We start from the raw sequence: 57671 nt of genomic DNA on the forward strand, positions 1-57671 counted from the left end.
GCAGTGACGTGCTCGGAGCCAATCGCATGGCGATCCTACTGTTTGCCGACTTCCCGGCCATGCCTTCCGCTGAGCGGAACCTCACGCGTTGGCTGATCCTGGATCCAAAGGCACGCGAACTGTTCCGGGACTGGAAGACGGTTGCGGCGGAAGCCGCCGGTTCCCTGCGTGCGGATACCGGGCGGCACCCCGACGACCCCCAAGCCAACCAACTCGTGGGCGAACTCGCTGTAAACAGCGAACACTTCCGCCAATGGTGGGCCGGTCATCGCGTGGCGGCGCGTTCCGCCGGGACTGTCCGCCTGCATCACCCCACTGTGGGGGACGTGGAGCTGAACTTCGAGAATCTGGCCCTGCCACAGGACCCGGACCAGGTTTTGAGGGTCTACTCCGCGAAGGCGGGTTCGCCGTCGGACGATGCGCTGAAGTTGCTGGGCAGCTTTGGCGCGGGAACGGCGTTTGGCGCGGGAACGGCATTTGGTGCGGGAACGGCGGCGGCGAGCCCGGAGTTGTCCGAGCGTCATGCAATGGACGAGAGCTGAGGGAGGTTCACCCAAAAGTGGTCCAATTCACTGTGCTGTTGCATAGTGAATTGGCATGATTCTGTTTAGGTGCCCATTGGGCGGCTTTTGAATCGCGTTTACGCTGAATCCAGACCTTTTCGCATATCAAGGATGGAATTCAACGATGAAACGCATCGCGCTGCTGAGGGAACGGGCAATCACCGCCGGGTCCGCGGGATCCACGGGCTCGCATTGCCCGGCTTCCGGTCAGTGGAGCCCTGAAGGCGAACCCCACGTGGTCCACACGTTCTTTGAGGGTCACGTCTTCCCTGCCCACAACGGTGCGGCGACGGTCTGGCACCGCCAGTACCTGGTCTCCGAGTCCCGATGAGTCCAGAAACATTGGGCGCGTGGGGCCCAAGCCACTTCACGACGTCGGCCCAACGGCCCGCTGGGGCGGCACTTCGCCTGCCGCCGTCGAAATGGTCCGAACTCAGCCGCGGCGAAACCGTCTGGATCCACGAGGACAAATGGGGCTTCGACGCCGGCCTAGTGGATGAAGTTTCCTCCGATCACGAACTCCTGTGGATCGAATTTGCCGGCCGTGGCAGGCGACTCCTCTGTGGCGGTGACCCCGTCCAAGTCTGGACCCGCGGGTGAGTCCAGCCTCGCAACTGATGGCCGTCAGCCTTTCCACAGAAAGGCTGACGGCCATCGTCGTTTTGGGGTTTAGAGGGCTTCTTATCGCTCCAGGCGGAATCCGAGCTTGATGGTTACCTGCCAGTCGGCAACGGCGCCCTCGCTGAGGTGGCCACGGATTTCCTTGACCTCGAACCAATCGAGGTTCCGAAGGGTCTGGCTAGCAGCCGCAATCCCGTTCTTGATGGCGGCGTCGACGCCCTCGGACGAGGTTCCAACAATTTCGGAAACGCTATATGTGTGGTCAGCCATTCTTGCTCCTCATGATCGTCCTTGATGCCTGAACTGCGGGCCTGGCAGGCCGTGAAAGCAGACTAGCCGACGGAGGGCCGGCGGACTAGGGGTCTGGCCCTCCTGACGCTCGCTCACATATGGCCGGTCTGGAACCGACGCTCGCTCACATATGGTGCCTTTCGGCGGAACGCTCGCTCACACATGACCGGTCCTGGACCGACGCGCGCACCTATCGCCGGTCCTAGACCGACGCTCGCTCAGATATGACCCCAAACGGCGGGACGCTCGCTCAGATGATGTGAGCGAGGGGCCGCCCACAACCGGTGATATGTGAGCGAGCGTTTGGGGATTGGCCGGTATATCTGATCGAGCGTTTGGGGATTGGCCCGTATATGTGAGCGAGCGTCGGAGTAAGCCGGGCCTGCCTAGGCCTCCAGGACGTATGTCCTGAGATCGTCGAGGGTCTGCTGCATGTGCGCGTCCATGGCCTCGCGGGCACGGGGGGCGTCGCCGGCTTCGAGGGCTTTGAGGATGGCCCGGTGATGTCCGATCGCGTGCCGCTGGATATCGGGGATTTGCGAGGTCTGGGTGCGCCGGGTTTCCAAGACGCGGTGCAGGGGTTCGAAGAGCACAGCGACGAAGACGTTGCCGGAGGCGTGGAGGATGACATCGTGGAAGCCTAAGTCCGCCTCGACGAACGCGCTCACATCGTTGGAATCGTGGGCCTTCTGCATGGCGGACACGTGAACCTGCAGCTGGTCGATTTCTTCGGGGGAGACCCGTGAGGCGGCGAGTTCGCAGGCACCGGTCTCGAGCATGCGGCGCAGCTCGATGAGCTGGACGGCCGCTGCGGCGTCGTTCTTTCCTTCCGAAGCCGCACGCAGCACAGCTTCGAGGGAAGCCCAGCGGTTCAGTGGGTTGACGAACGTCCCCCGGCCGCGCTCCACGCTCAGGATTCGCTGGGCCTCGAGGGTCTTCATGGCCTCGCGGACCGTCATGCGGCTGACTTCATGCTTGGCGCTCAGCTCGAGTTCGCCGGGAACCACTGTGCCCGGCGGAAATTCGCCCGCGACGATGCGGTCCAGCAGCTCGTCAGCGACGACGCCGACCAGCGACTTGCGTGCCATGGTGCTCCGTTCCTAGATGTCTGACATCTTACGCTGGCGGTTGCGGGCTTTCGTTCCAAAACGCGCCGAGCGCCCGGGCGCAATCCTGCGGCTGCTCCCAATGGACACTGTGCCCGGCGTCGGGGATCGCCACGAGCCTGCGCAGCGGGCTGGCTGCCACGAAGGCTTCCGCCTGGTCCAGCGAACGTAATCGGTCCCCGACGCCGGCAATCACCAGCGTTGGAACCGTCACCTTTTCGGGGACATCCGCCGTTACCCCCGCCATGGCTGCGAGGCCGCTGGGGCCAAGGACCTCGAAAGGCAGCTCAAATCCTCGGCTCAGCAAGCGATTGTCCTCCGGCGACAACGCCCCGAACCAGGCCTTCATGCACTTGGCGCGCGTCGCGTCGTCAACGAAGCCTTGCCGTAGCTGGGATTCGAGCATCGATTTGAAGCCTTCGTTCGGCGGAGCCGGAACCATGCCGATCAAGGCCACGCTGGCCACGAGCCCCGGATGCCGCGCAGCCAGTGTCAGCGCGACGCTGCCGCCCATCGAGTGGCCCGCAATGTGGACCGGTGCTGCGTTCCGGGCAGCAACAGCAGCGACGGAATCGGCCGCTGATTCCAGGGTCCATTGGAAGTCCCGAGGCAACACGTCCCCGCGGTGATACCCGGGCAAATCGACGATCCAGACGGTCCACCCGGCGTCGAGCAATTCGGCGGCGAGCGGCTCCCAATAGGCGGATGTCGAGGCCCAGCCGTGCAGCAACAGGACGGGAGGCTGAGGCGGAAAGTCCGCCTTAACGGCAGCCGCTGGGAAGCGCATGTCCACGTGTAATGCCGCGGCGGCGGGAGGCTCTTGAAGCATGCGCCAAGCATAGTGACGACTGACACTTGCACAGCCGAAAGCAGGTGTGTCACACTAGCACTCAAATATTAGATGTCTGACATCTTACATTTACCTCAAACCACGATGGAGTGCACAGTGACCCTTGAAGCCGATGTTCTGGCCGCCTTCCCGGCTGAAGTCCAGATCCCCGCTCAGCTGGTTGCCGACGCTGTAGCGGCGTCTTCCGCAGCCTCGCCCCGAGTCCTGGTAGTCCTCGACGACGACCCCACGGGCACCCAATCAGTCGCCAACCTGCCGGTCCTCACCCACTGGGAGGTCGCCGATTTCACGTGGGCGTTCGCCCACATCGCGGAAAGCCAGTCCCAGCCTGCGGTCTACGTCCTGACCAACACGCGCAGCCTCGACCCGGTTGAGGCCGCTGCCCGCAACGAGGAAATCGTGCGGAACGCGCTCGCCGCCGCGGGCGACGATGCTGCCGGCTCCAAGCTACGCCTGGGATTCGTCAGCCGCTCCGACTCCACCCTCCGCGGCCACTACCCGCTGGAACCGGACGTCATTGCCGCCACTGTCGCTGACGTGACCGGCGAAGCGACCGACGGCGTCGTGATGGTTCCCGCCTTCCCCGACGCCGGGCGGGTCACCATTGGCGGCGTGCACTACATGCGCGGCACCGGGAACGACGCCGGCAAGCTCACCCCGGTTGCCGAGACCGAGTTCGCCAAGGATGCGAGCTTCGGCTTCGCCAATTCCGAGATGGCCAAATATGTGGAGGAGAAGTCGCAGGGCCGCTTCCCGGCCAGCGATGTGATAGTCCTCGACCTGAACATCATCCGCGCCGGTGCGGCCGCTGCGAACGGATCCGCCGGAGATCCCGAGCTTTCCGCCAAGGCCATCGCAGACGCGATCGAACCCGCCACGGACTCCACGCCGATCGTTGCGGACATCGTCACCGAGAACGACTTCCGGGCACTCGCCCTCGGACTGGAAGAGGCCGAACGCCGCGGCAAGAAGCTCCTCTACCGGGTGGGCCCGCCCTTCGTCCGCGGCCGCATCGGCCAGGAAATCCGTGAGGCGCTCAGCGGTGAGGAGGCCTACGAAGGCAACACTCCCTCCACAGCCGGTGGCCTCATCGTTGTTGGTTCGCACGTTGGCGTCACCACGCGCCAGCTCAATGCCCTGACGGCCCAGCATGGCGCCGCCCGGATCATCGAGATCGACGTCGAGAAACTGCTCGCTAGCGGCGCGGAGGCCTACTTGGACGAGACGGTCGCTGCCGTCGTCATTGCCCTCCGCAATGGAGACGTCATCGTCCACACGAGCCGCCTGCTCATCAAGACGGACGACGCCGCGGCGAGCCTGAAGATTGCCCGCACCGTCTCTGCCGCCGTCGTCGCGATCGTGAACCGGACGCTCAAGACCTTCCCGCCGCGCTTCGTCATCGCCAAGGGCGGCATCACGTCCTCGGACGTGGCAGCGCACGGCCTGGAAATCCGCCACGCGATAGTCCGCGGCCCCATGTTGCCCGGCATCGTCTCGCTGTGGGAGCCGGTGGACGGGCCCGCGAAGGGCATCCCGTACATCGTTTTCGCCGGCAACGTGGGCGACGACGAATCCCTGACTCAAGTCACGCGCAAGCTCAGCAACACCTTCCCCACTTGCTCCCTGACCTCGCAAGCTCGGCCAGGGAACCCGGCAAGTGTGGGCCCGAACTAATTCAATGGAGAACACCATGACCAGCAACTACACCGTCGCCGTCCTCGGCCTGGGCGCCATGGGCCTGCCGATGGCCACCCGCCTGGCAACCCAGCTCACCGTCCACGGCTTCGACATCGCCGAACCGCGCCTGCAGCTCGCCGCCGACGCCGGAATCCGCACCTTCGCTTCAGCCCGTGAAGCCTCGGAAGGCGCCGACGCCCTGCTCCTTGCCGTGCGCAACGGAGAACAGCTCGATGATGTCCTCTTCGGCGAGAACGGCGTCGCCCCCGTGCTCAAGCCGGGCGCCGTCGTGATCCTCGGCAGCACAGTCGGTATCGAAGCCATCCCGGCCACGGTTGCCCGCCTGGCCGAATACGGCGTCGAACTCGTTGACGCGCCGCTCTCCGGTGGCCCGAAGCGTGCCGGCGAAGGCGACCTCCTGATCGTGGTTGGCGCAACGCCGGCCGCCCAGGAAAAGGCCCGCCCCGCCCTGGAACTGTTGGCCTCCACGCTGAGCATCGTGGGCGACAAGCCCGGCGACGGCCAGGCCCTCAAGACTGTCAACCAGCTGTTGTGCGGCGTGCACATCGCCGCTGCCGCCGAGGCCATGGCGCTCGCCGACGCCCTCGGACTGGACCAGGCGAAGACCCTCGCGGCCCTGGAAGCAGGTGCCGCTGGCTCGTTCATGCTGTCCAACCGCGGCCCACGCATCCTCGAGGCTTACACCGAGGATGGCGCCGAGGTCCTCAGCCGCCTGGACATTTTCGTGAAGGACATGGGCATAGTCGGCAAGGCGACCCGCGCCGCCGGCCTGGCAGCACCTGTTGCCGCCGCTGCCGAACAGCTCTACCTTCTCGGCCAGGCCCAAGGCCTCGCCGCCGCCGACGACTCCGCCGTCATCAAGGTTGTCGCGCCCGTCAGGCGTACAAACTAACCCCAAAGAAACGTGCGACGACGGCGGTCCCCCCTCCGCCGTCGTCGCCCCTCTCGCTGGCCTCGAGTCCAGGCCGGCTCTGTCAAAGGAGACAACCCCCGATGAATCCCCTCATCAATTCCTTGGCGGTCCGGGCAGCTGATGCCCCTGCCATCAAGCCGGCCGTGGAGCTTGGGACTCCGCTGCTGTTGACCATCGCAGCCGCGGGCGTCGCATTGCTGCTTGTGATGATCATCCGCTTCAAGATCCAGGCCTTCGTGGCATTGCTGGCCGTGAGCATCCTTGTGGCCGTTGCCGCGCAGATCCCCTTGGCGGACGTATTCACCGTCGTGGCCAACGGCGTGGGCGGAACCATGGGCAAGGTGGCATTGCTGATTGCCCTCGGCGCCGTGTTGGGCCGCATGATCGAGGTGTCCGGCGGCGTGCAATCGCTGGCCAACCACTTCACCGAGAAGCTCGGTGCCAAGCGGGTTGCCGTGGCACTGACCGCCGTCGGCTTCCTCGTTGCCATTCCAGTGTTCTTCGAAGTGGGCATCATCGTGCTGGTGCCGATTGTCTACGCCTTCGCGAAGATCGCCAAGCTGCACCCCATCAAGTTCGGCCTTCCCATGGCCGGCATCATGCTCTCGATCCACGTCGCCGTTCCTCCCCACCCGGGGATCGTTGCCGGGGCAGGCGTCATGGGTGCCGACATCGGTCTCATCGCGATGATTTCGCTGATCATCTGCGTGCCGCTGGGTTTCCTGTCCTACTGGGTTGCCAGCATCATGAACCGCAAGGACTACGAGCTGCTGCCCGGCGTCCGCGACCAGATCGAAGAATTCGGCTCCGATTCCTTGGTGCGCGTCGGCCACGACGGTCCCGGTGCCAGCGCGGTCGCTCCGCCGCGTCCGGGCTTGATCATGTTCCTCATCGCCGCTCCGATCGTCCAGATCCTGCTCGGCACGGCAGGTACCCTCCTGATCAACAAGAAGGACTACTGGTACGGCGTCGCGTCTTTCGTGGGCAACCCGTTCTTCGCCCTGCTGGTGGCCGTTGCGCTCGCCTTCTTCCTGCTGGCGGTCCGCCGCCAGTGGTCACTCAAGGAAACCGGCGAAATCTTCGAAGGCGCGCCGCCTCCCATCGCCTCGATCCTCATGGTGGTTGCTGCCGGCGGCGTGTTCGGCGGCGTCCTGCAGGTCTCCGGCATCGGCGCGGCCTTGTCCCAGACGCTGGACTCCCTGGGCGTGCCGATCATCCTCCTCGGCTTCATCATTTCCCTGGCACTGCGTGCCGCACAGGGGTCGGCCACGGTCGCCATCGTCACCACCACCGGCCTCCTCTCGGCTGCCGTCGCCCAAGGCGGCTACACCCCCGCGCAGATCGCCGTCATCGTGATCGCGATCGGCTTCGGCGGACTGGGCCTGTCCCACGTGACCGACGCAGGTTTCTGGGTGGTGGTGCGCTACTACGGCCTCACGGTGTCCGACGGCCTCAAGACCTGGACCGTGCTCACCACCATCCTGGGCGTCGCGGGCTTCCTGCTCAGCTATGTCGCCTGGATCCTGGTGGGAGGCCTGGCCCACTGATGCGTGTACGCCTTGACGATCTTGTAGGCTCCGCGCTGGAGCGGGGGGCAGCTGTCCCGGCCTTCACATGCTACGACTTCACCACCGCCCTCGCCGTGGTGGCTGCATCCGAGGAATCCGGCCGAGGCGTCATCCTGCTGGTCGCACCCAAGACAGCCGGCACTCCTAGCGGCTTGCGACTGATCACGGCGCTGCGCGCCCTGGCCGACGACGCCAGCGTTCCGGTCTCGGTCCAGCTGGACCACGCCTCGGACCTGGAGGTCATCCGTGACTCCGTGGCTGCTGGTGCCGACGCCGTCCTGGCCGATGGTTCTTCCCTCCCGTTCGAGGAGAACATCGCCCTGGTCCGCTCCGTACATGAGGTTTTGGTCGGCGCCGGTGCTTCCCACATCGTGATTGAAGCGGAACTCGGTGGGCTGGCGGGCGATGAAGACAAGGCTTTCGGCGTTGACACCAGCCCCCATCCCGCGGGCCTGACCGATCCCGAACAGGTGTTGGAATTCGTTTATCGCACTGGTGCCCAGCTCCTGGCCGTGGCCGTGGGGAATGCCCATGGCCGTTACACCGGAGAGCCCAGGCTGCACTGGGACGTGCTGGAGGACATCGCATCGCGAACTGAGCTTCCGCTCGTACTCCACGGCGCGTCGGGCATCCCTGCTGCGCACCTGGTCAAAGCCACATCCATGCGCGTGGGCAAGGTGAACTTCAACACCGAGCTGCGCACTGGCATCCTCGCCACGCTCGAGGCCGAGACCACCGCGCACCGGGCCGACGGCGAGAACCTCCAGGGCCTGCTGGGGCACTGGAGTTCCTCCGCCTCGACGTTCGCGGGAGCAACACTGGACATGCTCAGCCGCTAGGCAGGGCTCGCGGGGCGACCGCGCGGGAAGCGAACCCAAGCAACACAGGGAGGCTAGGATCAGCACATGATCCTGGCCTCCCTGCTTTTTGCCCTCATTGCCGGCTTGTTGCACGTCTACATCTTCAGCATGGAGTCCATCACCTGGACCCATCCGGCCACGTGGAAGCGCTTCAGTGTCGCTTCCCAGTCCGACGCCGAAACCACCAAACCCCTCGCCTACAACCAGGGTTTCTACAACCTCTTCCTCGCCATCGGCGCGCTCGCCGGGATGGTCTTTGTCATGATCGGTCACCCGCAGGTGGGCTGGACCCTCGTCTTCAGTTCGTGCGGCTCGATGCTGCTGGCGGCAATCGTGCTTGCCTTGAGCGGCAAGAAGTACCTCCGCCCCGCCGTTCTTCAGGGCACGACGCCGCTACTCGCCGTCGTGCTCGGCATCCTTGCCGTCGCGCTCGGCTAGAGATATGAGCGAGCGTTGGCGAAAAAGGCGTCAGATGTGAGCGAGCGTTGGCGAAAATGGCGTCAGATGTGAGCGAGCGTCCTACGAGGCAAACCCTCTCTCACGTATATGCCCTCCAATCCCGTCGCTCGCTCACTTATGCGGGCGTTTGGCGTGACGCTAGCTCACCCGTCAAAACCCTGAACCCCAGTTCCGGATTGAATCCATGGATCTCCCGCGTGTCCAATGCCGACATGAAGGCCAGGATTTCCTCCGTGATCACCTGCCCGGGAACCAAGACAGGGAATCCCGGCGGGTAGGGGGTGACGAAGGACGCCGAGACCATCTCCTCTCCTGCCCCGACCCTTCGCGCAAGTTCGGCAGCAGTGAAGTATTCGCAGGATCCGGCCTTGTAGCTCTCAAAATAGGCGTCCCGCATGTTGCCGTCCGGCGTGTCCGCGTCCCTGCGGAACCGTTCGGCGAAGCGGCTGAAGTCCGGCAAGGGCGGCGGCGTGCTGGTCAGTGCCGCGACACGGGCACGGCGGGCCCGCTGGCCCAAGCCGCTCAGGCCGGATTGCTCGTCTTCGAAGGTCTCGGCCAGCTTGACCAGGACCTCGACGAGGTAGGCGACGGCACTTCGCGAGGTACCAATGTTGGTCATGAAGAGAACGCTGTTCCTTGACGTCTTGTTGACCTGGATCCCGTACTTGTCCATCAGATAGTCGTGCTTGAAGGTATCGCCGTCCACGCCGGTGAGGCCGATATGCAGGGTCAAACGGCTCGGATCAACAACGAATTCGTCACGCTCCCAAGCTTCCGACATCGCTGCCAGCCCGTCGCGGAGCGGCATTTGCCGGCTCGTCTCGCGGTACTGCTCAGGTATGAGGTCCTTGGTTCCGAGGACGCGGAAGTACTTCCTCAGCAAGGGATGCCTCGCCACGGCGTGGGCGATGCTGACAGCGAGATCTGCCTGCCGTTGCACGAGCTCGTAGCCTTCGAACTCGACCTGCCGCCGTCCCATGTCCAAGGAAGCCAGGATCTGGTAGTTGGGCGAGGTGGAGGTGTGCGTCATGTACGCCTCCCGGAAGCTCTCCTCGTTCAACTGACCGAAGTCCTGGTCATGGATGTGGATCATGGACCCCTGCCGGAGCGACGTCAGGGTCTTGTGGGTCGACTGCGTGGAGTAGACCCGCACGCGAGCTTTCGCCGGATCGGGAAGCAGGCGCGTCTTCAGGAGCAGCTCATCGCTGACGTGCCCGACGCCGGAACCCGGGCCGCCGTCGTCGGGCTCGCTGCCGCCCGCCGCGCCGTCGGCCGCCCCGCCCGCCGCCGCAAGCTCGCGCAATTGCAGGGCGTAGCGGGCCGCATAAGCCGGATCCGCGAACTTTGCCTCGAGTGATCGGGCCGAAGCCATCGCAGTGCGGCGGCGGTAGATGTGGTGGAAGCCCGCGAATGCGAACCAGGCCTCGTCCCATAGGAATACCAGGTCCGGTTTGATGGCGAGGCACTCCTCCATCACTCGTTCGACGTCGTACACAATGCCGTCGAACGTGCAGTTGGTGAGGGCAAGCATCTTGACCTCGTGGAGCCTGCCTGCCCGGCGGTAATCCAGGAGCATCCGCTTGATGCTTTCCAAGGGAACCGCGCCATAGAAGGAGAAATCGTTCAAGGGGTACGCGTCCAAATATGAGACCTGCGCGCCGGCCAGCATAAGGGCGTAGTGGTGCGATTTGTGGCAGTTCCGGTCCACCAGGACCACATCACCGGGAGCCAGGATCGATTGGTGCACGATCTTGTTGGCTGTTGACGTTCCGTTGGTGACGAAAAGCGATTTTTGGGCGCCAAATGCCCGGGCCGCCAGCTTCTGGGCTTGTTTGAGGGAGCCGTGCGGATCCAACAACGAATCGAGCCCGCCTGACGTGGCAGAGGTTTCAGCAAGGAGCAGGTTGAGGCCGTAGAAATCGCCCAGATCGTTGATCCACTTGGAATGGATGACCGATCCGCCCCGGGATACCGGCAGGGCATGGAAAACACCGGCGGGTTTGCGGCTGTATTGCTGGACCGCGTGGAAGAACGGCGCTTCATACCGTTCCGCGATGCCGGCCAGCAAGGACAAATGGAGCTCTAGCCCGTCCTGGCGGCGGAATATCCGGCGGAATTGGCGGGTCAAGGAACCGGCGAGTTCTTCGATCCCCACGCCCGCCACGAGGTAGAGATCAAGCTCGGGGCGGAGTTGGCCCAGCTTCTCCGCCAAGCTCAGGATCCGGTCCAACGGTCGCTGGGGGAGTGACTTCCCCAAGAACCTGCCCAGGAAGCTGCGCACGTCCCGGCTCAGGCGCTGCCTGCTGTCGGGAACGAACCCCGGCCGCAGCACACACGCCTGGATGTCGGGGTTGAGCAGGACAGCCACGATGGCGTCCTCGAAGCTCGGCACGAACACGAGCTCGTAGTTGAAGGCGTCGGCGGGGCGGCGCTGGCTGAGCAGTTCGGTCTGAAGTGCTTCACGGTCGGCGCTGGAGACATCATCGATCACGAGGACCTCGAACCGCTTGCGCGATTCGGCGGGTTCTTCAACCCATTCCGCTTCGCGTTCGGGGTCCGGCGATGGTTCCTGGGCATGTTGGTTGTGGCCGGCAACGCGTCGCGCGACTGGCTCTATGAGACTTAGCGCCTCGGGGTATTCTCCAGCCTCCAGGATTCGCCGCAATTCCATGACATATTGCTGCCCCGGAGACGCCCAATACATTTCGAGGGATTCCAGCAGCGGCAACAGCCTTCGAACCTCCTGCGGCAGTTCGCGCGGCTGCCGGCCGGCGGAGGTCCGGGCGCCGGCGGCCAGCTGTTTGACGGCGTAGCCAAGGAACTCCCACGCGTCCGCGCGCACCCGCCACGCGCTGCTGGGGACCTCGCCGCCGGCCTCTGAGTCGTCGTCGGCGTTTGGTCTTGCCGCCAAACCGGGGCCAAGCGCATTGCCGCTGGCAAGTGGAGTTGGAGGGAGAGGAAATGGGGCTGACTGCACTGTCGCGAAATCGGCGCGTGCCACGATGACTCCTTTGTCATGGATTGATAGCACTCTCTACTAAACGCCGCGGCTCGTCGCGGTGTACGGCAAATGTCGGGGTTGCCGTCTGGGTGTCCAGATGGGAGCGGATCTTCCGGTCATACGTGAGCGAGCGGTGGGGGATTTGGTGTCATAGGTGAGCGAGCGTTGGGGGATTTGGTGTCATAGGTGAGCGAGCGTTGGGGGACGAGTGGGCGGCTACCCTTCACGCCATAGAGGCAACGGGACGACGCTCCGGCTGCGCCCGGACTCGTCCAACACGTGCCCGAGGCGTTTGTAGTTGCGGACCACGGCTTGCCGGGAGATCACGGCGCTTCCTGGAGCGCGCTCCGCCAGTTCGCGCTCGTGGCCCTGGACCTCCAGGTAGTCGCGGACCCACAGTGTCACGAGCAGGTTCTGGGCGCCCAGAACCTGGGCGCTGAGCCTGCAATTCGGCAGGGCCGCGAAATAGCGCCCGACGGCGTCAACATGGTGGGCGGGCACGTTGAGGATCAGGCTCACTTCCCTTAGTCCTTGTTGGGCTGAAGCGGACGTATCGCACCTCAGCGTCATGTAGCCGGACGCGAGGAACCGCTCCACCCGCCGTCGTGCCGTTTGAGGAGAGACGCCGCAGGCGGCTCCTAGTTCCGCCCAACTGGCGCGCCCGTCCTTTGCCAGTTCCTCCAAGAGGGATGCGTCGAGCCTGTCCGGCGCATAGGCCGCCGGGGCGGGCACGGGTTCTGCCGACATGAGCCGTGCCCGCGCCGGTTCCAGGGTGCCGCTGCGCCAGTCGGAAGCCTGCCGGTAAAGCTTCGTGACGAAAACGACCTCCCGGTGGGTCACGCCTGGCAGGCCTGCGAAGGATCCGGTGACGATTTCCATGAGCTCTTCATGGCTTGAGGCGAAGCAGTCCACGAAGAGATCGTGCGAGCCGGACACAAGCGAAACGGTGCCGAATGCGGGCTCTTCGCACAGCTTCCGGACGAGGGCTTCGTTCTCGCTTGGAAGAGAGGAAAGACTGATGAACGCCGACCAGCCAGCACTCAGATAGCGCGGACCTGGGGCCGGGGTGATCCACGCCAGTCCCTGCTCAGCTAGGGAGTTCCAGCGGCGCGCGACGGTGGGTCCGGACAAGCCCAGGACATCCCCAACGCGGCTCCAGTCGGCACGGGGATTGATCTGAAGGGCATTGACGATTTCAAGATCAGTTTCGGAGATCATGGCCGATTCCTTCAAAATTCACGATTCTCAGAGGATTTCAAACAAATTCCTAGCCAGTGTAGACGGCGGACCTAACGTTGTGACTCGCATCACCCCCACTCGCATCCGAAGACCCAGGCAAAGAAGCCCCCAACACTCAAGGAAGCACATGGCAAGCAAGACAGCACCTCCGGCGACGGCGGCCATCGCCCGCCGGACCATCACAGGAATGATCGTGGCGATGGCCCTGATCGAATCGCTCAGTGGAGTCACCCAGGGTTACCTGAACCCGATCCTCCCCGCCTTGGGGCCCGCCTTTTCGATCGACGACCCCACCATCAACGGCATCTTCCTCATCTCCAACGTGAGCTTTGCCGTGCTCACGCCGATCATCTCGCGGCTCGGCGACAGCTACGGTTACAGGCTCGTACTCCGCTGGTCGACGGCGGTAGTCGCGGCCGGCGTCGTCATGATGGCGTTGTGGCCGTCGCTGTGGACGGTGACGATCGGCGTCGTCATGCTCACGTGCGTGGTTGGCTTCATTCCGCTCATGATGGGCATCCTGCGCGTCAGCAGCCCGGCGCGGACCCGCACCGGGGTCAGCGTGATGATCGGCATGCTCATGATCATGGTCGGTGCCGGCGGCCTCCTCGCCGGGATAATCGGCGTCGACGATCCCACCCTCGGTTTCTGGGTGGCGGTGCCGTTCGCCGTTGTGGGGCTGCTTTGCTCCTTCGTCCTGCCCGACGCCGGAACCCCCACCCGCGAGGGACTCGCCCTGGTGCCACTCACGGCATGTTCCCTCGGACTGATCGGCTTCGTCGTGGCTCTTTCGATGGGACCGGACTGGGGTTGGTTGGATGCCAAGACGCTCGGCTCCGGAATCATCGGACTCGCGCTCTTGGCTTATTGGGTGGTCCTGGACTCTCGCGACGTGAACGGGAAGCGCTTCATGGACCTGCGGATGCTTGCCATCCCGCGGATCCGGACGGTCTCGCTGGCCACTTTCTTCTTCGGTTTTGCTTCCATCAGCTACTTCGGCACCAACGGCATCTTCCTGTATTCAAACCCGGACAAGACCGGATACGGCTTCGCGCTGAGCCCGCTCATGATCGCCATCGTCCTCGCGGTGGCATCCGTGCTCTCGCTGCTCTCCTCGCTTCTTACCTCAAAGGCGCTCAGCCTGTTCGGCGAACGGGCCACCTTGGTGTTCGCCGGTCTCCTGCTGGCGGGCGGCTTCCTGGTCATGGCGGCTGCGCACGGTTCCCTGGCCGGCTACTGCGCCGGATTCGCCATGTTCAACTTGAGCCTTGGCATGTACCAGGCGGGAACCCGGGCGCTGTCGGTGGAGGGGGTTCCCCTGGAGGAAACCTCGACCGCGGCCGGCCTCAACGAACTGGCACTGTCCGTTGGCATCGCGGTGGGCGCCGCCGTCGTGAAGCTCATCTCCTCGTCTTCAGTCCAGTCCGGACACATCAGCGAGGGAGGGCTCCTGTCGATCTGGATTGCCCTGGCGATCGCTGCCCTGATTGCCGCGGCAGCAGCCGCCCGTTACCCGAAACGGCCAGCCGCGGCGACAACCGCAGGGGTCGCCGTATGAAAGCCGCGGCCGTGAAAGCGGCCTCCCTGGAAACCGCAACGCCCGTCACAACCTCTTCGGCCGCCGTCGAGCGCTCCGTCTCCGCTGCGCTGGAGGGCTGGAAGCCGGAAATCCTTGGCCTGAGCCACGCCATCCACGCCGATCCCGAGCTCAGCGGGCAGGAGTTCCGGGCCGCCAAGCGGGTTAGCCGGCTGCTCCGGAGTGCGGGCTTCAGCTTTGACGCTCCGCAGCCGCTGCTCCCGGCCTCCTTCAGCGCGAGGTTCGGGACCGGTGAGCTGGTGGTCGCGTTGTGCGTCGAATATGACGCCTTGCCGACCATCGGGCATGCCTGCGGACACAATGTGAACGCGGCCTGTGCTGTAGGCGGGGCACTCGCGCTCGCTTCCGTCGCCGACGAGCTCGGGATCACCGTCAAGGTCCTCAGCACTCCTGCGGAAGAGACAAGTGGCGGCAAGGTCGATCTCATTGGTGAGGGCTTCTTCGAGGACGTGTCCCTGGCGATGATGGCCCATGCCGGTGCCGAGGACGTCATCGGCGGCTCATCCTTGGCCATGGGTATGTGGGACGTGCTTTATGAAGGGCGGCCTGCGCATGCCGCGGCCGCTCCGTTCGAGGGGGTCAATGCCCTCGACGCGCTCGTGATTGCCCAGACGGCCATTGCCTTGGCGCGGCAGCAGCTTCCGCCCGGTTCGGTTGTTTCGTTGATCGTGACGGAAGGCGGGAGCGCCGTCAACGTCATACCGGAGCGGGCGCGGGCAAACGTCGAAATGCGTTCACCCAGCATCAAGAATCTTCGCGTCATCGAGGAACGCGTGCGGCGCTGCCTGGAAGCGGGAGCGCTGGCCAGCGGGAGCACGCTCAAGGTATCCCCCACAGGCAACGCCTACGCTGAACTCAGGCAGGACCGGTACCTTTCCGAGGCATACCGGGAAGCAATGTCCGCCCGGGGGAGGGCTGTTGCGTTCAACGAAGATCCAGTAGCTTCCACAGACATGGGCAACGTCTCGCAACTGGTACCAAGCATCCATCCGCTGCTCGGGTACGACGTACACGGAGCCGCCCACCACACCGCGGAGTTTGCTGCCCACGGCTCATCCGCCTCCGCGGACCGGGCGGTCTTGGACGGCGCCTTCGGTCTGGCCCTGGCGGCCTGCGCGGCGGCCAGCGATCCCCGGCAACGGGAACGGCTACTTCGCTAGACGAGGTGACCGTGGGTGCGGCTCCACAGCTTCGTTCCGGCACGCAGGCCCCGGGCCGCACCCACGAATTCACGCAGTCCGCCCGCTCTGGTTCCCGCCGTCGAGCGGGCGGACAATGGTCTCAGCAGTTCGCGAGGGAGCGCAATGGGATTCTCGAGGCAACAGAAGACGTCGGCGGGCATGGCCGCATTTGGCCGCTCGCGTGATCCCGTGATCGATCTCGCCCGGTTCTTCTGCCTCATTCTGGTGGTGCTCTCGCACTGCATGATGGTCAGCCCGGTCCTGCACCCCGACGGGACCGTCACCACCGAAAACACGCTGATGGAACAGCACTGGTTCGAACCCGTCCTGTGGGTGTTCCAAGTGATGCCGCTGTTCTTCGTCCTTGGCGGCATCACGGGACTGGAATCGTGGCGTCGCTTGCGTGCGCGGGGCGGCTCCGGCGTCGACTACGCTCAACTGCGTCTCTTGCGCCTCATCCGTCCGGCAACCGCGCTGCTGGCCTCGATGTTCGTGGGGTTGTGGGCCGCAAGCCTACTCGGCGTCGACCCGGAAGTGGTCCAGCTCATCGCGACCGGGGCGGGAATGCCCTTGTGGTTCCTGGCCGCGTACCTCGCTACCCAACTGAGTGTTCCTCTGCTGGCCCGCCTGCACGGACATTCCCCGTGGTTGACCCTCAGCGGGCTCGTCGCCGCAGTGATCACCCTGGACTCCCTGCGCGGAGCGTTTCCGATGCTCGCCTTCGTCAATATGCTCTTCGTGTGGTGCGCGGTCCAGCAATTCGGCTTCTTCATTGCCGACGGCATCTTCGCCGGACGCAGCCGGGGCTGGTTCGCGGGGTTGATCGTGGGCAGCAACCTGCTGCTGGGGTTCGTGACCGGGATCGGGGTCTACTCCGGAAACATGATCGTGGACCTGAATCCGCCCAACTTCTGCATGCTGCTGCTGGGCCTGTCCCAGGCGGCGACCCTCCAATTGCTGCGCCCTGCTCTTGCCTGGGCGGCCGGCGTGCGCTGGATCCGTTGGATGGTGACCGTGGCGGGCCGACGGTCCATGACGGTCTATCTGTGGCATTTGCCGCTGCTCGCAGCCATGTCGGGGCTGCTTCTGCTCACCGACTTCCCCAAGCCGGCGGCCGGTACAGCCGAATGGTGGTGGGCCCGCCCGCTTGTGCTGCTCGGCGTCCTCTTGCTCTTGCTCCCGGTCCTGCTGCTGTGCGGCAGACTTGAAGAGCGCCCGACGGCGGCCAGCCACGCGCGCGGCAGGACGCACGTCGCGGTGGTGACTGCCGGCGTCATGGTCTTCATTCCGGTAGTGGACGCCGCCTTCAACGGACTCACGCTGACACTCCTCGCTGGGGGAGCGGCGTGCTTCGCGCTGGGAGTGTTACTGCTGGGACGGGTGCCTGCCGGAGTCCTGTCCCCGGCGGTTCCCGGTGCCCCTGCGGTGCCATTGCCAGAGCCCGGTTTACGTGCGAATCTCGACTCATGACTGAGTTCACGGATTCAACCGCAGAGTCGTTCAGCCCGGACGTGACAACGGTCAGGAACGACAAATTCCACCGCTACGAGCTTCTGGTTGACGGTGAAGTAGCCGTGATCTCGCAGTTCATGGACAAACCCGGCCACATCGACTTCCTCCACACCGAGACGCGCCCCAAGTTCAAAGGCCGCGGGCTGGCCAAGGTCCTGGCGCACTTTGCCTTGGATGACGTCGTCGCCTCCGGCAAGCGGATCATCCCGCATTGCCCGTTCATCGCCGCCTATCTGGGCAAGCATGAGGGCTACGAGCTCGACGTCGACTGGCCGCCGGAACCGCCGGTGGGGGAACCGGGGAACGATTAGTCAGTCCGCCGTGCCCGGCCCGTGCCTGGCGGCGTGGCAAAGTTTTGTGATACCCGTGGCGTAAACAAGCTCGGTGCCGTTGACTAACCGGGTTCGAAGTAAAATTCAAGTCACAAACTCTGTTGCTGTCACACTGGGTTGCTATGGGGCAGGTTTCAAAGGACGGTTCGGAGGGTGGGGACGCGTCGTTGACCGTCGGGCACAGCGACCCTCAAATCATGGCGATGGTGCGTGACGGCGATTTTTCCGCCTTCGATGTGCTGTTCCAGCGACATGTGGCAGCGGCCCAGTTTGTTGCCCGCGCGCAGACAGACAATGCCAGTGACGCCGACGACGTTGTGTCCGAGGCTTTTGCTTCGATTTTCCAAGCCCTCACTGAGGGCAAGGGACCGGACCAGTTCTTCCGCTCCTATCTTCTGACCGCCGTGCGGCGAATTGCCTACGACCGGAACCGGAAGGCAAGGCGTACTCAGGTCGTAGGCGACGTCGACGTCTTGGATACCGTTGCCGTCGACGCGGACAGCGTTCTGGACGCCTTTGAGTCCAGCACCATGGCGAAGGCGTTCAAGTCGCTTCCGGAACGCTGGCAGGCGGCCCTCTGGCACGTGGACATCGAAGGCCTGAAACCTGCCGCAGCCGCACCCTTTATCGGATTGAGCCCCAACGGCGTTTCGTCACTCGTGATCCGGGCGCGTGAGGGGCTCCGGCAGGCCTACCTGCAAAACCACATCAGCTTGGACAGCGACGACCCATGCGCCGAATTTTCGAGCCAGCTGGGAAAGTACGCCCGCGGCGGCCTGAAACGCGCGTCCTACGAGAAGGTCACGGCCCACTTGGAGGAGTGTCCGAAGTGCACGGCCGTGCTGATGGAACTCAACGATGTCCAGGCGGGCATGAGGGCGCTTGTCTTCCCCTTGGTGGTCGGGGTGGTCTTCACACCGGAAGTGACCGCCGGATTCCTCCCCGGAACAGCACTGCTGGAGACGCTTCTCCCCGGCGGGGTTCTCCCGGAGCCATTCCTTCCCAAGCCGTTCCTTCCCAAGACGCTCCTTCCGGGAGGGGCCGAACCGGCCGCCGCCGGACTGCGCTCAGTGGGTGGAGTTTGGACGATGGCAGTCGCCGCGTTGGTCGTGGGCGGCCTGGTGATCGGGGGCATCCTCGCGTGGCTGGGACAGGCCGGCCCGGCGCCACTCGCTGAAGCCGATGTTCCGAGCAGCGCGCCGTCGGCCCCACAGTCCGTGCCGGAACGGCCCCCGACGGCACCAACGGCACCCGCACCGAGCTCGGCGCCGACGGCGGACGCGTCCGCCATCGCGGTGCCGGAACCCCCGGCGCCCGCGCCAATCGCGCCGGAAGCGGTTCCTGTGCCGCAGCAGACGGTCAGGGTGGTTGATTCCGAACCCGTCATCACAACCCCCATTCGGCTGACGGGTTCGTTGACTATCCATAAGTATGAGAAGCCGGCCACGGCGACCAGTCTGCCCAACGATGGAACGGCTTTGACCGCCGCGCAGTTGCAGGGGCTGACGCCGATGGCGGGGGTGACGTTCACGGTGCAGAAGGTGAACAACATTGACCTGACGACCAACGCGGGCTGGGCTGCGGCGGCGGCCCTGACCCCCGCCCAGGCCGCGGCGCAGGCAGCGAGCCCCGGCTCTATCACGACGACGGACGGGACCGGAACGGCGACCCTGAGAAACCTTCCCCTGGGCCTGTACCTCGTGACGGAGACCGGCTATCCGGCCGGTGTGACTCCCACGGCCCCGTTCCTAGTGACACTGCCGATGAAGGATCCTACCGGCGGGAACGGCTGGTTGTATGACGTGAACGTCTACCCCAAGAACGCGGTGACCGGGGCGACGAAGACCGTCAACGATGCGTCCGTCGCCAAACTCGGGGACAACGTGCAGTGGACCATTACCTCCGACATCCCCAATGTCAGCCCGATCGATGGGTACAGGATCGTCGACAAGCTGGATTCGAAGCTGAGCTACACCAACTCGACCGTCGCGCTGTCCAACAACGCGGCGTTGGCGCTGAATACGGATTACACGATCGTGTTCGATGCGGCCACGAATACCCTCACGGTCGACTTCACCGCCAGCGGGCGCGCCATTCTGGCTGCGAACCCCACGGCAAAGGTCCTGGCGACGGTGAATTCCACGGTGAATACCGTTGGTGAGATCACGAACACGGCTCTCTTCTACCCGAGCGCGGCCAGTTTCAACATCGCCCCTGGCCAGCCCGGCGGTCCGGTGGTCATGCCTCCCGTAAGCACCACCAAGTGGGGCAACATCGTTTTGCACAAGAAGGATTCCCAGAGCTCTGCAGCGCTGGCCGGCGCTGTGTTCTCGGTGTACCCGAGCCAAGCCGATGCCTTGGCCGGCACCAACGCGATCAGCGTCGCCGGCGTCAACTCCTGGACCACCGACGACAGCGGCAACTTGGTGATCTCCGGCCTTCGGTATTCCAACCGGGCCAATGGAACTGACGTCAGCCCGGGCCAGCCCGGTTACCAGTCGTACTGGCTGGTGGAGACCAAGGCTCCGGGCGGCTACGCGCTGCTTGCCCAGCCGGTTGAAACCACGGTTACCAGTTCCGACCCGTCCGCCGTCTCGGTGACGATCGGCAACGTCAAGCAGAACTCCGGATTCCAGTTGCCGTTCACCGGCGTGGGAACCTGGGCCCTGCCCGCAGGCGGGATCCTCGTGCTCGCAGGCGCAGGCCTGTTCACGGTCACCGGCCGCCGGAAGCGCAACGAAGCAAAATAAGCGCCCCGCGCTGCTGGCTGCCCGGAGCATGACCCAGCCTCTTGCTCCGAAAATACTTTCCGATTTTCGCGTCACGATCCGCGAATAGCTCCCACTGTTTCAGTGGGTGGCAGTTTCTCCCCAGTTATTTCAAAAAATTGAATCTGTTTTCTGCGACACGAATCGCGGGAAGCGCGCACTTGATGGCTAGAGACCACCTGCGTGCCCGCTCCCGAAAGTGATGCAAGAAAAGCCCATGAAGCAGTCCCTTCCAGCCAAGCTGCTGGCAATTCTCCTCGCCGTCACGATTGTCTGCCTTGGCCTGGGCGGCGCCCTGCCTTCACCCGCGTATGCGACGACGCCAGGAACCCCGGGAGTGCCTCAGGCGGGTACGCCGGTTTACACCGAAGACTTCAGCAGTCAGGATGCTTCGGCGGCTGCCATCAACATCCTGAACTACACCGGCGGTGCGGCAGCCGCGTTCTCGACGTACACGGCGGACCCGCAATGGACGCCGGCTGGAAACCAGTGCAACGGCTGGATCATGAGTTGGACCACGCCCAATCCTCCGGCCTCAGACGCTGGTTGCCAGCGCAACCTCGGCACCACGTGGCCCTCGCTACGGAGCATGGCCCAAGCACTCGGCATAGCGCAGGGGCAGAGCCCGGCGCAAGCACAAACGAATCAGGCACTGACGGAGTACACGAATGCCTTGAGCGGTTCCATCACAGCCGGCACGGAATTCCGCACAGTGAAGACCATTCCCGCGATCGCCGGGCACTACTACGCCGTGTCGGCCTATTTCGCGGCTGTGAACTGTCCTGCCCAGGGCGGCGCCAGTCAACCGCAGGAGACATTCAGTCTTCTCGTGAACGGCACTCCGATCGTGCTGAGCTCCGGGCTGAACCCATGCACCAGTTCCACTGACTGGTCGACTCAGGTGACCAAATTGCAGTCAGCGGCGTACATGATTCCGACCGGAACGACCGCGAACCTCGGGCTGTCTCTGTACAACGCCCAGACCAGTGGCTCGGGTAACGACGTGGCGTTCGACCTGCCCCAGATCGTCGACGTGACCCCGCAGTTGGACAAGTCGTTCAGTCCTGCGCTCATTGCCCCCGGCCAGGCCTCCACCGTGACGCTCACCGTGACCAATACCAGCGACCTGAAGGCGAAGAACGACTGGAGCATCACCGATACGCTGCCCGCCGGCGTCGTGATCGCCCCTAACCCCGCGATCGGCGGAACGTGTGCCCAGGTGACCGGTGCCGCATTCGTCAAAACGGGAGCCGCCGGATCGAACACCTTCACGGCCACGGGCGGTGATCTTGCCGTAGGGCAGGCATCCTGCACCATCACGTTCAATGTGACGGCAGCTGGAGAGGGGACGTATGTCAACGGTCCCGCGAACATCGTGACCAACCTCAACCCGCCCGCGAACGCCACCCTGACCGTCCGGGCGCCGCGGATCACCCTGACCAAGGCGCTCGGAGCGCCGCGTCAGGCGGCAACGGACCAGTTCGCCGTGCAGATCCGCACCGGCGGGGCGACAGGCGCGGTGGTTAACAACACGACTAACTCGACCACGACAGGTACGGGATCGTCAGTAACTGCGGGAACCGGCACCACCGGCGCCTACGTGGCCACGGCTGGAACCGCGTATACCCTGACCGAAGCGGCCGCCGGTACGGCCAACCTTGCGAACTATGCCGGCACCATTACCTGTACGGACTCGTTCGGCCTGCAGACCGGTTTGCCCGTCGGTGCCGCGTTCAGCGGTTCGCTGGCCATCACCCCGGTGGCCGGGGCGAACATTACCTGCACCCTGTCAAACACCGCCCAGCCGATCATCAACGTAGCCAAGCAGCCCGGCACGGTCACCGGTCCGGATGCGAACGGCAACTTTGTCGCCAACTACACCGTCACCGTGGCCAACACCGGCTCGGTGGCCGGGACCTACGGCACCCTGGCCGACACTCCGGCGTTCGCCCCGAACCTGGCTGCAACGAGTGCTGCTTGGACGACTACCGGGAGCGGTGCTCCTGCTGGTGGGTCGTCGTCGACCGCCGGTCCTTACACCCTGGCTCCGGCGGGTTCTGCCATCGGTCCAGGGGTCACGCAGACCTTCAACCTCGCGGTGACGTTCCACTACACCAACACCACTCCAGTGCCGGCGTGCGCCGGCCCGGGGACAGGTCTGTTCAACTCGGTTGCGTTGCCGGCTGGCCAGGAGCAGGGCCCGACGACGGACAACTCCGCCTGTGACTCCCTGACGCCCAATCTGGTGGCCTCCAAAAACGTGGATCCGGTGGCCGGGACCATGGTCCAGCCCGGGCAGGTTCTGAGCTACTCGCTGTCCTTTGACAACACCACCGGCACCGCCCCGGCTGCAGTCAGTTACACCGACTGGCTCGCGGACGTTCTGGATGCCTCGACTCTCGTAGCCAACTCCATCACCACGACGGCCACGAGCGGGACTCCCTTGGTTGTCACGAACAACTCGGGGGCAGCGCCGAGAACCCTGGCCGTCACGGGCACCGTCGCTGCCGGCGCGAAGAGCGTCGTCACGTATCAAGTGAAGGTCAATAGCGCCGGCAATTTGGGTGATGCTTCGCTCGAGAACTACCTGACACCATCAACCACCATCACTCCGCCAACGAGCTGCCCGGCCGGAAGTGCCACCTGCACGGTCAATCCCGTGGGCGTGTGGACCCTGGGCAAGACAGCATCCCCTGCTTCCGGAACCTCCATCAACCCGGGCGATCCAAGCGCAAACAGGGTGATCACGTATACGGTGACCGCCACCAACTCCACCGCCAATCCCATCACCGGTGTCATCCTCACCGATGACCTGAGCCAGGTACTGAACAACGCCACGTTCACCGCCGGGTCCGCGAATCTGACCGTCAATGGCAGTACACCCCTCGCAGTCCCGGATCCGGGTACCGGCAGCACGTTGGCGACTCCTTCATTCACTCTGCCCGGCAACGGCACGGCAGTGTTGACCTATTCGGTGACGGTCAACGCGAATGCATGGCTCGTCACCGTGAAGAACGGGGCAACCGGCAACGGGATCGTCCCTCCGGCACGATGCGTCACCGGAGGCTCGGCGCCACTTGACCCTGCATGTTTCACCACGAATCCCACTACCGGCCACCTGTTCGTGCAAAAGGCAGGACCCGGGACAACCCAGGGTTCCACCGTCCCGCTGACCGGCTCGACCTTTGAGATCCACAACGATGCTGCAGGGCAAATGGGTCCCACCGTCGTCGGAGTGAACAGCCCAGTATCGGGGTCACCCGGACTGGTCGAGGTCAGGAATTTGCTTCCTGGGACCTACTGGCTGCTCGAAACCAAAGCCCCGGACGGCTACTCGCTTCTGGCCACCCCCGTGAAGTTCACCATTGCGCCGAACGGCAGCATCGCCTTGGACTCAGCCACCGCAGGAACGTCAGTAACAGCAAACAACCAGACCATCACTGTCCTGGATATGGCGTCCGTCAAGCTTCCATTCGCCGGTGGGCCAGGCACTGCCGCCATCTTCGGCGGAACGGTTCTCGGGATCCTCGCCCTCATGACTTCCCTCGCCCTCATCGTCTTCAGGCGAGCGAACAAGACCCCACAAACCCAAACTCCTTAGCGCAGCTCCGCGCAAATCAATGGGGGAAACAAGAAAGGAACACGATGAAATCATCGAAGGTGAGGCGCGGCATAATAGCCTCTCTGGCCGCAATAGCCTCAGCTGGGATGCTCGCCCTCGGAGCCGGAGGTGCACACGCGGCGAACACCGCGAACATCGATCCGTCCAAGACAGGTTCGTTGACAATCCATAAGTACGAGAAGCCGGCGACGCCGACGAACCTGCCCAACGATGGAACGGCACTGACCCCGGCCCAGACCGCGGCACTGACCCCGATGGCCGGGGTGACGTTCACGGTGCAGAAGGTCAACAACATTGACCTGACGACCAACGCCGGCTGGACTGCCGCGGCAGCCTTGACTCCGGCCCAGGCCGCGGCGCAGGCGGCCACCCCGGGCTCCACGACCACGACGGACGCGAGCGGAACGGCGAGCCTGGGGAACCTTCCGCTGGGCCTGTATCTGGTGACGGAGACCGGCTATCCTGCCGGTGTCACTCCCTCGGCCCCGTTCCTGGTGACCCTTCCAATGACGGACCCCGCGGGCGGGAACGGCTGGCTGTATGACGTGAACGTCTACCCCAAGAACGCCGTGACCACAGCGACGAAGACCGTGAACGACGCCTCCGCGATCAGGCTTGGTGACGCGGTAACGTGGACCATCACGTCCGACATTCCCAACGTCAACCCGATCGATGGGTACCGGATTGTCGATAAGCTCGATTCGAAGCTGAGCTACACCAGCTCGACAGTTGCGCTTTCGAACAACGCGGCACTGGTGTTGAACACCGATTACACGGTCGCGTTCGATACGGCCACGAATACCCTCACGGTCGACTTCACCGCCACCGGCCGGGCCGTGCTCGCGGCCAACCCCACGGCCAAGGTCCTGGTGACGGTGAACTCCACCGTCATCACGGTCGGTGAGATCGCGAACACGGCTCTTGTCTACCCGAACGCGGCCAGCTTCGCCATCGCTCCGGGCCAGCCCAACGGTCCGGTCGTCACTCCTCCAGTTATTACCAAGTGGGGCGACATCGTGCTGCACAAGAAGGATTCCCAGAGCTCCGCGGCCCTGGCCGGCGCTGTGTTCTCGGTCTACCCGACCCAGGCCGACGCCCTGGCCGGCACGAACGCGATCAGCGTCGGAGGGGTCAGTTCCTGGACCACCGATGCCAGCGGCAACCTAGTGATCTCCGGACTGCGCTACTCCAACTGGGCCAACGGGGCAACAGTGACCCCGGGCCAGCCCGGCTACCAGAGCTACTGGCTTGTGGAGACCAAGGCCCCGTCCGGCTACGAGCTGCTCGCCCAGCCAGTCGAGACCACGGTCACCAGCAACGACCCGTCAGTGGTCACAGTGACGATCAACAACGTCCCGCATAACGCCGGGTTCCAGCTGCCCCTCACCGGTGGTGTCGGAACCTGGGCCCTGACCGCCGGAGGGATCCTCGTGCTGGCAGGCGCCGGTCTCTTCATGGTCACCGGCCGACGGAAGCGCAACGAGGCAAAGTAAACACCCCTCGGTGACCCGCATCCCTTGATGCAGGGTATGGGGCATCCACCAGTATGGTGGATGCCCCATACCGCTCCCGTCCATCAAAGCAAGAGGCCCCAATGACCCAAACCCTCAAAGAATTCATGGAGGGTTCCGAACCTGGCCCGGAAGGCCCTCCTCGGCGCCATAGGACCCGGAGACCGGCGGCGGGACGCAAGCGCATCCGATCAGGTCTTGCTGACCGCAGGCTTTTCACGATGATGGTCATCGCCGCAATCGGCCTGGGCCTGGTCCTTTACCCCCAGGCAGCTGACTGGTTCAGCTCGATATCCCACAGCAGCCAACTTTCCGGCTATGCGCAGGAAGTCGAACAGCTTGAACCCTCGGCCCGGACGAAAGTGTTGGACCGGGCAGGCGAATACAACTCCCGGATCCCCGGCGGACAACTGCGGGACCCCTACTCCGCCCAGGCCCCGATGCCGGCATTGGAAGGGCAGCTGCGGGATTATCAGAGCCAGTTGAACGTAGCCAACGACGACGTGGTCGGAAGATTCCGCTACCCGTCCCTGAACATTGATCTGCCGATCTTCCACGGAACCAGCGATGACGTTCTAGCCAAAGGCGTGGGCCACCTCTACGGCTCCTCCCTTCCCGTAGGCGGCCCGGGCACGCACAGCGTCCTGACATCGCACTCGGGGATTCCGAATGCGGAACTCTTCAATCCCCTCCACAGCGCGAAAACGGGTGACATCTTCTCCACCGAAGTCATGGACCACACGTTCCTCTACAAGGTAAACAGGATCGAAGTGGTCAAACCGGATGACATTTCCTCACTGAAAATCACCGCGGGGGAGGACTCCATCACTTTGGTAACGTGTACCCCCATCGGAGTGAACTCACACCGGCTCCTAGTTCACGCCTCCCGGATCGCAGACATCCCCAAAGACGCACCGGAACAGAAAACGCTGGCAGGGCGCCAAGCCAACATTGGATTCCCGTACTGGATCGTCTACTTCGTGGGCGGCTTGCTGGCCTTCTACCTGGCTTTTCTTGCCTGGAACCGTCGACGAGTCCGATGATCCAAACGCCTGGGCGTGCAAAGGCCCGGGGCGCATCTAACCCCCGACAAGGAAGCACCACAATGGCCTCACAATTCAATCTCTACGTTGACGCGGATGCCTGTCTGCGGTTCCAACTTGTTACCGGAAATGGCGACGTGCTCCTCACCTCCACGGCTTTTGAGGACCAGGATGCGGCAATCGCAGCAATCTGGTCAGTTCGCGAGGCCGCCGTCTATGGGCGCATCGTTGATCTCACCGGTTCGACGCCGGAAAACCGCCCCGCCGACTAAGTCCAGCCCAGGGATTTGGACAGACTTTCGGAAACATCTTGCGGCGTTCGCGACACGATTCGCACCCCAGCGACACAAAGTTAGTGCCTGGCATGGGATGGAATGAGACTCCTGGCGGACCTATTGGGGGGCCGCTACGGAGGCGTTCCCGATGGACCTCATGTCAGGCCGTGCCCATAGGGCGGCGCGCCCCCATGCGACCCGCGGCCCCGGGCGCGTGCAGGGATCAACGGATCCCTGCACGGCGTGCGGCTGGATCTGAGACCCCCAGCCGCACGCCACCTCTGCCATTGCCGTAATCAGGCCGAACTGCCGCCGCGGAAGTCCTCCATCGCCGGGCGGGTGCCTACTTTTGCGCCTTCCTTTTCTGCCATTGCCAGGCATGCCAGAAAAGCAGTGTCGCCAGGATCAAGGCGGCGGCCTGGAGAAGCTGCGGGGTCATGTTCATCAGGACGTACGCGAACGGCATCGTATTTCCCGGGCTGGGGATGAACGGGGCCATGGCCTCATTGATGATCACCATGATGGCTATGACGAGAGCCACCTCCAGCACCCACAACCCGATGATGAACGGATTCACCGAGGCCCTCCGAGGCGCCTCCGCTGTCTCTAGGCGATGCTCCAGCGCATTGCCGTGCTCGTCGATTTCGCGGAATTCAATCCTGGCCCGAGCCTCGTCCATTGTCCGTTTCCCCCGGTTTGGTGTGCCGTGGCCCTCCAGTGAGGCTCGAAAGGCGCACTTTTTAGCACTCTACCGCGAGCACTCACCCACGGCGAATTAGGACACGAAAGTTTGACGAAAAGGTAAACCTAAGTAAGGCTTACCTTTGCTTACGAGTGAAGCAAGCCCAGTGCCTCAACCCCGACGGAAGGAAGCCGACGTGACGTCGCCCAGTGTCGAAGACCGGATTGAACCGGACCAGGATTTCGGCTCCCGTGTGGAGCTGGCCCTTGCGGCCACCAACCAGCTTTTCAACGCCCGAAATTCGCCGAGCTACGTCGCCCAGGTGCTGCAAGGTGTCAACGCGGTCGCCACGAAAGTGCAGCGCACCACCCAACCGTTCACCGGCGTCGGGCATGGCGAAATGGCGGCGCGAGTGGCCGCCGTCGACCTCTCACGTCCGCTCCCGGACACTGCCGCCGCCCTCGAGGAACTCGACGAGCTCTATCTGCGGGACGCCATCTACTTCCATGACGCACGCTACGCCGCGCACTTGAACTGCCCTGTGGTGATCCCGGCGCTGCTCGGCGAAGCGGTGCTGTCCGCCGTGAATTCCTCCATGAACACTTGGGACCAGAGTGTTGGGGCAACGATGATCGAGCGCCGCCTGATCGACTGGGCTGCCGAACGGCTTGGCTTCGGACAAGGCGCCGACGGCGTGTTCACCTCGGGAGGCAGCCAGTCCAATCTCCAGGCCCTGCTCATCGCCCGGAACCATGCCGTGGCCAAGCTTCGGGCCGAAAGCGGCGGGGGTCGGCTACCTACGCTCCTTGAGCGCCTGCGGATCTTCACCTCGGCGGACAGCCATTTCAGCATCCAGAAGTCGGCATCCATGCTGGGACTGGGCTTCGACGCCGTGGTTGCAGTGCGGACCGGCGCAGATCACCGCATGGATCCCACCGCTTTGGCGGCGGCCCTCGCGGAAGCGCACGATGCCGGTCTGGTGCCGGTGGCGGTTGTAGCCACCGCCGGGACTACCGACTTCGGAGCGGTGGACCCGCTCGCAGAGCTCGCTGCCTTGGCCCGTGCCTATGATTCCTGGCTGCACGTTGACGCTGCATACGGCGGCGGCTTGCTCGTCTCCAATCGCTACCGGCATCTCCTCGAAGGCACCCGCCTGGCTGACTCGGTGACCGTGGACTTCCACAAGACCTTCTTCCAGCCGGTGAGTTCCAGCGCCGTGCTGCTCCGCGATGGCGCCATGATGCGCCATGTCACCTATTACGCCGACTACCTGAATCCCGAGAGCGCTGCGCTGGCCGAAATCCCCAACCAGGTGGACAAGAGCATCCAGACCACCCGCCGTTTCGATGCCCTCAAGCTCTGGCTGACGCTGCGCATCATGGGCGCCGATGCCGTCGGCGCGTTGTTTGACGAGGCGATCGATCTCGCCGGATGCGTCGGCTCCCTGCTCGCCGACGATCCGGACTTCGAACTCGCGTCGAAACCGCATTTGAGCACCCTCGTTTTCCGCTACCGTCCGCTCGCTGGGGGAGCCAGGCTCGGAGAGGACGCAAGCGATGTCCTCAACCCCGCCATCCGCGCCGCGATCTTAGCCTCGGGGCAGGCTGTTGTTGCTGGAACCACAGTGGCCGGCCGCCACTACCTGAAATTCACCCTGCTCAATGCCGAGGCCACCCTGGGCGACATTAGGGAAATCGTCGAGCTCATCAGACGAACCGGCGAGGACCTTCTCGCCGATCGGGCGGCCGATCGGGCGGCGGATCGGGCGGCCGATAAGGCGACTGGGCAGGCAGGGGCCGCAGCGTGAGCACCCACGAACCGGACAGCAAGATCTACGACGTCGCGGGCATCGGCGTCGGGCCCTTCAACCTGGGCCTCGCCGCCCTCAGCGAGCCGCTGGACGGGCTGGAGTGCGTGTTCCTGGAGCGCCGCGAATCCTTCGACTGGCACCCTGGCATGATGCTGGAGCCCGCACACCTACAGGTCCCGTTCCTGGCAGACCTGGTGACCTTGGCTGATCCCACATCGAAGTACTCGTTCCTGAACTTCCTCAAACAGACCGGCCGTCTGTACCGCTTCTACATCCGCGAGAACTTCTACCCGCTGCGTGCCGAGTTCAACCAGTACTGCCAGTGGGTGGCCGGGCAACTGCGATCGGTGCGTTTTAGCACTGATGTGCTAGATGTGGCGTACGACGACGGCGTGTACCGGCTTTCGGTCCAAGGCCCGGACTGCGCTGAGGTGCTTCGCGCCCGGCGGCTGGTTCTGGGTACCGGAACATCGCCGCACGTTCCCAAGGCCTGTGCGGGAATTGTGGACGGGGGCGGACTTGTCCTCCACAACGCCGACTACCTGTTGAGGAAGAGTGAACTCCAATCCAAGCGCAGCATCACCATCGTGGGCAGCGGCCAGAGTGCGGCTGAAATCTACTACGAGCTACTGCAGGAGATCGACGTCCACGGCTACCAACTGAATTGGGTGACGCGCTCGGGCAGGTTCTTCCCGCTGGAATACACCAAGCTCACGCTCGAAATGACCTCGCCGGACTATGTGGACTACTTCCACTCCCTTCCGCCGGAACAGCGCGATTCGCTGATCAGCAGCCAGAAGAACCTGTACAAGGGCATCAACTCGGAGCTGATCGACAGCATCTACGACCTTCTCTATACGAAGAGCCTTTCCGGGATGGTCGACACGCAACTGCACACCCACTCCAGCCTGGCGGTAGCGGAGTGGGACCCGGCAACTGGCAGCCACACCCTGCAATTCCGCCATGAAGAACACGGCCGCGACTATTCCTTGGACACCGAGGCCGTAGTGCTCGCCACCGGATACTCCTACAAAGAGCCCGGGTTTCTCGGGGGCATCGAGGACCGTATCCGTCGTGACGCGAAAGGCCGCTTCGACGTCGCACGAAACTACGGCATCGGCGTCGAACCTGGTGAGATTTTCGTCCAGAACGCAGAGCTTCACACCCACGGCTTCGTCACTCCGGACTTGGGCATGGCGGCATACCGAAACTCCTGCATCCTGCGCGAGATCACCGGCGAAGAGCCCTACCCCGTTGAGCGCAGCATCGCATTCCAGCAGTTCGGGGCCCCGGTTGATGCGTCGGCCGAGCTTGTCGCGGAGGTTGGAGCGTGAGGTTCAGCTTCCGGCCCGTTGATCCGGCTGCCGATGCACCTGTCCTCCACAGCTGGGTGAGCCAGGAGTACGCGCGCTTCTGGGGCATGTTGTCCTCCACAGTCGAGGACGTTGTGGAGGAGTACTCGCGCCTCGCTGCCAGCAGTCACCACCAAGCGTTCCTAGGGCTCGACGACGGCGTCCCCGCCTTCCTGATGGAAAGGTACCTGCCCGCCGAATCACCTTTGGCCGGCGCCTACAACGTGGTGCCCGGCGACATCGGGATGCACCTTCTTGTGGGGCCTCCTCCCGGTCCTCCCGCTGCCGGGTACACCACCGCCGTCATGCAGTCCGTCATGGCGTACCTCTTCGAAGATCGCGGAACAGGGCGCATCGTGGTGGAGCCGGATGCCCGCAACCACAAGATCCACATCCTCAACGAGCGCGTGGGCTTCCGGCCCGGCGGGGTGGTGACGCTTCCCGCCGTCGACCTTTCCGAAAACCGCAAGCAGGCCCTGCTCAGCTTTTGCAACCGCGCGGATTTCCACGCGACCCTGAACCCCATCCTGGCCGCGCCTGCCGCGGCGACCCTTGGAGAGACCCCGTGACCACCACAGCTGAAACCATCGCCAGCCAAGCCGGCTCATCCACGTCCCACCTGAACCCCGAACGCTGGGCAGTGGCCAATCGGCACCTGGTCCGCAAGGCGCTCGCCGAGTTTTCGCACGAACGCATCCTGACGCCGGAGTTGCTCGGTGAAGCTGGCACCGGCCTTGGCCTCTACTGCGTGGTCAGCGACGACGGGACAGTCGAGTACCGCTTCCGTGCCAGGATCCTGGAGCTGGATCATTGGTCCATTCCAGCGGAATCAATTGTACGGATCGAGCGCGGAGCCGCCGAAGGTACCCCCGAGCTGCCCCTGGATGCGTTGTCTTTCATCACCGAATTCCGTGACACCCTTGGCATCCGCGAGGAAATGCTGCCGGTGTACCTCGAGGAAATCAGCAGTACGCTGGCGAGTCACGCCTACAAACAGGGCGCCTGCAGAAGCTCGGCGGCCCTGATTGCCGGAATCTCCAGCGATTCGGACCCTTCGGCCGGCTTCCAGGCGATCGAACGGAGCATGAGCGAGGGTCACCCGTGTTTCGTTGCCAATAACGGCAGGCTGGGCTTCGGCATCTTGGACTACCACTCCTTCGCCCCGGAAACGGGTGCCGCGGTGCAACTGCAATGGATCGCGGTCCACCGGAGCAAGGCCGAGTTCACCTCCAGGGCCGGACTCGATTACCGCACCCACTTCGAGGCCGAACTCGGCGCGGCCACCCTGGCCGGTTTCGACGCGGAGTTGTCGGCCAACGGGCTGGATCCGCAGGACTACTTGCTGATGCCGGTCCATCCCTGGCAGTGGGATAACAAGCTCAGCGTGACGTTTGCGGCAGAAATCGCCCAGCGCCACATCGTCCACCTGGGTACCGGGGAAGATGTCTACCAAGCACAGCAATCCATTCGAACGTTCTTCAACACCAGCTCGCCGGAGAAGTCGTACGTCAAGACGGCGATGTCCGTGCTGAACATGGGCTTCATGCGAGGTCTATCGCCGAAATACATGAAAGCTACACCGGCCATCAATGATTGGCTCCAGGAACTCATCGAAAATGACCAAGAGCTCCAGAACCGGGGCCTGGCCATGATCCGTGAGACCGCGGCCATCGGATACCACAACCACTACTTCGAGGCCGCTTCGGCCAAGGGATCCCCGTACCGGAAGATGCTCTCGGCGCTGTGGAGGGAGAGTCCGCTTCCCTTGCTTAAGGAAGGCCAACAGTTGGCCACGATGGCTTCGCTTCTGCACGTCGACGCCGACGGCGTTCCGGTGGTCTCCGCGCTGATCGCGCGCTCCGGAGTGGCCCCACGCGAGTGGCTGCGTCGCTATTTCGAGGCGTACCTCGTGCCCGTGGTCCACTTCCTCTGCGAGTACGAGCTCGCGCTCATGCCGCACGGTGAAAACGTCATCCTGGTGCTGGAAGACGGCGTGCCGGTCCGGGCCATCATGAAGGACATCGGCGAGGAAATCGTGGTGATGGGGGAGCGGTTGCAGCTTCCGGAGGAGGTCTCCCGCATCAAGGCGGAGATCCCGGCGGAGGAAATGGTGCTCGCGGTCTTCACGGACGTTTTCGACTGCATTTTCCGTTTGCTTGCCGCGATTCTTGTGGAGGACGGCACGCTCGGCGAGGACGAATTCTGGGCGACGGCCGCCGTCGTCGTGCGTGAATACCAGGAGCGGCACCCGGAACTGGCGGAGCAGTTCGCCAGGCACGATCTTTTCGCGCCGGACTTCGAGCTTTCATGCCTGAACCGCCTGCAGCTGCGCAACAACCAGCACATGCTGGACCTCGCGGATCCGTCCGGCGGCCTCCAGATGGCCGGGCGGCTGACAAACCCGCTGGCGAAGTTCACGTAGGCGGCTGGCCCACTCCAGGCCCGACGGGACTAGTCTGGGCGCATGACAACTCGTGCCAACGAACTCACCGCTTTGGTCACCGGTGCTACTGCCGGACTCGGTGCGCAATTCGCCCGCCAGCTTGCCGAATCCGGCCACCACCTCGTCCTCGTGGCCCGCGATGAAAGCAGGCTGCGGGCAAGCGCTGAGGTGCTTGAGCGGGACTTCAGTATCTCTGTGGAGGTCCTGCGCGCAGACTTGACCTCCGACGTCGGGGTTGCGGCTGTGGCGGCCAGGTTGCGGGACGCTTCGCGGCCGGTGGACGTGCTGGTCAACAACGCCGGAATCGGTTTGCTGAACTCTTTCGAGAAGAACGATGTGGAAGACGAAAAGCGGCATTTGCGGCTGCATGTCCAGACGCCCATGGAGCTGTGCCACGCGGCGTTGGGGGTGATGTTGGCACGCAAGTCGGGCCGGATCATCAACGTTGCGAGCGTTGCGGCATTCGCGAACCGGGGAAGCTATTCGGCGGCCAAGGCCTGGCAGGTCAGCTTCAGCCGTTGGGCGAACACTGCGTATGCCGGCAGCGGCGTGAAAGTCACCGCGGTGTGCCCGGGCTTCACCCACACGGAGTTCCACGATCGCATGGGCATGGACAAGTCGGTGGCTCCCCGCTTTTTGTGGCTGAAGGCCGAGCGCGTTGTCCGGGAAGGGTTGGAAGACAACGCCAAGGGCAAAGGAGTGTCCATTCCGTCGAAGCGCTACAAAGCGCTCACCGCCGTCATGCGCTTCCTGCCGGCGAAGCTTACGTCGGGTCCGCCTCGCCTCGCCGCGAAGGAATCCGGGCCCGCGAAGTGAGCCGCGGCGCCTGGACGAGCACCGCCACCGCAATCCCGATCACGGCTCCCAGGAACGTCTCCACCCCGCGTTCTAGGACCAGCACACCGGGATCCGCGGGCGCCGCCAACTGAGTCATGAGCAGGATGACCGGAGTGAAGAACACCATGGCCCAGCCGTAGTGCCGAGCCATGAATAGCTCGGTGGGGAACTGGAAACCGATCACCAGCAGGGCAAGGATGATGGTGGTTTGTCCCGGGAAATAGTGCAGCGGAGACAGTGGTCCCGGAAAGAGTACGACGGCGACAATCGCCAATCCGAGGAACGTCCCCACGATGCGGTGAATGCCGCGGTGCAGGCGGCTCGGCACATCGGCTCCGGCCAGCGGAACGGCGGCGGCAGCCATGGCCCAGTGCGGGTGCCCGCTGCCCGTGAGCACTCCGCAGGCACCTGCCGCGCCGACGGCGAGCACATACCGGGCCGCGTGAAGCCCGGCTGCTTGGCGCAGCCGCGCCGAGGATGCCGGAATGTCCCGGACGGCGCCACGTTCCCACACCCGGTACAGAAGCCACCCGGCAAAACCCACCACCATCGAAAACGCTGCCGATGCCGCGCAGATCAGGACCGCGGCAAGCAAAGGGATGTGCGCGGGGACGGAAGCGCATGCTCCAAGGGCCAGGATCCCGAAGAACGGGCCATTGGGTTTGAGCCGTACCTTGTCCGAGAACAGCGAGCCAACACCCGCCAGGAGCGCCTCGACTACTACCAATCCCCATGAATGGATATGGGAGACGGACAAGAACGTGCCCACAGAGACCCCGGCCAGGAGTACGGCCGCGGCCTGGGCCTGGTGCTTGAGCCGCAGTTGATGCGATTCGGCACGACCGTACATGCCGGTCAGGGCGCCGAACACGGCGTAGATGATGAGGTCCGCCCGGCCAACTGCGAGAAGCACGAGTGCCGGCACGGCGACGCTCAGTGCGACGCGGACGGCAGCCAGGTGATCGTTGCTTGCCGGTGGAACGGTGTGGAGCGCACGGGCATGGGCCATGATTGATCGCAACGGGACACCACCAATCAATTCAGCCGATCATTGGGAAGTTATCAGCACCCCAAGATCCGCGCCATTAGCTGGGTCACAACGTTTCCTTGTGCGTCGCGCGCTGGCGGTCGTTGGTGATCGCACCGAGGTCAGCGGCATCCCGCTGAATCCCATTTGTAGTCGATCCACGCGGTGAACCCCTCGCAGCGCTCGAACATCGTGCGGGACTCGGCGCCGTGTCCCTCGATCCAGAGGATGGCTCCGTCCGGGGTGACGCCGTCAACGCGACCGGTGCGGACTGTCCTGTCATCCAACCGGATCTGGATCAATTCGCCGAGTAGCGCCACCCAGTCGTGCTGGAGGTGCATCCTCCTGGCGTCCCCCGTGACCGTGGCCAACGTGCCCGAAAGGGGCGTCAGGCCGGGAAGCATCGCAACGCCGTCGAGCGGGCGGATTCCAGCGCTTCGCGAACGGGACGTGCGCGGTGTTCTTCGGAGAGGATTTCCACGCCCCACGGCCCTTTGAAGCCGATCGCCTGGAGCGTTGTGATGAACCCTGCGACGTCTTGGTCGCCCTCTCCGCAAAGGCGGCGATTGTCGCGAGTGTCCTCGAAGAGCGTCCCCTTGATTTCCGCATCAGCGTCATTGAGCTCGACGCCGAAAATCTGATCGGGGGTAAGACTGCGGGACAGCTCATCCAAGCTCGTTCCAGCCCGGAAGACATGCCAATAATCAACCACCAAACCGCAGTCCGGCATATCGACAGATCGCATGAGCTCGGCCGCCGCCGGCATCGAACCGACCATCGAAAACGGCATTGGCTCGAGCGCAATGCGGGTCCCTCGTTGTGAGGCTTCCTTTGTCAGGTGCCGCAGCGGTTCCACCAGGAATTCGAGATCATCCAGGGGCTCACCGAACGCCGTTCCTATCTTGATGAAGCGCGCGCCCAGTGTTTCGGCCGCCTCGAGCAGCAGTTCGAATTGCGGCTTCCATTCGTGGGAGCGGGATTCGTCCCACCAGTTGCTGAGAAGCTCGACTTCAACGTGGCGGAAACCTGCTTGATCGATGAGTTTCCTGAGCCCGGAGAAGCCGATGGTGTCCCTTGCGGCCACGAGGTCGTCGTACGCCAATCCGAACCCTGCCCATCCGGTGGAGGCGATGGCTTCCAGTCGTTCGCCCAGGGGGACCGGGCTTGTCTCGGGGTTGGTCAAAGGCGCGATGTCTCCTGCGCTGGTCCAGCAGGTCGCGATTAGTTCGGGTGTGCTTGAGTACGTCATCGTTCTCCTCGCGACAGTGCGCGGCTAGTTACGGCAGGTGAGGGCGCGGATACCCAGTCACAATCTAATTGGAACGCTCCATTGACAATTGGTCAAGCCTTGATTTAGCGTTGGAGCGTTCCACAAAGCGATCTGAATCACATTGCGAAAAGTGGATCACATCCGTTCATAGCTAGATGGTTCCGGCGTCCCCTGCCTTCGACGGCACAGATACGGGGTCGACGGTCGAAGTACGCGACATCAAAGGAGATTTCACGTGGCAAAGCTCAATTGGCGGCGGGGCGCAGTGGCGCTGGCCGTAGTACCGCTTCTGGCCCTGGCAGCCTGTTCCAGCGGAGGCGGGAAGCCGGCGGACACCGCCAACGCCGCCGGTGGCGGACAAGCCGCCAGCACTCCCCGGATCAAGGTGGCGCTCATCACCCACGCCGAGGCTGGGGACACGTTCTGGGACATCGTCCGCAAAGGCGCGGAGGCGGCGGCCGCGAAGGACAATGTCGAGGTTCTTTATACGAGCGACGCCGACGCGGGGCGCCAGTCCCAGCTGGTGCAGCAGGCCATCGACCAGAAGGTTGACGGCATCGCCGTCACCATCGCCAACCCGGGCGCCATGAAGGACGTGCTGAAGAAGGCCACCGACGCCGGCATCCCGGTGGTGAGCTTCAACGCCGGCGGTGACGTCTCCGCGCAGATGGGCGCGTTCACCCACTTCGGTTCCAATGAGACCTTGGCCGGCGAAGCGGTGGGCGCCAAGCTGGCTTCGCAGGGCTACAAGCACCCCATCTGCGTGATCATGTCACAGGGACAGGTGCAACTCGAACAGCGGTGCGCAGGCGTGAAGACGAAGGTGCCCGGGACCGAGATCCTATATGTCAACGGGGCCGATATGACGGCGGTGCAGTCCACTGCGACGGCGAAACTGCAGGCCAGCAAGGACGCTGACGTGATCATCGGGTTGGGCGCTCCCTTCACCTTGACCATTCTCAAAGCCGTGGCAGATGCCAACAGCCCGATCAAGGTGGCCAGCTTCGACCTGAACCCCGCGCTGGCGCAGGCGATCAACGATGGCAAGGTGCTCTTCACGGTGGACCAGCAGCCGTGGCTCCAGGGCTACTTGTCCATTGACTCGATCTGGCAGAACAAGCTTGGTGGTTTCAAGGTCGGTGGCGGGCAACCTGTCCTCACGGGCCCGACGATCGTGGACAAGTCCAACATTTCCGACGTTCTGAAGTTCGTTCAGCAGGGCATCCGCTAATCCGATGACCGCTCGGCTCGCGCGGCACGATTTCTTTGCCGCGCGAGCTGATCGAGAAGAAAGGTATTTCATGGCTTTAGTTACTGCCCCGGCACCCAAAACTGCCGCGGATGAGCGGGTCGCGAAGCGGAGCCCGTTGAGCAAGTTGATGGCCCGTCCTGAAGTCGGCGCCCTGGTGGGGGCCGTTGTTCTCTTCATTTTCTTCGCTTCGGTGTCCGGCACGTTTACCCAGCCGAATGCTTTGGCAACGATCCTGTACGGGTCTTCCACGATCGGGATCATGGCGGTGGGGGTGTCGCTGTTGATGATCGGGGGCGAGTTCGACCTCTCCACCGGCGTGGCCGTGATCTCCTCGGCGCTCACCGCTTCCCTGTTCAGCTGGTACTTCTCGATGAACGCCTGGGTCGGAGTGGTGATTGCACTGCTGGTTTCCCTGACGATCGGCTTCATCAACGGGTGGATCCTGGTCAAGACGAAGCTGCCGTCCTTCATCGTGACGCTGGCGACGTTCCTGATGCTCACGGGCCTGAACCTGGCCTTGACCCGGCTGATCGGCGGCAGTGTGTCGTCCCCGTCGATTTCGAAGCTGGATGGTTTCGAGTCGGCGCACGCGGTGTTCGCGTCCTCGATCAGCATCGGCGGGGTCGAGGTGAAGATCACGGTGTTCTTCTGGATCATCCTGGTCGCCATCGCGTCCTGGGTGCTGCTGCGCACGAAGGTGGGGAACTGGATCTTCGCCGTGGGCGGGGACGCGAACGCGGCCCGTGCGGTGGGGGTGCCGGTGACGAAGACGAAGATCGGGTTGTTCATGGCGGTCGGGTTCTGCGGCTGGATCCTGGGCATGCACAACCTCTTCGCGTTCGACGCGGTCCAGTCCGGTGAGGGCGTGGGCAACGAGTTCCTCTACATCATCGCCGCGGTGATCGGCGGCTGCCTGCTCACCGGCGGCTACGGTTCGGCGGTGGGCGGTGCGATCGGTGCGTTCATTTTCGGGATGGCGAACAAGGGCATCGTGTACGCGCAGTGGAACCCGGACTGGTTCAAGTTCTTCCTGGGCCTGATGCTGCTGCTGGCCACCATCGTGAACCTCATCGTCAAACGCCGCGCAGAGCTCAAGTAGAAGGGCCGCAAGAACATGAATGCCAAACAGATCGACCAGCAGACCCTGCTCAAGGATGAAAAGGACCCGCTGACCCACACCCCCGTGCACCTGCTCTCCCTGGACGGGGTGGGCAAGCACTACGGGAACATCATCGCCCTGCGCGACGTGACCATGGCCGTGGACAACGGCCGGGTGACCTGTGTGCTGGGGGACAACGGCGCGGGCAAGTCCACGCTGATCAAGATCATCGCCGGCCTGCACCAGCACGACGAGGGCGTGCTGCACGTCATGGGCGATGAGCGGAAGTTCAACTCGCCCCGGGACGCCCTGGACGCGGGCATCGCGACCGTGTACCAGGACCTGGCCGTGGTCCCGTTGATGCCGATCTGGCGGAACTTCTTCCTCGGCTCGGAACTGACCACCGGGTTCGGGCCGTTCAAGTCCATGGATGTCCAGAAGATGAAGGACATCACCCTGAAGGAACTGGCCCAGATGGGCATCGACCTGCGTGATGTGGAACAACCCATCGGCCAGCTCTCCGGAGGTGAACGCCAGTGCGTCGCGATCGCGCGGGCCGTGTATTTCGGGGCGAAGGTGCTGATCCTGGACGAACCGACGGCCGCGCTGGGCGTGAAGCAGTCCGGCGTCGTGCTCCGCTACATCCTGCAGGCCCGCGACCGGGGACTGGGCGTCATTTTCATCACGCACAACCCGCACCACGCCTTCCCGGTGGGTGACCGGTTCCTGCTGCTCAAGCGCGGCAAGTCGATCGGCTACTACGACAAGAAGGACATCACCCTGGACGAACTCACCGCCCAGATGGCCGGCGGCGCGGAACTGGCAGAACTCGCCCACGAACTCGAACAACTCGGCGGGCACACGGAGGCCCTCAAGGAAGTCCAAGCCGAAGTCGCCGAAGTCACGGACGCGGCATACGAAAGCAACACCAAGCGCCACTAAGCGCGAACGTTTACAACCCGATGGAGCAACCATGGAAATGCTAATAGCCGGAAACTGGCGCGGCGCCGCCGACGGAAGGACAGAGGAAGTCCGCTCGCCCTTCGACGGCCGGACGATCGACACAGTCCCCGTTGCGACGGTCCAGGACGCCCAAGCCGCCCTTGACCGTGCCGAAATCGGCGCCCACCTGCAAAGGACAACACCGGCCCACGTGCGTGTCGATATCCTCCTGCGCGCGGCCGCCCTGGCGGATGAACGTGCCGAGGACATCGCCCAGACTATTAGCGCCGAATCCGGTAAACCCATCACGGAAGCCCGGGGCGAAGCCAGTCGCTCCGGGAACATCATCCGCCTCGCCGCCTACGAAGGGAGCCAGCTGTACGGCTCCACGCTTCCTTTGGACGCGAACGCCGGGACAGGTTTGGACAAGATCGGCTTCACGCTGCGGCAGCCTGTGGGCATCGTGGTCGCCATCACGCCGTTCAACTACCCGGCCCTGCTGGTGTTGCACAAGATCGCACCCGCGCTGGCGGCCGGTAACGCCGTCGTACTTAAACCGGCCCGCGCAACACCGCTGACGGCGCTGAAGCTGGCGCAGTGCTTCGTCGACGCCGGCCTGCCGCCCGAGGCGCTGTCCGTGATCACCGGACCCGGCAGCTCCCTGGGCGACGTGCTGGTGACGGACCCGCGGGTCCGCAAGGTGTCCTTCACAGGCTCCACCAGCATCGGAACGCGCATCAGCTCGATCGCGGGCGTGAAGAAGCTGTCCCTTGAGTTGGGCGCTTCGTGCCCGGTGATCATCCTGCCGGACGCCGATCTCGAACTCGCCTCCACTGCAGTGGCGGCTGGCGGCTACGTCAACGCAGGCCAGGTGTGCATTTCGGTACAGCGGGTCATCGTTGACCGTCGCGTGGAAAAAGACTTCCTGGACGCTCTCGTCCCGAAGGTCGAAGCGATCGCCGTGGGCAACCCCAAGGAAGAGGACACGCGTCTCGGCTCGCTGATCTCCGAAGAGGAAGCCTCACGCGTCCACACCTCGATCCTCGAGGCCCGCCATTCCGGCGCCCGTGTCCTCACCGGTGGTGACCGTGACGGCGCCGTGGTGACTCCCGCCGTCGTTGCCGGCGTCGACCCCCGGTCGCCGCTGAGCCGGAATGAACTGTTCGGGCCCGCCGTCGCGGTCTCCTCCGCGCAGGACATGGAAAGCGCCATCGCGATGGCCAACGACAACGAGTACGGGCTGGGTGCAGGCATCTTCACGAGCGACGTCGCCGGTGCGGTACAGGCCATGCGGCAGATCGACGCCGGCAACATCCACATCAACTGGTCGCCGCTGTGGCGGGCCGATCTCATGCCCTACGGCGGCTTGAAAGGCAGCGGAATCGGCAAGGAAGGCGTCCGTTCTGCTGTCCAGGAAATGACCGAAGAGAAGACGGTCGTCCTGCACGGGCGCCCCTGGTAACCACGACAACGGGAATAAGGCAATGACCACACCATCGCAGACCATCAGGCTCACCACAGCCCAAGCGGTCATCAAGTACCTCTCCGCACAGTATTCGCTGGCCGACGGCGTCCGCCGCCGCTTGGTCCCTGCCGCCCTCGGAATCTTCGGGCACGGCAACGTGGCGGGCCTGGGCCAGGCACTGGATGAACTGGCCGACGACATGCCGTTCATCCAGGGCCGGCACGAGCAGTACCTTGCCCACATCTCCACCGCGTACGCCAAGGCTAGCCGCCGCCAGGCAGTCCTCGCCGTCACGGCCTCCATCGGCCCGGGCGCGCTCAACCTCGTGACCGCCGCCGGCCTGGCAACGGTCAACAGGGTCCCCCTGCTGCTCCTGCCCGGCGACACCTACGCCACGCGTCACCAGGGACCCGTGCTGCAGCAACTGGAACACCCCACCGAGGCTGATGCCACGGTCAACGACGCGTTCCGCCCCGTGTCGCGCTTCTTCGACAGGATCAACCGCCCGGAGCAGCTCCTGACCGCCCTTCCGCAGGCAATGCGCGTGCTCACGAGCCCCACGGATACGGGCGCAGTGGTCATTTCGCTTCCGCAGGACGTGCAATCCCACGCCTACGACTTCCCGGTCGAATTCTTCGAGCCACGCGATTGGAAGATCCGGCGCCCGCTTCCGGACCTGGAAGAGGTCGACGACGTGGCCCGGCTCATCCGTTCGGCCGAGCGTCCCGTGATTATCGCCGGCGGCGGCATCCACTACTCCGACGCCCACGCGGCGCTCGAGGCGCTGGCAGGCCAGGTCGGGATTCCCATCGTCGAGACCTTCGGCGGCAAGGGCGCCGTGACCAAAGACGAATGGTGGCAAGTGGGCGGTGTGGGACTCGAGGGCAACTTCGCGTCCAACACCCTGGTCAAGCAAGCCGACCTGGTCCTTAGCGTCGGCACGCGCCTCACCGACTTCGCCACCGGCTCCCAGTCGATCTTCGAGAACGCGGACGTCCGTTTCGCGTCCTTGAACATCGTGGACGCCGATACCCGCAAGCAAGGCGCAACCGGCATCCTCGCGGACGCCCGTCTAGGCCTGGAAGCACTTGCCCGGGCCTTGGAGGGCCACAGCACCGCTGAAAACTGGCAGGAAACAGTCCATTCCGAGAAGGCGAAGTGGGCCCCGATCCGGTCCCAATGGCTCGACGCCGACACGCCCTACCGCCCGGAAGACCACCCGGACGCGCCGGTCACGGGAGCCGTCCTGACCCAGCCACAGCTGATCGGACTAATGCAGGAGCACGCCCGCTCCGGCGACACCATCATCGCCGCGGCCGGAGGACCTCCCGGTGACCTGCAAAAGGTCTGGGATGCCACGGGCAACCGCAATTGCCACCTGGAATTCGGTTTCTCCTGCATGGGTTACGAAATCGCGGCCGGCATGGGCGTCCGCTTGGCTGAGGGCAACAACGACAACCGCGTGGTCACCTTCATCGGTGATGGCACGTTCCTCATGGCACCCACGGAAATCCTCACCGCGGCCCAGGAAGGCCTCAACGTCACGGTTGTTGTCTCAGAGAACCATGGCTATCAGGTCATCCACCGCCTGCAGATGAACCGCATGGGACGCGAATTCGGCAACGAATTCCGCTACCGCACCACCGGCGGAAGCGTCGCCGTCGACGACGCCCCGAAGGCGCGGCTCGACGGCGACTACCTCAAGGTGGACCTCCGGCAGATCGCCGAAGGCCTAGGCGCCCTCGCTATCCGTGCCACCACGGCGGCAGAGGTCCGGGAAGCGCTGTCTTCCACTCGCGACACCCAAGGACCCGTCGTGATCGTGGTGCCCACCGTTCCCCATGTCGACCTGCCTGGCGGCGACGTCTGGTGGGACGTAGCTCCCGCAGAAGTGTCCGGACAGGAATGGGTCCGTTCATTGCGCTCGGACTACGAGCAGGCAAAGGGCCGCCAGCGGTGGTTCGGATGAACGCCTCGAGTGGCGGCAACTACGACGGCGGACCGCTCGACGGCGGTCGGCTGCGGCGCCGCTTGGCCGCCGGAGACGTGACCCTGGGAACCTTCGTTGGCATGGCTTCGGCAACCGCGGTGGAAGTGTGCGCCGCTGCCGGCGCGGACTGGGTGCTCGTCGATCTTGAGCACGGTTCCGGCGGTGAGGATGCGGTCCGCGACGGTGTCCTTGCGGCCGGAAGCTACGGCGTCCCCACCATTGTTCGCGTGGAGAGCGGAGAACGGATCCGCATCGGCCGGGTCCTGGATCAAGGCGCAGCGGGCATCATGGTTCCCCGCCTGAATTCCGTGGAGGAAGCCGGCCAAACCGTGAAGCACATGCTGTATCCGCCCTACGGCGACCGCGGCGTGGCAACGTACAACCGCGCGTGCCGCTGGGGCATGGACCGGGCTCCGTTGAGCGCAGACCAGCAATCAGCCGTGGGAATCGTCCAGATTGAAACCCTGGACGCGCTGGAGCACGTGGAGGAGATCGCGGCGCAGGACGGCGTGGATGTCCTTTTCGTCGGACCGATGGACATGTCCTTCGCTTTGGGCGTCCCGATGCAACTGGACAGCAATGTCTTCCAGGAGGCACTCCAGCGGGTAGTCGCGGCCGCGCAACTGCACAACAAAGCTGCCGGCATCCTCGCGGTGGACGGCATGGCGGCGGCCAAGTACGTCCGCCAAGGCTTCCGGTTCGTGGCCATCGGCTCGGACTCCACCATCATGGCGGCGGCGTTCCGGGACGCCTTCGACACAGCCCGCAACTGACAAGAATTTTCAACGAGAAAGGCATGAACGTGAGCCCAGAATCCCGCACAGTCGGTGTAGGCCTTATCAGCGTCGGATGGATGGGAAAGCTCCACTCGCGCGCCTACCAGACGGTACCGTACGCCTACCCTGAGCTTGGCCTGACCACCAAGCTCGTCATCGCGGCGGACACAGCACCGGACCGGGTGGACTACGCCCGCGATGTCCTCGGCTTCTCGGAAGGCACCACCGACTACCACGATGTCCTGAACCACCCGGACGTGGACGTTGTCTCGATCTGCGCCCCCAACTTCCTGCACGCCGAAATCGGTATCGCGGCGGCCAAGGCCGGCAAGCACTTCTGGATCGAAAAGCCTGTTGGACGCGGCTACGAGGAAACCGCAGCCGTGCAGGAAGCCGCCGTGGAGGCCGGCGTCGTGACATCCATCGGATACAACTACCGCCACGCTCCGGCGGTGGAACACGCGCGGAAGCTCATCGCGGACGGGCGCCTTGGGCGCATCACGAATGTCCGCGCGGTGTTCTTCTCCGGATACGCTTCCGAGCCCAACGGCGCTTTGTCCTGGCGCTTTGACCGGAAACTCGCCGGCACCGGCGTGCTGGCGGACTTGTTCAGCCACGCAACCGACCTGTGCCAATATGTAGTTGGGCCCATCGCCGAGGTAACCGCGCTCACAAGCACGGTCTACACGCAGCGCCCCAAGCTGGCGATGGGGTCAGGCACGCACTTCGCGGTGATCGAAAACGGTGAAATGGGAGAGGTCGAGAATGAGGACTACGCTGCAGCGCTGGTCCGCTTCGGCCCGTCCGCCCGCGGGGCAGGCGCCGTCGGCACCATCGAATCCTCGCGCGTTGCCGTTGGACCCGAATGCGGTTACCAGATCGAGGTCTACGGGACCGAGGGCTCGCTCAAATGGGACTTCGAGCGCATGAACGAACTCAAGGTCTGCCTGGGCCGGAACAACGACGAGCAGGGCTACACCACGGTGAACGCCAGCCCTCGGCATGGGGATTACTCGCACTTCCAGCCCGGGCCCGGCAACAGCATGGGTTTTGACGACCTCAAGGTCATCGAGGCCAAGAAGTTCCTCGTCGCCGTCGCTGGAGGAGCACAGGAAAACTCCAACATCCACGACGCCGCCTCGGCCGCTGCCATTGTCAGCGCTGCGGAAGCGTCCTCGCTGTCCGGTCAATGGCAGAAGATCGAGGAAATCCACGGCACGACGGCAGCGCGGGCATAACCATGGCACCTCCATCCGCCCGGCGGCCAACGATCATGGACGTGGCAGAACGCGCCGGCGTTTCCAAGTCCTTGGTCTCACTCGTGCTGCGCGACTCACCGCGCGTCAGCGACGAACGCCGCCAGCGGGTGCTCAAGGCTGTTGAAGAGATGGGCTTCGAGTTGAACCTCGCAGCCCGGTCCCTGGCAACACGGGACAGCGGAACCATCGGTGTGCTGGTCAGCGACATGCACAACCCGTGGGCCTTTGACGTCGCCGACGCCGCACGGACCGTACTTGAAGAGGCCGGGCACACCGTTCTCTTCAGTGCGGTCACGGCGGCGGGCAGGGGGGTGGACCAGTCCATCCTCCAGGCCTTCCGGGACTTGCGGGTCGCGGGCCTGCTCGTCGTCGGAACCGTGCCTGACAAAGCACCGTTCAGCCGGGCCGTTTCCGGCGGAGCTGTGGTCTTTGCAGGTGGTGGACCGGACTACATCGATACCGCCGATATCGTGCGAAGCGACGATGCCCTCGGCATGTCCATGGTTGTTGAGCACTTGATCGCCCAGGGACACGAGAACATCGTGCACCTTGGCGGCTTGGGTGGCTCGGTCGGCCGGGAACGCGTGGACGGGTATTCGGCAGCAATGGAAGAGCACGGTCTGGCCCGTTACATCCGTGTGGTCGACGCCGACTTCTTCCAGGAATCCGGTTATGTTGCCGCCCAAAGGGCCCTGAGTTCCCGCTCCACGCACCAGCGCCCCACAGCGCTGGCCTGCATCAACGACCTTGCCGCTTTTGGTGCCATGACGGCTGCCGATGAACGCGGCGTCGAAATAGCCGTCACCGGTTATGACAACATTGCGCTGGGTGCCATGCCGCGCCTGGGACTGACCACTGTTGACCCGGACAGCTCCACCATTGGCGTCACAGGGGCCAAAACCCTCCTGGAACGCATCCATGGTGAAGGCAGCGGCTTCGTCCACCATTCCGTCACGCCCCACTTGGTCGTGCGGAAGTCCAGCCTCCTGGGCCTCTAAAACACAGGCCTCTAGACGTATCAGCGGTGCCATTCCTGGCACCGCCCCATACCCCTCCACATCTTCAAGGATGACGATGGCTTCCAAAACCACACCCCAAATCTTCGTCGCTCTCGGCAGCGTTGAGCCCGACTTGGTGGAACCGCTCCTGTCCGAACACCAGCGACTCATCCAGGACCCCACCGACGCGGATCTGGCGAACGCCGACGCGGCAATTGTCAGGGCCGCCTACCGCGTGGACCGGGAACTGTTGGACCGCATGCCGGCGCTCAAAGTCATCGCCCGGACCGGCGTGGGAACCGAGCTCGTGGACGTCGCCGAGGCCAATCGACGCGGAATTCCGGTGGTCATCACACCCGGAAGCAACACCGCCTCGGTGGCCGAAGGCGTGTTCGCCCACCTGCTCGCCCTCGTCAAGAAGCTCTCTCCGCTGACCGCGCTGGTCCGCGAGGGACGCTGGGAGCAGCGGGCCGCCGTCGGCGTCGGAGACCTCGAGGGATTCACGCTCGGCATCATCGGATACGGCCGCATCGGCCGCCGGGTGGCGCGGATCGCCGAAGCCTTCGAGCTCAAGGTTCTCGCCTACGATCCGTTCGCGGAGGTTCCCGCGGAAATCCGGTGCGACACCGTAGAGGAGCTCCTTGAGGGCAGCGACTTCACTACCCTCCACGTGCCTCTGACACCCGAAAACCAGAACCTCATCAACGCAGACCGCCTCAAGGCCATGAGGCCCGGAGCGGTCCTCATCAACTGCAGCCGGGGCGGCCTCATCGACCTCGACGCCGCCTACGAGGCACTGCGGTCGGGACAGCTCTCCGGGCTCGGACTGGATGTGTACGATCCCGAACCGCCTGCCCACCACCCGCTGTTTGACCATGAAAACGTGGTCCTGACTCCGCACCTGATGGGATTCACCCGGCAAGGCATGGCCCACACCGTCAGGGACGCCGCCCAAGGTGCGGTTGACGTCCTCGCCGGCCGCACGCCCGCGGCGGTGGCAGGGCCATGACAGGTCCCTCTGTTGAGCATGTCCCCGTCAACTCTCCAGAACCAAGCCAAGGCCCCGGTCTTCTCCGGGCAGCCCACTAGAAAGGACCACTGCACATGTCCACTGATCGACCCCTCAAAGTCGCGCTGTTCGGATCGGGCCGTATCGGGCAAGTCCACGCCCGGAACATCGCCGCCCACCCGGACCTGGAATTGGCCTGGATCGCCGATCCCTTCATCGAAGGGGCCCGCACGTTGGCGGCCGGGACCGGAGCCATCGCCGTCGAGACTGCCGACGAGGTCTTCGCGAACGGTGACCTTGACGCCGTCGTGATCGGCTCGCCCACCAGCACGCACGTCGAGCTGATCTCGCGTGCCATGGCGCAAGGCGTGGCGGCCCTCTGCGAAAAGCCAATCGACCTCGACATTGACCGTGCCCTCGCATGCAGCGACGCGATCAAGGGCAACAACACCCCCCTTATGCTCGGGTTCAACCGGCGCTTCGACCCGCACTTCGCGGCCATCCAGCGCCGCGTCGCTGCGGGCGAGATCGGCCGCCTCGAACAACTCACCATCATCAGCCGCGATCCCGCACCTGCCCCGGCGGCCTACATCGCCACCTCGGGAGGGATCTTCCGGGACATGAGCATCCACGACCTCGACATGGCCAGGTTCTTCGTGCCGGACATCGTCGAGGTGTCGGCTTCGGGCGCCAACGTGTTCTGCGACTACATCGAGGAAGCCGGTGACTTCGACTCCGTGGTCATCACCCTTAGGGGACGCGACGGCGAACTGGTCACCATCACCAACTCCCGCCACAGCGCCTACGGCTACGACCAGCGACTGGAGGCGTTCGGCAGCGAAGGGATGCTCAACGCGGGCAACGTCAGCCCGACGACGGTGCGCAAGTATGGTGCGGCCGGCGCCGAAGAGGCGGACGCCTACCTGCCGTTCTTCCTGGAGCGTTACGCCGAGGCCTACCGGAACGAGCTGGACGGTTTCGCCAAGGCCATCCGCTCGGGCACTGCCTGCAGCCCGGGATTCGACGACGGCCTGCAGGCACTCGCCCTGGCCAACGCGGCCGAAGAGTCCGCCCGTTCCGGCCGCGCTGTCAGGATCGAAAACTCAGTTAAGATCGGGCAGCCGTAGCCATGCCACTTCTCCAAGACAAAGTGGTCCTTATCAGCGGAGGCACCCAAGGTTTGGGGGCCGGCGTCGCACGACGCGCAGCCGCCGAAGGTGCGGCCGGGATTGCGATCACCGGGCGGAACGCGGACTCGGGTGAACGGCTCGCCGCGGAGATCACAGCATCCGGTGTCGAAACCCGGTTCATTAAAACCGACCTCGCCGACGTCGAACAGGCCCGGAACTCGGTGCTTGAGACGATCAACGTCTTCGGGCAACTCGACTGCGCCGTCAATGCTGCCGGACTGACCACCCGCGGCACCATGCTGGACACCACGCCCGAGCTTTTCGACGCGCACATCGCGGTGAACCTGAAATCGCCGTTCTTCATCATGGCCGAAACCATCAAGCACCTTTGTAGCAGGGGTGTGCCAGGAAGCATCGTGAACGTCATCTCCATCGCCGAACTCGGCGGGCAGCCGTACTTGGCGCCGTATGTGGCGGCCAAGGCCGGCCTGGCCGGAGCAACCCGCAACGCGGCGCATGCCCACCGTTGGGACAAGATCCGCATCAATGGGCTCGACATCGGCTGGACCGCCACGGACGGCGAAGCCGAAACCCAGAAGAAATTCCACGGCGCAGGGGAGGACTGGCTCGAAAAAGCCAACGCATCCGTTCCCATGGGAAAGCTCGGACAAGTGGACGAGATCGCCGAATTCATTGTCTTTCTCCTCTCCGACAGGAGCGGTGTTGTCACGGGCTCGGTCATCGACTGGGACCAAAACGTATACGGAGGATCAGATTGAGCACCATCACCAAGCGCCTTGCCGCAGCACCCATCTCCTGGGGCGTCTGTGAAGTCCCCGGTTGGGGCCACCAGCTTGAGGCCGACAGGGTCTTGTCCGAAATGACCGCCCTGGGCATCAGCGCCACCGAGTTCGGCCCCGCAGGGTTCCTCCCCGAACAGGCCGCCCAACGCGCGGACGTGCTGAAGCGGCACAACCTGCAGGCCATCGGCGGCTTCTTCCCCGTCATCCTGCACGATCCGTCCAAGAACCCCTTGGATGTTGTGTCGGCTGAGTTGGATGCTTACGAAGCTGCGGGGGCCAGCGTCATGGTCCTCGCCGCGGAGACCGGCGTCGCAGGCTACGATCAGCGCCACGAGCTCGACGCCGAAGGCTGGGAGCTGTTTGGCAGGAACCTCGACGCCGTGGTCAAGGCCGCCGCTGACAAAGGTATCCAGGCGGTGGTCCACCCGCACGTCGGAACCATGATCGAGAGCACCTCGGATGTTGACCGGGTCTTGAACGACACCGCAGCAAACCTTTGCCTGGACACTGGCCACCTGCTCATCGGCGGCACTGATCCGGCGTTGCTCGTCCGCGGCTACGCAGCCCGTATCGGCCACACCCACCTGAAGGACGTGCGAACCGCCGTCGCGCAGCGGGTCCAGGCCGGGGAAATTTCTTACACCGACGGCGTCAAATCAGGGATGTACGTGCCGCTGGGTCAAGGCGATGTCGGCATTGCCGGAATCGTCCGGGACCTGTTGGATGCCGGCTACGAGGGCTGGTTCACCATGGAGCAGGACACCATCCTCGACGCCGAACCTATCGACGACGGCCCGGTCCAGGATGTCCGGCAGTCCGTGGCCTTCCTGCGTCAACTCGAAACGGAAATCGAGCGATGAGCGCGGTCCGCTGGGGAGTGCTGACCACGGCACGGATCGCCCAGGGCAGGTTCCTGCCCGCCATGAGCCGCGCCCGGAACGCCGTGGCATCGGCCATCAGCAGCCCGAACGGAAAAGCACACGAGGTTGCAGAGCGCTTCGGTATCCCGGCCGCATATTCTTCGCACGAGGAATTGCTCGCCGATCCAAGCATCGAAGCCGTCTACCTGCCGTTCCCCAACTCGCTGCACGCCGACTGGATTGTTGCGGCCGCCGAGGCGGGAAAGGACATCCTCTGCGAGAAGCCGCTCGTCGCCAACACCCACGACTACCGCCGGGTGCTGGAAGCCTGCGAACGCAACGGGGTGAACCTGATGGAAGCGTTCATGTACCGCTTCCACCCCCAGCACCAGAAGGTCCGTGAGTTCATCGACTCGGGCAAGATCGGCGAGTTGGTGTCCATGCACGCCCGCTTCCACTTCGTCATGGACCGAAGCGAAGGCGAGGTCCGCCTCCAGCCGGGAATGGACGGAGGCGCGCTCAACGACGTCGGATGCTACGCCGTCGACATCATGAACATGGTCATGGGCCGCGCGCCACAAACCGTCTACGGCAAAGGCACAAGCCGCACGGACCCAGTGGAAACGACCATGGCCGCGATCCTGGACTATGGGGACGTCCTGGGAACACTGGACTGCGGCTTCGAAGGCCCCCGCACCAACACGTTCCAGATCATCGGCACGAAAGGCCACATCACCCTGGACAAGGCCTTCGACCCGGACCCGGGCGAAATTGCCCGAGTTACCGTGTCCCTCCGCGACGGCCGGAGCGAGTCTGTCGACATCGGGGAAGACCCGTTCAAGACGGAGATCGAACGGTTCAGCGCGTGGGTGCGCAACTCCGGACCCGAACTCGTCCAGAGGGAATTGACCGAACAGAACCTGGCCGTCCGCCTGGCGCTCCAGGAATCACTCGCCACCGGCTTGCCGCGGGATGTCAACGACGTACATGCCGTGGAGCACCACCTACTACAGGAGCAGTAATGACCATCATCAACCACTTCATCAGCGGAGCCGAGACCGCGGGCAGCGGAACCGGCACCAAGCCCGTCTACAACCCGGCCACGGGTGCCGTGACGGCCGAGCTTCGCCTCGCCAACCTGGCTGATCTGGACGCCACCGTTGCCGCCGCAAAGAAAGCCGCTGCAAGCTGGGGCGACATTTCGCTGGCCAAGCGCACTGCCGTGTTGTTCAAGTTCCGTGAGCTCGTCGCCTCGCATGTGGACGAACTCGCGGCCCTGATCACCGCCGAGCACGGCAAGGTCCTCAACGACGCCAAGGGCGAGATCGGCCGTGGCCTGGAGGTCATCGAGTTCGCTTGCGGCATCCCGCAGTTGCTCAAGGGTGAGTACTCGGACCAGGTCTCCACCGGGATCGACGTCTTCTCGTTCCGCGAGCCCGTCGGCGTCGTCGCGGGCATTACGCCCTTTAACTTCCCGGTCATGGTGCCGCTCTGGATGGCGCCGATGGCGATCGCGACGGGCAACGCTTTCATCCTCAAGCCTTCGCACCGCGTGCCCTCGGCCGCGATGCTGCTGGCCAAGCTGTTCCAGGACGCAGGCCTGCCGGACGGCGTGTTCCAGGTCCTCCACGGAGACCGCGATGTCATCTCCGGGCTCCTGACGCACCCGGACGTGGACGCCATCTCCTTCGTGGGTTCCACCCCTGTCGCGAAGCACATCCTGGAAGTGGCGACGGCGCACGGCAAGCGGGTCCAGGCACTGGGCGGCGCGAAGAACCACGCGATCGTGATGCCCGACGCCGACCTCGACAACGCCGCCGACCACCTGGCCGCCGCGGCGTTCGGTTCCGCCGGCCAGCGCTGCATGGCAATCTCTGTTGCGGTCGCCGTCGGCGATGCCGCCGATCTGTTGGTCAAGAAGGTCGAAGAGCGTGCCCTCGACGTCAAGGTCAAGAACGGCACCGACGCCGACGCGGACATGGGTCCCGTGATCAGCCCCGAATCCCGCGAGTTCATCGTCAAGACGGTGAGCGAAGCAGAGCAGGCCGGCGCGGCGATGGTCGTGGACGGCCGCGACCTTGTGGTCCCCGGCCACGAGGACGGTTTCTGGGTAGGCCCCACCGTGATCGACCACGTCAAGACCGAAATGAGCGCCTACCGGGAGGAAATCTTCGGACCTGTCCTGGTGGTGGTGCGGGTGGAGGACCTGGACGAAGGCATCAGGCTCATCAACGCCAACCCCTATGGCAACGGCACGGCGATCTTCACCTCCTCGGGAGCGTCTGCCAGGAAATTCCAACGTTCAGTGGACGTTGGAATGATCGGCATCAATGTGCCGCTGCCAGTTCCGGTGGCGTACTACTCCTTCGGCGGCTGGAAGGCATCGCTCTTCGGGGACAAGCACATCTACGGCCCCGAGGGCGTGTCCTTCTACACCCGCGGCAAGGTCATCACCTCCCGCTGGCCCGAGTCGGCCCACGCTTCGGGAGCTTCGTACAACTTTCCGTCGAACTGAGGCGTACGGCTCGGTGACGGCTGCGCTGGCTGCAGCGCAGCCGTCACGTGGGCCGGGCGAAACGGTGGCAGGATCGAAGCATGACTGTGTCGTTCACATGCCGTACGCATATCGGAATGGAACCCGGGGAGCTCTTCGATCTCGCCCGCAACGTCGACGCGCACGTCGGCTCCATGGCCAAGTCCCGGGAACGTGCGGTTGCCGGCGTCGTGTCGGGGCTGCTCTCGGAAGGCGACGAGGTCACCTGGCTGGCTTGGCATTTCGCTGTCCCCCTGAGGATGAGCAGCCGCATCACCCGGTTTCGCTTTCCCGATTCATTTACGGACGAGCAAGTGCGGGGCCCCTTTCGCTTCTTCCGGCACGTGCACGAGTTCATTCCCGACGACGGCGGCACGCTCATGATCGATCGTGTCGAGTTCGCGGCGCCTTTCGGCGTCGTGGGCCGGTTTGCGGAGAAAGCTTTCCTGGGGCGATACCTGCAGAACCTCATCGAACTGCGCAACGAATATCTCGTCCGCAACGGTGCCGCCGCATGATCAGGACGGCCCGCGCGGACGAACTGGAACGGCTCCGGGGGATCGAATTCGCCGCGGGGGAGATCTTCCGCTCCTGTGGAATGGACGCCATCGCAGACGACGAGCCATTAACCGTCACGGAAATGGCTCTCTACCAGGCGCGCGGTGGTGCCTTTGTCTTTGCCGACGCGTCAGATGTTCCCGTGGCCTATCTTCTGATTGAGCACCTCGACGGCAACGCACACGTGGAGCAGTTGAGTGTCCACCCATCGCATGCGCGGCGAGGTCTCGGGAGCGAGCTGCTCGACGTTGCCGAGAAGTGGGCGCACGCCGAGGGGCTGGACTGGCTGACCCTGACCACTTTCCGTGATGTTCCGTGGAATGCGCCGTACTATCGCAGGCTTGGTTTCGAGGAGCTGGGCCCGGAGATGTTAGAGGACGGACTCAGGGGCATCCTGGAGTGCGAGGGTTTGGTCGGCATGAGTCGTTGGCCGAGGATCGCGATGCGGCGGCGCGTCAGGTCAATCCCCCTTCAGGAAGATTCCGTCAGTCTGTATTGACAGGCTCATGCTGTCAGTTCAAACTGACAGCATGAATGGTGATGAGCTGACTTCCCACATCCGGGCGACGGACCCGGCAATTGGCCTCCGCGCCGTCGGTGCCCTGCATCGCCTGGCCGAAAAAGTCGAGGCCACCAACGTAGCCCTCGCGCGGGAGCAGGGTTGGTCCTGGGAGCAAATCGGTGATGCCTTGGGCGTCTCCAAGCAGTCGGTCCACGCCAAATACGGAAAGTGAGTCTGCCATGTTTGAACGATTTGCCGGCGAAGCAAGAACTGCTGTCCATGCTGGCGCCGAGGAAGCCAAACGCCGTGGAGACCGGAGAATCGGCACCGACCATTTGCTGCTGGGATTGCTCCACGACCCAGAGAGCTGCCGGACTTTGGAGACGGACCTCGAATCTGCCCGCGCCCAGCTCGACACCCTCGACCAGCAGGCGCTGGAAGCCGTGGGCATCACGTTGGGGGACTTCGGCCCGCTGGATGCGCCCAAGGGAAGCAGCCGAACCACCTTCACGTCGGCCGCCCGCTCAGTAATTCAAGACTCCTTGGTACTGACCACCCGGGAGAAGGCCCGCAGGATCACCACCCGGCACCTCTTGCTCGCACTGCTGGAACGGCACGAACCCGATCCGGCCGCCGTCCTGCTCAATAAGCTGGGCGTGGACACGGCGGCACTGAAGGCCCGGCTCCAGAATCCGGGATCCTAGGCCGGCTGTCGTTGCAGGCGCCTGTAGTACAGGTCCCCGAAGTAGTGTTCCGTCGTGGCGGGTGGGTCCGCGCCGGGTGAATTGCTGGTCACCTGGCTGGCTGCGGACAGGTGGAAGCCTGGCAGGGGTGGGGCTGTTGATCGGTAGTGGTGTCCCGTTGGGGTGCTGATGTCGAAGACGTGCCGTGTCCCGTGCTGGGTTGTTGCTGCTCCGGTTTGTGCTGTCCAGCCGGGGAGTTCCTTGGTGTGGTTGCATGCTTCGCACAGGCCCGCGCCGTTGGCCAGGGTGGTGGGTCCTCCGTGGTGCCAGGGGATGATGTGGTCGAAGTGCCTGATCGGTGCGTCGCAGTAGGGGGTCCGGCAGGTGTCGTCGCGGGCCTGGATGAAGCGCCGCATGCCTGCCGGGAATAAGCGCGCCCGCGAATCGACGGCGACAAGTTCTCCGGTTCCGGGGGCGGTGTAGAGACGCCGCAGCAAGACCTTCAGGTCCTGATCCTCGCCGGGTTCGGTTTGGCTGTTCCCGGGCTGGTCCTGGGCAGACGCTCCATGGCGGGGCTGGCCGGGACCGGCTTGGCCCTGGTTCCCGGTGAGGAGTGTCCGTGCCCAAGCGGCGGGGACGATGCCGTAGCCGGGGAGCCTGGCCGGTTCGCTCTCGCCTTGGAACAGGGTGCGGTCGGTCATGACGAGCTGGACTTCAACCCCGCAAATACCGCCGGGGGTGCCGGTGGTGCGTTCGACGAGGGCGTCGGCCATGATCTGTCCCCGGGTGCGTGTGTCTCCGGCGATCCGGGCCTGCGCAGCAGCGGCCGCGGACTTCAAGTCCTCAAGGGCACGCAACTGGTTTATCAGTTCGGTGCTGTCGGAGCCGGGCCGGAGTGAGCTCACGGCGCCGAGTATTTCCTCTATTTGGACGCACGGGACAGCAGTATCCGGACCCGCGCCGCCGGACGGCGCGCTCGAGCCGATCAGCTGTGTTCCCCGGTTCCCGGCCATAACCAAAGCATTCCAGGGGGTCTGACAGTAATAGGTCAAAGAACACCTGCCCGCCGAAAAACCCGGAAATCGGCCGAACGTCGGTCCCCTCCCCGCCGAGAAAGCTACCCCGCCACTAGCTCTACCTCGTATCCGTCGGTATTCACCAGATAGGCGGCGTAGTGGTCGGCCCCGCCGGCGTGGGGATATTTGCTCTCGAACATCTCGTACCAGCCTGAGTCCGCGCCGAGCTCCCGGAGCCGGTCCACGTTCTCCCTCGTCCCTGCATGGAAGGCGAGGTGGTTGAGCCCGGGCTCCGTCCGCCGGTGAGTGCTTCCCGTGAGCGCCGTGGACTGTTCGATCACGATGTACGTGCCTCCGAGTTTCCAACTGCAGCCCTCGGGCCACTCCTGGAATTGTTCGTAGCCCAATTCGGCCAACAGCCAGCCCCACTCTTCCTGCGCCCGCGCGATGTGAGGCACCCAGATCTCTACGTGGTGCAGCGAACCCACTGGAACATCAGCCATGCGCAGAGTCTACTTTTGCCGGGAGTCCGCCGGAATGGCTGGCAACTCCACCACAAATGCCGCGCCACCCTCAGGCGCAGCGCGCACACTGATGCGGCCACCCATCCGCTGCACGATCCTTGCGGCGATGGACAAACCCAGCCCGCTTCCAACAGGCCGTTGTCCGCTGTATCTGGCAAAGAGCGCGCCGCGTTCAAACGCGACGGCGGCGTCCGCCTCCGTGAGGCCAGGCCCGCCGTCGCGCACTTCCACAGTGAGCGCGCTGCCGGAAAGGTACGCGGCGAGCACAACGGGAGAGCCTTCAGGTGTCACGCGCAAGGCGTTTTCCAGCAAACCGTCCACCACTTGGCGCAGCCGCTGGCCATCGCTGCTGACCGGCAACGGCCCAAGAGGCAGTTCGAGCCGTCCAACTATGCCGTTCTGGATGCACACCGCCTGCCATGCCTGCCAACTCTCGCGCAGGATCAGGGATGCGTCCACGGGCTGCAGTTCCACCCGGAAATCATCGGACTCAAGCCGTGCCAATTCCAGGAGATCGCGGACAAAACGGTCCAGACGGTTGGTTTCGACAACGAGCGTCCGTCCGACCCCGCTCACGTCGTCTCCGCTGACCACGCCATCGGCAAGCGCCTCGGCGTAGCCGCGCAGCGCGGTCAGGGGTGTCCGGATTTCATGCGAAATGGAGAGCAGGAACTCGCGTTGGCGGCCCTCGCTGGTCCGGAGCGCTGCATCGAGGGCCTCCAGCGCCTGTGAAACCTCCACCACTTCGGCCGGGCCGCCGGGTGCCACGGTCACGGATCGTTCTCCGGCTGCGAGCCGATGGGCCGAGTATGCCGTGCGCACCAGCGGGCGGCTCAGCCATTGCGCCAACAGGCCGCCGGCCACGATGGCGAACACGAGGCAGACGGCGAGGGCGATCAGCATGCGGCTCAACAGGGGAGCGGCGGCCGCGCGGATTTCGGACACGGGCTGCGCCAGCACCACGCCTCCGCCGGCCGTCAAGGGCCGGGCCTCGAGGACCACAGTGTTCTGCGGACCGTCCACCGTCCTGGATACCGGCTTTCCGGCCAATACATCCGCCACGGTCTTCGCATCCACGAGCCTCGCCCCGCCGCCTGTTACGCGGCCGTCGGTGCTGATTTGCGCGAGCCTCGCGCCGTGCGTGAGCAGATCCGCGCGCAGGTCCTGCAGGCTTCCAAGGCTTGACTGCTTGCTCAGGGAATCGGCCTCGACCGCGAGGTACTTCTTGGCTTCGTCCACCGCCGTGGCGTTGACCAGTTGCGCGGCCAGAATGCCGGCGAGCACGACGGCGACAGTCGCGACGGCGGCGATCACCGCCGTCGTGCGCCCGGCCAGTGTGCCGAACCATCGCCTCACGTGGCTCCCCCGGCGCCGGGGCGGGGCCCGGATGTTTGGGGAGCTGAGGCCGAATAGCCGACGCCGCGGCTCGTCGCGATAGGGGAGTGCCCGCCGAGCTTCGCGCGGAGTTGCGCGATGTGCACATCCACGGTCCGTCCGGCGGCATAACTGGCCTGCCCCCACACGGCGGACAGGAGTTGCTCACGGGAAAAGACCCTGCCGGGCTGGGCCATGAGATACGCGAGGAGGTCGAATTCGGTGGCGGTCAGCGTGAGGTCTTCGGCACCTGCGCGTACTGTCCGGTTCAGCGGGTCCAGTTCGACGCTGCCCAGCACCAATGGTCTGGACCGTGGGGTTCCTTCGGTCCGGCGCAGGACCGCCTTCACCCGGGCGACCAGTTCGGAGGGCGAAAACGGCTTGGTGAGATAGTCGTCCGCGCCCAATTCCAGGCCAAGGACGCGGTCCACCTCCTCATCGCGGGCAGTGACGAACAGTACCGGCGT

General features: G+C 64.4%; 52 protein-coding genes and 1 pseudogene (2 of these 53 cut by a window edge). 40 read left to right on the forward strand and 13 right to left on the reverse strand.

All coding sequences use genetic code 11. The annotated features are described in order from the left end of the window. From QRN52_RS16575 to QRN52_RS16585, 3 genes are all read left to right on the forward strand, one after another. A protein-coding gene (locus QRN52_RS16575; protein ID WP_284754357.1) for a helix-turn-helix transcriptional regulator crosses the window boundary here: on the forward strand, positions 1-542 show its 3' portion. It extends 382 nt beyond the left edge of the window; the window shows 542 of its 924 coding nt (coding positions 383-924); the start codon falls outside the window, past its left edge; the stop codon is at positions 540-542. A 145-nt stretch (positions 543-687) separates the two neighbouring features. Then, positions 688-894, forward strand: a complete 207-nt coding sequence (locus QRN52_RS16580) for a hypothetical protein (RefSeq protein ID WP_284754358.1) — start codon at positions 688-690, stop codon at positions 892-894. Next, the gene (locus QRN52_RS16585) at positions 891-1163 is read left to right on the forward strand and encodes a hypothetical protein (protein ID WP_284754359.1); all 273 of its coding nucleotides are present in this window, start codon (positions 891-893) and stop codon (positions 1161-1163) included. Before QRN52_RS16580 ends, QRN52_RS16585 begins: the two co-directional genes overlap by 4 nt. 81 nt (positions 1164-1244) lie before the next feature. On the opposite strand, the gene QRN52_RS16590 is transcribed toward QRN52_RS16585, so the two are convergent. The 3 genes from QRN52_RS16590 to QRN52_RS16600 form a co-directional block, all read right to left on the reverse strand. After that, a complete protein-coding gene (locus tag QRN52_RS16590; protein WP_184740694.1) occupies positions 1245-1454 on the reverse strand; it encodes a dodecin in 210 nt (69 codons plus the stop codon). Positions 1455-1861: 407 nt separating this feature from the next. Continuing rightward, on the reverse strand, positions 1862-2563 hold the full coding sequence (locus QRN52_RS16595) for a FadR/GntR family transcriptional regulator (RefSeq protein ID WP_059388380.1): 702 nt from the start codon (positions 2561-2563) through the stop codon (positions 1862-1864). A 28-nt stretch (positions 2564-2591) separates the two neighbouring features. Then, on the reverse strand, positions 2592-3410 hold the full coding sequence (locus tag QRN52_RS16600) for an alpha/beta fold hydrolase (RefSeq protein ID WP_284754362.1): 819 nt from the start codon (positions 3408-3410) through the stop codon (positions 2592-2594). Between the two features lie 117 nt (positions 3411-3527). Between QRN52_RS16600 and QRN52_RS16605 the strand changes: the two genes are divergently transcribed. The 5 genes from QRN52_RS16605 (at position 3528) to QRN52_RS16625 (ending at position 8908) form a co-directional block, all read left to right on the forward strand. Beyond that, the gene (locus tag QRN52_RS16605) at positions 3528-5105 is read left to right on the forward strand and encodes a four-carbon acid sugar kinase family protein (protein ID WP_284754364.1); all 1578 of its coding nucleotides are present in this window, start codon (positions 3528-3530) and stop codon (positions 5103-5105) included. 16 nt (positions 5106-5121) lie between these two features. Continuing rightward, on the forward strand, positions 5122-6021 hold the full coding sequence (locus tag QRN52_RS16610) for an NAD(P)-dependent oxidoreductase (RefSeq protein WP_284754366.1): 900 nt from the start codon (positions 5122-5124) through the stop codon (positions 6019-6021). A gap of 101 nt (positions 6022-6122) precedes the next feature. Beyond that, positions 6123-7589, forward strand: coding sequence for a GntP family transporter (locus QRN52_RS16615; protein ID WP_284754368.1), 1467 nt, complete (start codon positions 6123-6125; stop codon positions 7587-7589). Next, positions 7589-8449 (forward strand): class II fructose-bisphosphate aldolase, encoded by an 861-nt coding sequence (locus QRN52_RS16620; RefSeq protein ID WP_284754369.1) that lies wholly within the window; start codon positions 7589-7591, stop codon positions 8447-8449. The genes QRN52_RS16615 and QRN52_RS16620 overlap by 1 nt, the downstream gene beginning before the upstream one ends. Positions 8450-8515: 66 nt before the next feature. Next, positions 8516-8908: a DUF1304 domain-containing protein gene (locus QRN52_RS16625; protein ID WP_284754370.1), complete on the forward strand. Its 393-nt coding sequence runs from the start codon at positions 8516-8518 to the stop codon at positions 8906-8908. A 136-nt stretch (positions 8909-9044) separates the two neighbouring features. On the opposite strand, the gene QRN52_RS16630 is transcribed toward QRN52_RS16625, so the two are convergent. Both QRN52_RS16630 and QRN52_RS16635 read right to left on the reverse strand, forming a co-directional pair. Then, positions 9045-11840, reverse strand: coding sequence for an aminotransferase class I/II-fold pyridoxal phosphate-dependent enzyme (locus tag QRN52_RS16630; RefSeq protein WP_284754503.1), 2796 nt, complete (start codon positions 11838-11840; stop codon positions 9045-9047). Between the two features lie 306 nt (positions 11841-12146). Next, positions 12147-13148: an Lrp/AsnC family transcriptional regulator gene (locus tag QRN52_RS16635; RefSeq protein ID WP_284754371.1), complete on the reverse strand. Its 1002-nt coding sequence runs from the start codon at positions 13146-13148 to the stop codon at positions 12147-12149. 148 nt (positions 13149-13296) lie between these two features. On the opposite strand from QRN52_RS16635, the gene QRN52_RS16640 reads away from it, so the two are divergent. The 9 genes from QRN52_RS16640 (at position 13297) to QRN52_RS16680 (ending at position 27007) form a co-directional block, all read left to right on the forward strand. Beyond that, on the forward strand, positions 13297-14727 hold the full coding sequence (locus QRN52_RS16640) for an MFS transporter (protein WP_284754373.1): 1431 nt from the start codon (positions 13297-13299) through the stop codon (positions 14725-14727). Next, positions 14724-15926: an amidohydrolase gene (locus QRN52_RS16645; protein ID WP_284754375.1), complete on the forward strand. Its 1203-nt coding sequence runs from the start codon at positions 14724-14726 to the stop codon at positions 15924-15926. The genes QRN52_RS16640 and QRN52_RS16645 overlap by 4 nt, the downstream gene beginning before the upstream one ends. A 144-nt stretch (positions 15927-16070) precedes the next feature. Beyond that, positions 16071-17417 (forward strand): acyltransferase family protein, encoded by a 1347-nt coding sequence (locus QRN52_RS16650; protein WP_284754376.1) that lies wholly within the window; start codon positions 16071-16073, stop codon positions 17415-17417. Continuing rightward, positions 17414-17770 carry a GNAT family N-acetyltransferase gene (locus QRN52_RS16655; RefSeq protein ID WP_284754377.1) on the forward strand — a complete coding sequence of 119 codons (357 nt, stop codon included), beginning with the start codon at positions 17414-17416 and terminating at the stop codon, positions 17768-17770. The genes QRN52_RS16650 and QRN52_RS16655 overlap by 4 nt, the downstream gene beginning before the upstream one ends. A 143-nt stretch (positions 17771-17913) precedes the next feature. Continuing rightward, positions 17914-20541, forward strand: a complete 2628-nt coding sequence (locus QRN52_RS16660) for a SpaH/EbpB family LPXTG-anchored major pilin (protein ID WP_284754378.1) — start codon at positions 17914-17916, stop codon at positions 20539-20541. A 235-nt stretch (positions 20542-20776) separates the two neighbouring features. Then, positions 20777-24160: a DUF7927 domain-containing protein gene (locus tag QRN52_RS16665; protein WP_284754380.1), complete on the forward strand. Its 3384-nt coding sequence runs from the start codon at positions 20777-20779 to the stop codon at positions 24158-24160. 44 nt (positions 24161-24204) lie between these two features. Further along, positions 24205-25674 (forward strand): SpaH/EbpB family LPXTG-anchored major pilin, encoded by a 1470-nt coding sequence (locus QRN52_RS16670; RefSeq protein ID WP_284754382.1) that lies wholly within the window; start codon positions 24205-24207, stop codon positions 25672-25674. A 239-nt stretch (positions 25675-25913) separates the two neighbouring features. After that, positions 25914-26735 (forward strand): class C sortase, encoded by an 822-nt coding sequence (locus tag QRN52_RS16675; RefSeq protein WP_284754384.1) that lies wholly within the window; start codon positions 25914-25916, stop codon positions 26733-26735. Between the two features lie 62 nt (positions 26736-26797). Next, positions 26798-27007 (forward strand): YegP family protein, encoded by a 210-nt coding sequence (locus QRN52_RS16680; protein ID WP_284754385.1) that lies wholly within the window; start codon positions 26798-26800, stop codon positions 27005-27007. A gap of 346 nt (positions 27008-27353) precedes the next feature. Here the strand turns inward: QRN52_RS16680 and QRN52_RS16685 are convergent, their stop codons facing one another. Beyond that, a complete protein-coding gene (locus tag QRN52_RS16685; protein WP_284754387.1) occupies positions 27354-27689 on the reverse strand; it encodes a hypothetical protein in 336 nt (111 codons plus the stop codon). Between the two features lie 199 nt (positions 27690-27888). Here QRN52_RS16685 and QRN52_RS16690 point away from each other — a divergent pair, with 199 nt between their 5' ends. Genes QRN52_RS16690 through QRN52_RS16710 form a run of 5 tightly spaced genes read left to right on the forward strand, consistent with a single transcriptional unit; the run spans position 27889 to position 34113 of the window. Further along, the gene (locus QRN52_RS16690; protein WP_284754388.1) at positions 27889-29499 is read left to right on the forward strand and encodes a pyridoxal phosphate-dependent decarboxylase family protein; all 1611 of its coding nucleotides are present in this window, start codon (positions 27889-27891) and stop codon (positions 29497-29499) included. Then, positions 29496-30836 carry a lysine N(6)-hydroxylase/L-ornithine N(5)-oxygenase family protein gene (locus QRN52_RS16695; RefSeq protein WP_284754389.1) on the forward strand — a complete coding sequence of 447 codons (1341 nt, stop codon included), beginning with the start codon at positions 29496-29498 and terminating at the stop codon, positions 30834-30836. The genes QRN52_RS16690 and QRN52_RS16695 overlap by 4 nt, the downstream gene beginning before the upstream one ends. After that, entirely contained in the window at positions 30833-31423 is a 591-nt protein-coding gene (locus tag QRN52_RS16700; RefSeq protein WP_284754390.1) for a GNAT family N-acetyltransferase, read from the forward strand. The genes QRN52_RS16695 and QRN52_RS16700 overlap by 4 nt, the downstream gene beginning before the upstream one ends. Continuing rightward, a complete protein-coding gene (locus tag QRN52_RS16705) occupies positions 31420-33276 on the forward strand; it encodes an IucA/IucC family protein (protein WP_284754391.1) in 1857 nt (618 codons plus the stop codon). Before QRN52_RS16700 ends, QRN52_RS16705 begins: the two co-directional genes overlap by 4 nt. 42 nt (positions 33277-33318) lie before the next feature. Next, positions 33319-34113, forward strand: coding sequence for an SDR family NAD(P)-dependent oxidoreductase (locus QRN52_RS16710; protein WP_284754393.1), 795 nt, complete (start codon positions 33319-33321; stop codon positions 34111-34113). On the opposite strand, the gene QRN52_RS16715 is transcribed toward QRN52_RS16710, so the two are convergent. The 3 genes from QRN52_RS16715 to QRN52_RS16725 all read right to left on the reverse strand — a co-directional run bounded on the left by QRN52_RS16715 (position 34061) and on the right by QRN52_RS16725 (position 36410). Then, positions 34061-35143 (reverse strand): FUSC family protein, encoded by a 1083-nt coding sequence (locus QRN52_RS16715; protein ID WP_284754395.1) that lies wholly within the window; start codon positions 35141-35143, stop codon positions 34061-34063. The two genes, QRN52_RS16710 and QRN52_RS16715, sit on opposite strands and share 53 nt — an antisense overlap. Before the next feature lie 140 nt (positions 35144-35283). After that, on the reverse strand, positions 35284-35565 hold the full coding sequence (locus QRN52_RS16720) for a hypothetical protein (protein WP_284754397.1): 282 nt from the start codon (positions 35563-35565) through the stop codon (positions 35284-35286). Continuing rightward, complete coding sequence (locus QRN52_RS16725; protein WP_284754398.1) at positions 35550-36410, reverse strand: sugar phosphate isomerase/epimerase family protein; 861 nt, start codon at positions 36408-36410, stop codon at positions 35550-35552. Before QRN52_RS16725 ends, QRN52_RS16720 begins: the two co-directional genes overlap by 16 nt. Before the next feature lie 256 nt (positions 36411-36666). Here QRN52_RS16725 and QRN52_RS16730 point away from each other — a divergent pair, with 256 nt between their 5' ends. The 18 genes from QRN52_RS16730 to QRN52_RS16815 all read left to right on the forward strand — a co-directional run bounded on the left by QRN52_RS16730 (position 36667) and on the right by QRN52_RS16815 (position 54311). Then, positions 36667-37662: a substrate-binding domain-containing protein gene (locus tag QRN52_RS16730; protein WP_284754399.1), complete on the forward strand. Its 996-nt coding sequence runs from the start codon at positions 36667-36669 to the stop codon at positions 37660-37662. A gap of 70 nt (positions 37663-37732) precedes the next feature. Continuing rightward, the gene (locus QRN52_RS16735; RefSeq protein ID WP_284754400.1) at positions 37733-38782 is read left to right on the forward strand and encodes an ABC transporter permease; all 1050 of its coding nucleotides are present in this window, start codon (positions 37733-37735) and stop codon (positions 38780-38782) included. A gap of 15 nt (positions 38783-38797) precedes the next feature. Continuing rightward, positions 38798-39724 carry an ATP-binding cassette domain-containing protein gene (locus tag QRN52_RS16740; protein WP_284754402.1) on the forward strand — a complete coding sequence of 309 codons (927 nt, stop codon included), beginning with the start codon at positions 38798-38800 and terminating at the stop codon, positions 39722-39724. Positions 39725-39755: 31 nt separating this feature from the next. Then, the gene (locus QRN52_RS16745) at positions 39756-41186 is read left to right on the forward strand and encodes an aldehyde dehydrogenase family protein (RefSeq protein ID WP_284754403.1); all 1431 of its coding nucleotides are present in this window, start codon (positions 39756-39758) and stop codon (positions 41184-41186) included. A 22-nt stretch (positions 41187-41208) separates the two neighbouring features. Next, positions 41209-43158, forward strand: coding sequence for a 3D-(3,5/4)-trihydroxycyclohexane-1,2-dione acylhydrolase (decyclizing) (iolD, locus tag QRN52_RS16750; RefSeq protein ID WP_284754404.1), 1950 nt, complete (start codon positions 41209-41211; stop codon positions 43156-43158). After that, a complete protein-coding gene (locus QRN52_RS16755) occupies positions 43155-43952 on the forward strand; it encodes an HpcH/HpaI aldolase family protein (protein ID WP_284754405.1) in 798 nt (265 codons plus the stop codon). Before iolD ends, QRN52_RS16755 begins: the two co-directional genes overlap by 4 nt. A gap of 29 nt (positions 43953-43981) precedes the next feature. Further along, complete coding sequence (locus tag QRN52_RS16760) at positions 43982-45193, forward strand: Gfo/Idh/MocA family protein (RefSeq protein WP_502869722.1); 1212 nt, start codon at positions 43982-43984, stop codon at positions 45191-45193. A 35-nt stretch (positions 45194-45228) separates the two neighbouring features. Further along, on the forward strand, positions 45229-46212 hold the full coding sequence (locus QRN52_RS16765; RefSeq protein WP_284754505.1) for a LacI family DNA-binding transcriptional regulator: 984 nt from the start codon (positions 45229-45231) through the stop codon (positions 46210-46212). A gap of 76 nt (positions 46213-46288) precedes the next feature. Beyond that, positions 46289-47221, forward strand: coding sequence for a hydroxyacid dehydrogenase (locus QRN52_RS16770; protein WP_284754408.1), 933 nt, complete (start codon positions 46289-46291; stop codon positions 47219-47221). Positions 47222-47316: 95 nt separating this feature from the next. Next, positions 47317-48348: an inositol 2-dehydrogenase gene (iolG, locus tag QRN52_RS16775; RefSeq protein ID WP_284754409.1), complete on the forward strand. Its 1032-nt coding sequence runs from the start codon at positions 47317-47319 to the stop codon at positions 48346-48348. Between the two features lie 2 nt (positions 48349-48350). Then, positions 48351-49130 carry an SDR family oxidoreductase gene (locus tag QRN52_RS16780; protein ID WP_284754411.1) on the forward strand — a complete coding sequence of 260 codons (780 nt, stop codon included), beginning with the start codon at positions 48351-48353 and terminating at the stop codon, positions 49128-49130. Then, a complete protein-coding gene (locus tag QRN52_RS16785) occupies positions 49127-50014 on the forward strand; it encodes a sugar phosphate isomerase/epimerase family protein (RefSeq protein WP_284754413.1) in 888 nt (295 codons plus the stop codon). Before QRN52_RS16780 ends, QRN52_RS16785 begins: the two co-directional genes overlap by 4 nt. Then, a complete protein-coding gene (locus tag QRN52_RS16790) occupies positions 50011-51036 on the forward strand; it encodes a Gfo/Idh/MocA family protein (protein WP_284754415.1) in 1026 nt (341 codons plus the stop codon). Before QRN52_RS16785 ends, QRN52_RS16790 begins: the two co-directional genes overlap by 4 nt. Then, positions 51036-52529: a CoA-acylating methylmalonate-semialdehyde dehydrogenase gene (locus tag QRN52_RS16795; RefSeq protein WP_284754417.1), complete on the forward strand. Its 1494-nt coding sequence runs from the start codon at positions 51036-51038 to the stop codon at positions 52527-52529. The genes QRN52_RS16790 and QRN52_RS16795 overlap by 1 nt, the downstream gene beginning before the upstream one ends. A gap of 80 nt (positions 52530-52609) precedes the next feature. Continuing rightward, complete coding sequence (locus tag QRN52_RS16800) at positions 52610-53065, forward strand: SRPBCC family protein (protein WP_284754418.1); 456 nt, start codon at positions 52610-52612, stop codon at positions 53063-53065. Next, positions 53062-53604: a GNAT family N-acetyltransferase gene (locus QRN52_RS16805; RefSeq protein ID WP_284754420.1), complete on the forward strand. Its 543-nt coding sequence runs from the start codon at positions 53062-53064 to the stop codon at positions 53602-53604. The genes QRN52_RS16800 and QRN52_RS16805 overlap by 4 nt, the downstream gene beginning before the upstream one ends. 31 nt (positions 53605-53635) lie before the next feature. Beyond that, complete coding sequence (locus QRN52_RS16810) at positions 53636-53839, forward strand: hypothetical protein (protein WP_284754422.1); 204 nt, start codon at positions 53636-53638, stop codon at positions 53837-53839. Positions 53840-53846: 7 nt separating this feature from the next. Then, complete coding sequence (locus QRN52_RS16815) at positions 53847-54311, forward strand: Clp protease N-terminal domain-containing protein (RefSeq protein ID WP_284754423.1); 465 nt, start codon at positions 53847-53849, stop codon at positions 54309-54311. Here QRN52_RS16815 and QRN52_RS16820 read toward each other — a convergent pair. The 4 genes and pseudogenes from QRN52_RS16820 to QRN52_RS16835 form a co-directional block, all read right to left on the reverse strand. Beyond that, positions 54308-55189, reverse strand: a pseudogene (locus tag QRN52_RS16820) (HNH endonuclease); the annotation flags it as partial. The gene QRN52_RS16815 and the pseudogene QRN52_RS16820 sit on opposite strands and share 4 nt — an antisense overlap. Before the next feature lie 218 nt (positions 55190-55407). Next, a complete protein-coding gene (locus QRN52_RS16825) occupies positions 55408-55809 on the reverse strand; it encodes a VOC family protein (RefSeq protein ID WP_284754424.1) in 402 nt (133 codons plus the stop codon). 9 nt (positions 55810-55818) lie between these two features. Further along, the gene (locus QRN52_RS16830) at positions 55819-57186 is read right to left on the reverse strand and encodes a sensor histidine kinase (protein ID WP_284754425.1); all 1368 of its coding nucleotides are present in this window, start codon (positions 57184-57186) and stop codon (positions 55819-55821) included. Next, positions 57183-57671, reverse strand: the 3' portion of a protein-coding gene (locus QRN52_RS16835; RefSeq protein ID WP_284754426.1) for a response regulator transcription factor. It continues 231 nt past the right edge of the window; 489 of the gene's 720 nt are visible here — the last part of the coding sequence; its start codon lies beyond the right edge, outside the window; its stop codon occupies positions 57183-57185. Before QRN52_RS16835 ends, QRN52_RS16830 begins: the two co-directional genes overlap by 4 nt.

It is taken from the genome of Arthrobacter sp. efr-133-R2A-120 (genome assembly GCF_030209835.1).
Classification (GTDB): domain Bacteria; phylum Actinomycetota; class Actinomycetes; order Actinomycetales; family Micrococcaceae; genus Arthrobacter.

Excerpts from the sequence above, each read along its gene's own strand:
- QRN52_RS16580 (WP_284754358.1), top strand. The coding sequence starts at position 688 with ATGAAACGCATCGCGCTGCTGAGGGAACGGGCAATCACCGCCGGGTCC.
- QRN52_RS16585 (WP_284754359.1), top strand. The coding sequence starts at position 891 with ATGAGTCCAGAAACATTGGGCGCGTGGGGCCCAAGCCACTTCACGACG.
- QRN52_RS16590 (WP_184740694.1), bottom strand. The coding sequence starts at position 1,454 with ATGGCTGACCACACATATAGCGTTTCCGAAATTGTTGGAACCTCGTCC.
- QRN52_RS16595 (WP_059388380.1), bottom strand. The coding sequence starts at position 2,563 with ATGGCACGCAAGTCGCTGGTCGGCGTCGTCGCTGACGAGCTGCTGGAC.
- QRN52_RS16600 (WP_284754362.1), bottom strand. The coding sequence starts at position 3,410 with ATGCTTCAAGAGCCTCCCGCCGCCGCGGCATTACACGTGGACATGCGC.
- QRN52_RS16610 (WP_284754366.1), top strand. The coding sequence starts at position 5,122 with ATGACCAGCAACTACACCGTCGCCGTCCTCGGCCTGGGCGCCATGGGC.
- QRN52_RS16615 (WP_284754368.1), top strand. The coding sequence starts at position 6,123 with ATGAATCCCCTCATCAATTCCTTGGCGGTCCGGGCAGCTGATGCCCCT.
- QRN52_RS16620 (WP_284754369.1), top strand. The coding sequence starts at position 7,589 with ATGCGTGTACGCCTTGACGATCTTGTAGGCTCCGCGCTGGAGCGGGGG.
- QRN52_RS16625 (WP_284754370.1), top strand. The coding sequence starts at position 8,516 with ATGATCCTGGCCTCCCTGCTTTTTGCCCTCATTGCCGGCTTGTTGCAC.
- QRN52_RS16635 (WP_284754371.1), bottom strand. The coding sequence starts at position 13,148 with ATGATCTCCGAAACTGATCTTGAAATCGTCAATGCCCTTCAGATCAAT.
- QRN52_RS16640 (WP_284754373.1), top strand. The coding sequence starts at position 13,297 with ATGGCAAGCAAGACAGCACCTCCGGCGACGGCGGCCATCGCCCGCCGG.
- QRN52_RS16645 (WP_284754375.1), top strand. The coding sequence starts at position 14,724 with ATGAAAGCCGCGGCCGTGAAAGCGGCCTCCCTGGAAACCGCAACGCCC.
- QRN52_RS16650 (WP_284754376.1), top strand. The coding sequence starts at position 16,071 with ATGGGATTCTCGAGGCAACAGAAGACGTCGGCGGGCATGGCCGCATTT.
- QRN52_RS16655 (WP_284754377.1), top strand. The coding sequence starts at position 17,414 with ATGACTGAGTTCACGGATTCAACCGCAGAGTCGTTCAGCCCGGACGTG.
- QRN52_RS16660 (WP_284754378.1), top strand. The coding sequence starts at position 17,914 with ATGGGGCAGGTTTCAAAGGACGGTTCGGAGGGTGGGGACGCGTCGTTG.
- QRN52_RS16665 (WP_284754380.1), top strand. The coding sequence starts at position 20,777 with ATGAAGCAGTCCCTTCCAGCCAAGCTGCTGGCAATTCTCCTCGCCGTC.
- QRN52_RS16670 (WP_284754382.1), top strand. The coding sequence starts at position 24,205 with ATGAAATCATCGAAGGTGAGGCGCGGCATAATAGCCTCTCTGGCCGCA.
- QRN52_RS16675 (WP_284754384.1), top strand. The coding sequence starts at position 25,914 with ATGATGGTCATCGCCGCAATCGGCCTGGGCCTGGTCCTTTACCCCCAG.
- QRN52_RS16680 (WP_284754385.1), top strand. The coding sequence starts at position 26,798 with ATGGCCTCACAATTCAATCTCTACGTTGACGCGGATGCCTGTCTGCGG.
- QRN52_RS16685 (WP_284754387.1), bottom strand. The coding sequence starts at position 27,689 with ATGGACGAGGCTCGGGCCAGGATTGAATTCCGCGAAATCGACGAGCAC.
- QRN52_RS16710 (WP_284754393.1), top strand. The coding sequence starts at position 33,319 with ATGACAACTCGTGCCAACGAACTCACCGCTTTGGTCACCGGTGCTACT.
- QRN52_RS16715 (WP_284754395.1), bottom strand. The coding sequence starts at position 35,143 with ATGGCCCATGCCCGTGCGCTCCACACCGTTCCACCGGCAAGCAACGAT.
- QRN52_RS16720 (WP_284754397.1), bottom strand. The coding sequence starts at position 35,565 with ATGCTTCCCGGCCTGACGCCCCTTTCGGGCACGTTGGCCACGGTCACG.
- QRN52_RS16725 (WP_284754398.1), bottom strand. The coding sequence starts at position 36,410 with ATGACGTACTCAAGCACACCCGAACTAATCGCGACCTGCTGGACCAGC.
- QRN52_RS16735 (WP_284754400.1), top strand. The coding sequence starts at position 37,733 with ATGGCTTTAGTTACTGCCCCGGCACCCAAAACTGCCGCGGATGAGCGG.
- QRN52_RS16740 (WP_284754402.1), top strand. The coding sequence starts at position 38,798 with ATGAATGCCAAACAGATCGACCAGCAGACCCTGCTCAAGGATGAAAAG.
- QRN52_RS16745 (WP_284754403.1), top strand. The coding sequence starts at position 39,756 with ATGGAAATGCTAATAGCCGGAAACTGGCGCGGCGCCGCCGACGGAAGG.
- iolD (WP_284754404.1), top strand. The coding sequence starts at position 41,209 with ATGACCACACCATCGCAGACCATCAGGCTCACCACAGCCCAAGCGGTC.
- QRN52_RS16755 (WP_284754405.1), top strand. The coding sequence starts at position 43,155 with ATGAACGCCTCGAGTGGCGGCAACTACGACGGCGGACCGCTCGACGGC.
- QRN52_RS16765 (WP_284754505.1), top strand. The coding sequence starts at position 45,229 with ATGGACGTGGCAGAACGCGCCGGCGTTTCCAAGTCCTTGGTCTCACTC.
- QRN52_RS16770 (WP_284754408.1), top strand. The coding sequence starts at position 46,289 with ATGGCTTCCAAAACCACACCCCAAATCTTCGTCGCTCTCGGCAGCGTT.
- iolG (WP_284754409.1), top strand. The coding sequence starts at position 47,317 with ATGTCCACTGATCGACCCCTCAAAGTCGCGCTGTTCGGATCGGGCCGT.
- QRN52_RS16780 (WP_284754411.1), top strand. The coding sequence starts at position 48,351 with ATGCCACTTCTCCAAGACAAAGTGGTCCTTATCAGCGGAGGCACCCAA.
- QRN52_RS16790 (WP_284754415.1), top strand. The coding sequence starts at position 50,011 with ATGAGCGCGGTCCGCTGGGGAGTGCTGACCACGGCACGGATCGCCCAG.
- QRN52_RS16795 (WP_284754417.1), top strand. The coding sequence starts at position 51,036 with ATGACCATCATCAACCACTTCATCAGCGGAGCCGAGACCGCGGGCAGC.
- QRN52_RS16800 (WP_284754418.1), top strand. The coding sequence starts at position 52,610 with ATGACTGTGTCGTTCACATGCCGTACGCATATCGGAATGGAACCCGGG.
- QRN52_RS16805 (WP_284754420.1), top strand. The coding sequence starts at position 53,062 with ATGATCAGGACGGCCCGCGCGGACGAACTGGAACGGCTCCGGGGGATC.
- QRN52_RS16810 (WP_284754422.1), top strand. The coding sequence starts at position 53,636 with ATGAATGGTGATGAGCTGACTTCCCACATCCGGGCGACGGACCCGGCA.
- QRN52_RS16815 (WP_284754423.1), top strand. The coding sequence starts at position 53,847 with ATGTTTGAACGATTTGCCGGCGAAGCAAGAACTGCTGTCCATGCTGGC.
- QRN52_RS16825 (WP_284754424.1), bottom strand. The coding sequence starts at position 55,809 with ATGGCTGATGTTCCAGTGGGTTCGCTGCACCACGTAGAGATCTGGGTG.